46 protein-coding genes and 1 pseudogene (2 of these 47 only partly in view) are annotated in these 57,671 nt (G+C 60.5%); 29 read left to right on the forward strand and 18 right to left on the reverse strand.

Going from position 1 to position 57,671, the window contains the following annotated elements:
• Positions 1-123, forward strand: partial view of a type II toxin-antitoxin system VapC family toxin gene (locus NKH17_RS00885; protein WP_352897927.1) — the 3' portion only. Its footprint begins 303 nt before the window's first position; 123 of the gene's 426 nt are visible here — the last part of the coding sequence; its start codon lies off the left edge, out of view; it ends in the stop codon at positions 121-123.
• Between the two features lie 138 nt (positions 124-261).
• Here NKH17_RS00885 and NKH17_RS00890 read toward each other — a convergent pair whose 3' ends face one another.
• The 9 genes from NKH17_RS00890 to NKH17_RS00930 all read right to left on the reverse strand — a co-directional run bounded on the left by NKH17_RS00890 (position 262) and on the right by NKH17_RS00930 (position 9,162).
• On the reverse strand, positions 262-1,518 hold the full coding sequence (locus NKH17_RS00890) for an RNA polymerase sigma factor (RefSeq protein ID WP_352897929.1): 1,257 nt from the start codon (positions 1,516-1,518) through the stop codon (positions 262-264).
• An 85-nt stretch (positions 1,519-1,603) separates the two neighbouring features.
• Entirely contained in the window at positions 1,604-2,005 is a 402-nt protein-coding gene (locus NKH17_RS00895) for a YciI family protein (protein ID WP_352475767.1), read from the reverse strand.
• 266 nt (positions 2,006-2,271) lie between these two features.
• Positions 2,272-3,054: an ABC transporter ATP-binding protein gene (locus NKH17_RS00900; RefSeq protein WP_352897931.1), complete on the reverse strand. Its 783-nt coding sequence runs from the start codon at positions 3,052-3,054 to the stop codon at positions 2,272-2,274.
• 10 nt (positions 3,055-3,064) lie between these two features.
• Positions 3,065-3,862, reverse strand: coding sequence for an ABC transporter permease (locus tag NKH17_RS00905; protein ID WP_352970106.1), 798 nt, complete (start codon positions 3,860-3,862; stop codon positions 3,065-3,067).
• A 97-nt stretch (positions 3,863-3,959) separates the two neighbouring features.
• Positions 3,960-4,961 carry an ABC transporter substrate-binding protein gene (locus tag NKH17_RS00910; RefSeq protein WP_502910574.1) on the reverse strand — a complete coding sequence of 334 codons (1,002 nt, stop codon included), beginning with the start codon at positions 4,959-4,961 and terminating at the stop codon, positions 3,960-3,962.
• 224 nt (positions 4,962-5,185) lie between these two features.
• Positions 5,186-5,917 (reverse strand): histidine utilization transcriptional repressor HutC, encoded by a 732-nt coding sequence (gene hutC, locus NKH17_RS00915; protein ID WP_352801190.1) that lies wholly within the window; start codon positions 5,915-5,917, stop codon positions 5,186-5,188.
• Between the two features lie 30 nt (positions 5,918-5,947).
• Positions 5,948-6,970: a zinc-dependent alcohol dehydrogenase gene (locus tag NKH17_RS00920; RefSeq protein ID WP_352476067.1), complete on the reverse strand. Its 1,023-nt coding sequence runs from the start codon at positions 6,968-6,970 to the stop codon at positions 5,948-5,950.
• Positions 6,971-6,985: 15 nt separating this feature from the next.
• Positions 6,986-8,308 carry a histidinol dehydrogenase gene (gene hisD / locus NKH17_RS00925; RefSeq protein ID WP_352645151.1) on the reverse strand — a complete coding sequence of 441 codons (1,323 nt, stop codon included), beginning with the start codon at positions 8,306-8,308 and terminating at the stop codon, positions 6,986-6,988.
• Positions 8,309-8,388: 80 nt separating this feature from the next.
• Positions 8,389-9,162 carry an SDR family NAD(P)-dependent oxidoreductase gene (locus NKH17_RS00930; RefSeq protein WP_352897948.1) on the reverse strand — a complete coding sequence of 258 codons (774 nt, stop codon included), beginning with the start codon at positions 9,160-9,162 and terminating at the stop codon, positions 8,389-8,391.
• Positions 9,163-9,360: 198 nt separating this feature from the next.
• On the opposite strand from NKH17_RS00930, the gene NKH17_RS00935 reads away from it, so the two are divergent.
• From NKH17_RS00935 to NKH17_RS00955, 5 genes are all read left to right on the forward strand, one after another.
• The gene (locus NKH17_RS00935; protein WP_352897951.1) at positions 9,361-11,421 is read left to right on the forward strand and encodes a N,N-dimethylformamidase beta subunit family domain-containing protein; all 2,061 of its coding nucleotides are present in this window, start codon (positions 9,361-9,363) and stop codon (positions 11,419-11,421) included.
• Between the two features lie 128 nt (positions 11,422-11,549).
• Positions 11,550-11,783, forward strand: coding sequence for a hypothetical protein (locus NKH17_RS00940; RefSeq protein ID WP_352476082.1), 234 nt, complete (start codon positions 11,550-11,552; stop codon positions 11,781-11,783).
• A 776-nt stretch (positions 11,784-12,559) separates the two neighbouring features.
• Positions 12,560-13,774: a glycosyltransferase family protein gene (locus tag NKH17_RS00945; protein WP_352475773.1), complete on the forward strand. Its 1,215-nt coding sequence runs from the start codon at positions 12,560-12,562 to the stop codon at positions 13,772-13,774.
• Between the two features lies 1 nt (position 13,775).
• Positions 13,776-15,020 carry a glycosyltransferase gene (locus tag NKH17_RS00950; RefSeq protein WP_352475774.1) on the forward strand — a complete coding sequence of 415 codons (1,245 nt, stop codon included), beginning with the start codon at positions 13,776-13,778 and terminating at the stop codon, positions 15,018-15,020.
• Positions 15,017-16,183: a glycosyltransferase family protein gene (locus NKH17_RS00955; RefSeq protein ID WP_352897954.1), complete on the forward strand. Its 1,167-nt coding sequence runs from the start codon at positions 15,017-15,019 to the stop codon at positions 16,181-16,183. The genes NKH17_RS00950 and NKH17_RS00955 overlap by 4 nt, the downstream gene beginning before the upstream one ends.
• Before the next feature lie 120 nt (positions 16,184-16,303).
• Here the strand turns inward: NKH17_RS00955 and NKH17_RS00960 are convergent, their stop codons facing one another.
• Positions 16,304-16,972 (reverse strand): class I SAM-dependent methyltransferase, encoded by a 669-nt coding sequence (locus NKH17_RS00960; protein ID WP_352476068.1) that lies wholly within the window; start codon positions 16,970-16,972, stop codon positions 16,304-16,306.
• A gap of 336 nt (positions 16,973-17,308) precedes the next feature.
• Between NKH17_RS00960 and NKH17_RS00965 the strand changes: the two genes are divergently transcribed.
• The 3 genes from NKH17_RS00965 to NKH17_RS00975 all read left to right on the forward strand — a co-directional run bounded on the left by NKH17_RS00965 (position 17,309) and on the right by NKH17_RS00975 (position 21,606).
• Complete coding sequence (locus NKH17_RS00965; RefSeq protein ID WP_352897956.1) at positions 17,309-20,023, forward strand: ABC transporter transmembrane domain-containing protein; 2,715 nt, start codon at positions 17,309-17,311, stop codon at positions 20,021-20,023.
• A 156-nt stretch (positions 20,024-20,179) separates the two neighbouring features.
• Positions 20,180-20,629: a cyclic nucleotide-binding domain-containing protein gene (locus tag NKH17_RS00970; RefSeq protein ID WP_023675957.1), complete on the forward strand. Its 450-nt coding sequence runs from the start codon at positions 20,180-20,182 to the stop codon at positions 20,627-20,629.
• Positions 20,630-20,751: 122 nt separating this feature from the next.
• Entirely contained in the window at positions 20,752-21,606 is an 855-nt protein-coding gene (locus tag NKH17_RS00975; protein WP_352897958.1) for an MBL fold metallo-hydrolase, read from the forward strand.
• A gap of 51 nt (positions 21,607-21,657) precedes the next feature.
• Here the strand turns inward: NKH17_RS00975 and NKH17_RS00980 are convergent, their stop codons facing one another.
• Both NKH17_RS00980 and NKH17_RS00985 read right to left on the reverse strand, forming a co-directional pair.
• A complete protein-coding gene (locus NKH17_RS00980; RefSeq protein ID WP_352897959.1) occupies positions 21,658-22,434 on the reverse strand; it encodes a polysaccharide deacetylase family protein in 777 nt (258 codons plus the stop codon).
• Complete coding sequence (locus tag NKH17_RS00985; RefSeq protein WP_352645131.1) at positions 22,431-23,519, reverse strand: glycosyltransferase family 4 protein; 1,089 nt, start codon at positions 23,517-23,519, stop codon at positions 22,431-22,433. The genes NKH17_RS00980 and NKH17_RS00985 overlap by 4 nt, the downstream gene beginning before the upstream one ends.
• Positions 23,520-23,611: 92 nt before the next feature.
• Between NKH17_RS00985 and NKH17_RS00990 the strand changes: the two genes are divergently transcribed.
• From NKH17_RS00990 to NKH17_RS01025, 8 genes are all read left to right on the forward strand, one after another.
• Positions 23,612-24,772, forward strand: a complete 1,161-nt coding sequence (locus tag NKH17_RS00990; RefSeq protein WP_352898088.1) for a DUF3095 domain-containing protein — start codon at positions 23,612-23,614, stop codon at positions 24,770-24,772.
• A gap of 105 nt (positions 24,773-24,877) precedes the next feature.
• Positions 24,878-26,221 carry a nucleotide sugar dehydrogenase gene (locus tag NKH17_RS00995; RefSeq protein ID WP_352645129.1) on the forward strand — a complete coding sequence of 448 codons (1,344 nt, stop codon included), beginning with the start codon at positions 24,878-24,880 and terminating at the stop codon, positions 26,219-26,221.
• Positions 26,222-26,272: 51 nt separating this feature from the next.
• Complete coding sequence (locus tag NKH17_RS01000) at positions 26,273-27,613, forward strand: adenylate/guanylate cyclase domain-containing protein (protein WP_352506847.1); 1,341 nt, start codon at positions 26,273-26,275, stop codon at positions 27,611-27,613.
• Positions 27,614-27,762: 149 nt separating this feature from the next.
• On the forward strand, positions 27,763-29,658 hold the full coding sequence (locus NKH17_RS01005) for an ABC transporter ATP-binding protein (RefSeq protein WP_254818873.1): 1,896 nt from the start codon (positions 27,763-27,765) through the stop codon (positions 29,656-29,658).
• Positions 29,655-31,553 (forward strand): ABC transporter substrate-binding protein, encoded by a 1,899-nt coding sequence (locus NKH17_RS01010; protein ID WP_352897962.1) that lies wholly within the window; start codon positions 29,655-29,657, stop codon positions 31,551-31,553. The genes NKH17_RS01005 and NKH17_RS01010 overlap by 4 nt, the downstream gene beginning before the upstream one ends.
• Positions 31,554-31,555: 2 nt before the next feature.
• On the forward strand, positions 31,556-32,554 hold the full coding sequence (locus NKH17_RS01015; RefSeq protein WP_254818875.1) for an ABC transporter permease: 999 nt from the start codon (positions 31,556-31,558) through the stop codon (positions 32,552-32,554).
• Positions 32,551-33,732 (forward strand): ABC transporter permease, encoded by a 1,182-nt coding sequence (locus NKH17_RS01020; RefSeq protein ID WP_352645124.1) that lies wholly within the window; start codon positions 32,551-32,553, stop codon positions 33,730-33,732. Before NKH17_RS01015 ends, NKH17_RS01020 begins: the two co-directional genes overlap by 4 nt.
• Before the next feature lie 207 nt (positions 33,733-33,939).
• On the forward strand, positions 33,940-34,419 hold the full coding sequence (locus NKH17_RS01025) for a class I SAM-dependent methyltransferase (RefSeq protein WP_352645122.1): 480 nt from the start codon (positions 33,940-33,942) through the stop codon (positions 34,417-34,419).
• A 66-nt stretch (positions 34,420-34,485) separates the two neighbouring features.
• Here the strand turns inward: NKH17_RS01025 and NKH17_RS01030 are convergent, their stop codons facing one another.
• Positions 34,486-35,901: an adenylate/guanylate cyclase domain-containing protein gene (locus tag NKH17_RS01030; RefSeq protein ID WP_352897966.1), complete on the reverse strand. Its 1,416-nt coding sequence runs from the start codon at positions 35,899-35,901 to the stop codon at positions 34,486-34,488.
• 198 nt (positions 35,902-36,099) lie between these two features.
• On the opposite strand from NKH17_RS01030, the gene NKH17_RS01035 reads away from it, so the two are divergent.
• The gene (locus NKH17_RS01035) at positions 36,100-36,924 is read left to right on the forward strand and encodes a hypothetical protein (protein ID WP_352897968.1); all 825 of its coding nucleotides are present in this window, start codon (positions 36,100-36,102) and stop codon (positions 36,922-36,924) included.
• Between the two features lie 20 nt (positions 36,925-36,944).
• Here NKH17_RS01035 and NKH17_RS01040 read toward each other — a convergent pair whose 3' ends face one another.
• Positions 36,945-37,094 carry a hypothetical protein gene (locus tag NKH17_RS01040; RefSeq protein WP_352475788.1) on the reverse strand — a complete coding sequence of 50 codons (150 nt, stop codon included), beginning with the start codon at positions 37,092-37,094 and terminating at the stop codon, positions 36,945-36,947.
• On the opposite strand from NKH17_RS01040, the gene NKH17_RS01045 reads away from it, so the two are divergent.
• The 4 genes from NKH17_RS01045 (at position 37,093) to NKH17_RS01060 (ending at position 43,240) form a co-directional block, all read left to right on the forward strand.
• Positions 37,093-37,521, forward strand: a complete 429-nt coding sequence (locus tag NKH17_RS01045; protein WP_352475789.1) for a GNAT family N-acetyltransferase — start codon at positions 37,093-37,095, stop codon at positions 37,519-37,521. The two genes, NKH17_RS01040 and NKH17_RS01045, sit on opposite strands and share 2 nt — an antisense overlap.
• Positions 37,522-37,644: 123 nt before the next feature.
• Complete coding sequence (locus NKH17_RS01050; protein WP_352475790.1) at positions 37,645-39,030, forward strand: hypothetical protein; 1,386 nt, start codon at positions 37,645-37,647, stop codon at positions 39,028-39,030.
• Between the two features lie 210 nt (positions 39,031-39,240).
• The gene (locus tag NKH17_RS01055) at positions 39,241-42,540 is read left to right on the forward strand and encodes an ATP-binding protein (protein WP_352969901.1); all 3,300 of its coding nucleotides are present in this window, start codon (positions 39,241-39,243) and stop codon (positions 42,538-42,540) included.
• A gap of 19 nt (positions 42,541-42,559) precedes the next feature.
• A complete protein-coding gene (locus tag NKH17_RS01060) occupies positions 42,560-43,240 on the forward strand; it encodes a redoxin domain-containing protein (protein WP_254818884.1) in 681 nt (226 codons plus the stop codon).
• Between the two features lie 86 nt (positions 43,241-43,326).
• On the opposite strand, the gene NKH17_RS01065 is transcribed toward NKH17_RS01060, so the two are convergent.
• Complete coding sequence (locus NKH17_RS01065) at positions 43,327-46,182, reverse strand: trifunctional glycosyltransferase/class I SAM-dependent methyltransferase/polysaccharide deacetylase (RefSeq protein ID WP_352969904.1); 2,856 nt, start codon at positions 46,180-46,182, stop codon at positions 43,327-43,329.
• An 81-nt stretch (positions 46,183-46,263) separates the two neighbouring features.
• Positions 46,264-46,368: a glycosyltransferase family A protein gene (locus tag NKH17_RS01070; RefSeq protein WP_352475793.1), complete on the reverse strand. Its 105-nt coding sequence runs from the start codon at positions 46,366-46,368 to the stop codon at positions 46,264-46,266.
• A 434-nt stretch (positions 46,369-46,802) separates the two neighbouring features.
• Between NKH17_RS01070 and NKH17_RS01075 the strand changes: the two genes are divergently transcribed.
• The 5 genes from NKH17_RS01075 to NKH17_RS01095 all read left to right on the forward strand — a co-directional run bounded on the left by NKH17_RS01075 (position 46,803) and on the right by NKH17_RS01095 (position 54,373).
• Positions 46,803-47,468 (forward strand): hypothetical protein, encoded by a 666-nt coding sequence (locus NKH17_RS01075; protein ID WP_352475794.1) that lies wholly within the window; start codon positions 46,803-46,805, stop codon positions 47,466-47,468.
• 94 nt (positions 47,469-47,562) lie between these two features.
• Positions 47,563-50,133 carry an OmpA family protein gene (locus tag NKH17_RS01080; protein WP_352475795.1) on the forward strand — a complete coding sequence of 857 codons (2,571 nt, stop codon included), beginning with the start codon at positions 47,563-47,565 and terminating at the stop codon, positions 50,131-50,133.
• A gap of 16 nt (positions 50,134-50,149) precedes the next feature.
• Positions 50,150-50,641: a Rab family GTPase gene (locus tag NKH17_RS01085; RefSeq protein WP_352475796.1), complete on the forward strand. Its 492-nt coding sequence runs from the start codon at positions 50,150-50,152 to the stop codon at positions 50,639-50,641.
• Between the two features lie 3 nt (positions 50,642-50,644).
• Positions 50,645-51,715, forward strand: coding sequence for an adenylate/guanylate cyclase domain-containing protein (locus tag NKH17_RS01090; protein ID WP_352475797.1), 1,071 nt, complete (start codon positions 50,645-50,647; stop codon positions 51,713-51,715).
• A gap of 432 nt (positions 51,716-52,147) precedes the next feature.
• Positions 52,148-54,373, forward strand: a complete 2,226-nt coding sequence (locus NKH17_RS01095) for a mechanosensitive ion channel family protein (RefSeq protein WP_352896206.1) — start codon at positions 52,148-52,150, stop codon at positions 54,371-54,373.
• A 264-nt stretch (positions 54,374-54,637) separates the two neighbouring features.
• Here the strand turns inward: NKH17_RS01095 and NKH17_RS01100 are convergent, their stop codons facing one another.
• Positions 54,638-55,534, reverse strand: coding sequence for a LysR family transcriptional regulator (locus NKH17_RS01100; RefSeq protein WP_254818892.1), 897 nt, complete (start codon positions 55,532-55,534; stop codon positions 54,638-54,640).
• Positions 55,535-55,795: 261 nt separating this feature from the next.
• On the opposite strand from NKH17_RS01100, the gene NKH17_RS01105 reads away from it, so the two are divergent.
• A complete protein-coding gene (locus tag NKH17_RS01105; RefSeq protein ID WP_254818893.1) occupies positions 55,796-56,530 on the forward strand; it encodes an SDR family NAD(P)-dependent oxidoreductase in 735 nt (244 codons plus the stop codon).
• 41 nt (positions 56,531-56,571) lie between these two features.
• A pseudogene (locus NKH17_RS01110) lies at positions 56,572-57,162 on the forward strand (NADPH-dependent F420 reductase); the annotation flags it as partial.
• A 202-nt stretch (positions 57,163-57,364) separates the two neighbouring features.
• Here NKH17_RS01110 and NKH17_RS01115 read toward each other — a convergent pair.
• Positions 57,365-57,671: the final stretch of a carboxymuconolactone decarboxylase family protein gene (locus NKH17_RS01115; protein ID WP_352897974.1), read on the reverse strand. Its footprint extends 905 nt past the window's final position; only the last 307 of its 1,212 coding nucleotides appear in the window; its start codon lies beyond the right edge, outside the window — the gene reads right to left on this strand; its stop codon occupies positions 57,365-57,367.

Here is a 57,671-nt window from a genome sequence, read left to right on the forward strand (position 1 = left end):
CGTGCTGGCGACGCCCTGCACCTCGCGACGGCATCGGAGCATGGCGCCACAGTGTGGACCCTCGACCAGCGGCTCGCCGAGGCAGGACCGATTCTCGGCGTACCGACGCAGTTGCTGGCATGATCAAGGCCTCTCCTCCAAAATGAATATACCCAAGCTGCGTTGCGAGTTGATCAAGCTCATTGAAGGGAGCTGGCCGGGAGCGAACTGACGGCTTTCGATGTTGCCCTAGCGGCGCGTCGGGCACGCAGAGCGATGCTGTCAACCACAAGCGTCTGCACGGGCGAGGAGAAAGGCCGCTTCGCGCGCGTTGCGGGTGAGCTTGGCCGCAGCCTCGAATTCGGCGCGGGCCTCGGCCAGCCGGCCGGCCCGAAACAGAAAATCGCCCCTCGCCGCCGGCAATGGCGCATAATTGCGCAAGGCGGCGGCGTCGGCAATCTCGTCCACCAGCCGCAGGCCCGCTTCAGGCCCGAAGGCCATGCTGTGGGCGACCGCTCGATTGAGATCGACCACCGGCGAGGGCATCACTGCTCGCAGCCGGTCGTAGAGCGCTGCGATGCGGGGCCAGTCGGTATCGGCCGGACTGCGCGCCCGCGCGTGACAGGCTGCAAGCGCTGCCTGCAACACATAGGGGCCATCGCCCCCGAGAGCTTCGGCACGGGCCAGCGCGTCAAGTCCCCGGCGGATCAGCAGTTGGTCCCAGCATCCGCGGTTTTGCTCGGTCAGGGTCAAGAGGGCGCCGTCCGGCCCGATGCGTGCGGGCAGGCGCGATGCCTGGATTTCCATCAGAGCCAGCAGACCGAACACCTCGGCATCCTCGGCCATCAGACCCGCCAGCATACGGCCCAGCCGTTGTGCCTCCAGGCACAGGCCCGGCCGGACAAGGTCGTCGCCGGCCGTGGCAGCATAGCCCTCATTGAAGATGAGGTAGATGACCTCCAGCACCGAGGAAAGACGCACTGCACGCTCGGCACCGCGCGGCACCTCGAAGCTGAGCCCGGCCTTTCCGATCGTCCTCTTCGCGCGGACGATGCGCTGGGCGATCGTCACCTCGCTCGACAGGAAAGCACGGGCGATCTCGTCCGTCGTCAGGCCGCCGATGACACGCAGCGTGAGCGCTGCGCGAGCGTCGGCCGAAAGTATCGGGTGGCAGGCTGTGAAGATGAGGCCCAGCAGCTCGTCGCCAAGATCGTCGTTCATGGCCATTTCGTTTCCCTCGGCCGTACGGTCGCACTCGCCATCCAGCTCCCGCGCGATCTCCTCATGCTTGCGCTCGCGCATCTTGTCGCGACGGATCGCGTCGATGGCGCGGCGTTTGGCGACCGTCATCAGCCAAGCGCCGGGATTGGCCGGAACGCCGGTCCTGGACCATTCGGAGAGGGCTATGACCAGGGCGTCCTGCACCAGTTCCTCTGCAAGGTCGACATTGCGCACGAGGCGGGCCAGGCCCGCAATGAGCCGGGCCCGTTCAATGCGAAAAATCGCCTCGATCGCCTGGTGCGTCTCGCCTGCGGTCATGCTGCCTTGTCGGCCAAAGCCACAATGGAGGCAAGCAGGTTGCGGCCGACAGGCTCAGTTGCCGGTGCGCTTCTCGCGCGTCCGGTCACGGATTTCCGTGACCTCCGGCGTCAGATTCCCATTGCCAATCAGCCATCTCGTACAGCGGCCGGATTTCGATCTCGCTCGGTCCTGGCATGGGATTGGGGCAGCGCTTGACCCAGGCGACCGCCTCGTCCATGTCCTTGACTTCCCAGAGCCAAAAACCGGCGACCAGTTCGCGGGTCTCGGCGAAAGGCCCGTCGATGACCGTCCGGCGGGGACCATCGAACGCAACGCGCTTGCCCTGCGAGGAGGGCTTGAGGCCGTCGGCGTCGAGCAAGATGCCGGCATTGCGCAGCTCGTCGTTAAATCTGCCCATCGCCTCCATCGCCTCTTTCGCCTCGGGCGTCGGGAGAAAGCCCTTTTCGCTGTCCTCGGTAGCCTTCACGAGCACCATCACACGCATCGTCTGTCTCCTTGTTTGAGCCGGCCTCACCGACCGGCAGCGAAAACGACGAACGGAGTTTAGGAAATCGACATTGTCCTGCCGATTTTTTTTCGAGCTTGAAGAGAAAGATGCCGATGGCTGCTCCCCTGGTCAGGGGTCGCGATGGCGCGATACCGAGATTGGGCGCTACGCTGGTCGCCGATTGTAAGTAATTCTACGCTAGAGTCCTCCGCGTCCAGCCGCGTTGGTTCCGCTCTTGGACCCGACACGCATGAGTGGCCTGCCTAAGCCATTCCGGGACGTTTAGAAGCCTCGCGGATCGCCTTGTGCACGCGGCGCTGCAAATCCATGAAGGCCGGAGTTTCCATGACCTCTTCCCGGCGCGGGCGCTCGATATCGACATTGAAGGTCTGCATGATGCGTCCCGGCCCGATCCCCATCACGACGATGCGGTCCGACAGGTAGACGGCTTCTTCCACATCATGGGTGACGAAGAGCACGGTGAGCCTGTGCTCCTCCCAGATCTGCGTCAGGAGTTCCTGCATCTGATGCCTGGTCAAGGCATCGAGCGCGCCAAAGGGCTCGTCCATCAGAAGCATTTTGGGTCGATAGGAAAGGGCACGCGCTATGGCCACGCGTTGCTTCATGCCGCCAGAAAGCTCAGACGGATAGCGATTGGCGCTATGAGGGAGCTTGACCAGATCGAGATGCTCGCGCGCTATCCTGCGGCAGGTCGCGCGGTCATGACCCGCGGCCTTGAGCGCGAACTCGATGTTCTGCTGCGCCGTCAGCCAGGGAAGCAGGGTGTAGGACTGAAAGACGACGCCGCGGTCGAGGCCCGGCTGCAGGATCGGCGCACCATCGATGGCAAGATCTCCCGCCTCGAAATCCTGCAGTCCGGCAACGATCGACAGCAGCGTGCTCTTGCCGCAACCCGACGTGCCCACCAGCGAGACGAACTCGTTGTCGGCAAGATCGAGATTGATACCGCGCAGCACTTCCGTGCGCCGCGCGCCCGTGCCGAAGCTTTTGTGGAGGCCTTCGATCCGCAATTTGGGCAAACTCATCGGCCCGGCCTCATTGCACGTGGCCCTCCTGCCGGAACAGCACTTTTCTCAGTGCCTTCATGACCTGGTCGGTAATGAGGCCAAGCACGCCCAGCAGCAGGATGTAGCCGATGATGGTGTTTGTCTGGAAATAGCGCTGGGACACGGTGATGCGGTAGCCGAGGCCTGATGTCGCCGCGACAAGTTCTGCCAACACCAGCCAGGTCCATGCCCAGCCGAGACTGATGCGCAGCGTATCCCAAATGCCTGGCAAGGCGCTGGGAACGACGATGCGCGTCAGGATCTTGCGATCCGGCAGGCCGAGCGTCCTGCCAAGGCCGATGAAATCAGCGGGAACCCGCTTCACATTGTCCATGATCATCAGCACCTGCTGGAAGAAGGTGCCTATGAAGATAATCAAGAATTTCTGGGCATCGCCAGTCCCCGACCACAGGATGGAGAGAGGCACGAAAGCAACCACCGGCATGTAGCGGATGAAATCCACAAGCGGCTCGATCGCCGCTTCCCAGGTCCTGAAGCTGCCGATCAGCACGCCAATCGGAATCGCCAATGCCGAGGCGATGAGGAAGCCAACAGAAATACGGTATATCGAGGCCCTGAGATCCAGCCATAGCGTGCCGTCACCCGAGAGCTTGCCGAGCTGGGTCACCACGCTTCCCGGCGACGGCAGGAAAATTGGCTTTACCAATCCCAGCCCCGTTGCCGCCCACCAGGCGAGGCCGAGGCCGGCAAAGACGGCCACTGCTATCATCAGGAAGCGTGAGCGTGCGATGGGCGCGCCGACCCCGGAGGAGGGGCGACGGCGCATCGGCTGTTTGATCACCGGCCCCGGCGCTGCGTGAGACGGGCTTGGCTTGGTCGCACGCTGCTCGGACATTTGCGTCACCACCGCGAGCCGGCCCTCGTCATTTCGCGGCCTTGACGAATGACGGGTCGATCATCTGTTCCGGCGTCACGTCCGCCTGCAGCAGCCCGGCGTTCTTGGCGGCCGCCTCTACATCCGCAAATGTCTTGGTGGAGAATTCCCCGGTCAGGGCATCCTTGTTTTCGGCGAGAGTATAGTAACGCACGCCATCAAAGGCGGTGTTGAGGTCTTCGACGCTCGACCCGACCGCCTTGGAGATGATCGCCCGGCCGTCGGGCGTGTCGTCGTTGTAGGCCTTCAGGGCCGCATCCCAGGTCTTGATCATGGCAAGCACCTGGCCAGGACGCGACTTGATCACCTCATCGCGCACCACGAATACGTCACTGATCAGGCCGGGATCTTCGCCCGCGGTGAAGAGCAGCTTGAGGTCCTTGTTCTGCGCTCTTGCCGCGGTGAGATAAGGCTCATAGGTAACTGCGACTGGAACCTGGCCCGCGATCAAGGCGCTGCCGGCATCCGCCGCCGGCATTGGAACCGGCTGGACATCGGCGATGGACATGCCGTTCTTGGCGAGCGCGTATTTGAGCAGGATGTCGCTCGTGGTGCCTTCTTCGAAAGCGACCTGCTTGCCCTTGAGGTCGGCGACGGAAGCGATGTCCTTGCCGGCGATCATGGCGTCTGCCGTCATGCTGACGTCGAGCAGAAGCACGATCTTCACCGGCAGGCCGGCCGCAACCATTCCCATAGCCGTGTGCGTCGCGATGTTGGCGGCATCGAGCTGGCCGCTCGCCAGGGCGGCGTTGATATCCTTGTCCTCCGCGAAGTTCACGATCTGCACGTCGGACAGCCCGCTTGCCTTGAACAGGCCCTTGGCCTCGGCGACGTGCCACTGGCCGTAGCCCAGCCATGGCTCGATGCCGATCTTGAACGTTCCTGCCTCAGGCGTCGCCGGAATTGTCGTGTCGGCCGCGTAGGCCGCCGGGGCAAACCCGACAGCAGCAGCCATAACGAGCGCCCGAAATTGTCCTGCTAGATTACGCATCATCTTGTTCCCCTTGATGATCAGGCCGCTTTTTTGAACCAAACTCCGGCCTGGTGAGAATGCCGGCGTCTGCTCTTGCGGCACCGTGCCTCGGCATCTTAGCTGCCCGTTCAACGAAAGTGCGACGACACTTCAACGTTAGCAATAGCGGATGTCAAGGCTAAATACATACATGCATATACAAGTTAGACCCCTCCTTCCGAGTCTGATTCGCTTCACTGCGATCAAGTTTTTTTGGACGGAGAATACCGGCTGCCAAGCGAATAGCGGCTGCCAACGTAAGTCAGCTTGCTGATCGTGGCAACGATGGCGCCCGTCCATGTCCGGCGATGCAGAAACAGGCAGCAGCTGCCGACATCGATGCCCAGATACCGCGCCGTCTCCGCATCGGCAGGGGTCGCCGAGATGATGTGCTCGACCTCCGTCACCGGGGTTTTCTGCATGAGGTAGTCGTAGGTTGCTGTCTTGGAAAAGTCCTGCTTGTCGTAGTCGGGTATCAGGCCCGGGTTCACGAAGCGCTCTTCCAGTTGCACAGGCAGGTCGTTCTCGAAGTTGACGACGATGGAATGATAGACCGGCGCGCGTTTTGCGAACTCGAAGGAAAGCGCGAGCTCCTTTGTCGGCGTGATCTTTTCGAGCACGATAACCTCGGAGCGATGCCTGTTTCCCCGCGCGACAATTTCCGCCGCGATGTTGTTGATCTCGATCAGTGCTGATTGCGGTCGAGGTGGCGCGATGAATGTGCCGACGCCCTGGAGCCGGATCAGAAAACCCGCAGAGGTCAACTCCCGCAAGGCACGATGGACCGTCATCCGAGACACGCCGAGTGTCGCCACGAATTCATTTTCGGACGGCAGCTTCCGGTCCTTGCTCCATTGGCCCATTCCGATGTTCGTCAGGATGTAGTCCTTGACCTTCTCGTAAAGAGGGCTGGCGGTGTCGGGCAAAGTGATCATTTCAAAATCCTTTCCGGCAACGTTCGGAAATCACACGCGCCCGGAAGACCGCATCCGGATGATTGTTTTCAAACCATCGCCCTGCCCCGCCAACAGCCGCTCATAGGCTGCGGGAACATCATCCAGGCCGATCTCGCGGTCGATCAGTTCGACCATGGGCTCGGTCAATTCGCTGAGCATCCGAATGGCGTCGGGAAGCTCATCGGCAAAGGCGTGGCATCCCAGCAATGCGATTTCGCGTTCAACCAGGATGTTGGGATCGATGTCGAGGCGCCCATGGAATATGCCGACCATCGCAACGGTGCCACCGGCATCGAGAACGCCGAGCAACTGGCTGAGTGCTGCGATGCTGCCGGTCGCTTCGACGGCAGCAATCAGGGGGGCATCCGCGGTGGCGGCGGCAATGGCGTCCCGGTTCAAGTCGACGATGCTGGCGCCGGTCACCCGCGCCACCCGGGCGCATCGGCCAGGGTTGCGATCGGCGACGAGCACGGTACCTGCGAATGTCCGGGAAAGCAGCAGTGCGGCAAGCCCGCCAATAGTCCCGCAGCCGACCACAAGAACGGAGCCGGCCGTTTTCGGCAGACGCCGCACTGCGTGCAACGCTACAGCCAGCGGCTCGGCCATCGCCGCGACCCGTTCGTCAAGCGCGGCATCGACGACGTGCAGCAGGCGTGCAGGCAGGACCGCCTGTTCGGCAAATCCGCCGTCGCATATCTCCCCGACAAAGCCCAACGATGTGCAAAGATGCCGCCTGCCTGCATGGCATTGCGCGCATTCTCCACACCAGAAACGGGAATCGGCGACCACGCGGTCGCCAACAGCGACGATGTCCACGCCCTCGCCGATAGCGATCACCGTGCCTGTCAGCTCATGGCCAGCCGTCGAGGGCGCCCGGCTTATCCATTGGCCCGTGCGAAAGTTGTGAAGATCGGAACCGCAAATGCCTGCGGCATCGACCCTCAGCTTCACCCAGCCTGGCTCGGGAGCGCCTGGCGCGGCGATATCCTCGACGCGCAGGTCGCCGGGTCCATGGAGTCGCGCCGCCCTCATCGTCATCGTTTCCGCTCAGCCGGCGAGATAGCGATCGCGGATCTCCGAAACCGCGTTCTCATGCGAGCTGAACCCTTCGTAGCGGGCGAGCCTGCGGGCATGCAACGCGAGTTCCGGATAGGCCGCCGAGGTCACATAGCCGACCGACGATCTCTTGACGAAATCCGTCACCGAAAGCGGTCCAAAGGTTCGCGCCCACCGGCTGGTCGGCAGCACCGCATTGGGTCCCAGGACGAAGTTAGCGAGGGTCACCGGCGTGTGCGGTCCCATGAGGATCTCGGCGGCTTCTGTGATACGTCCAAGATGCGCGAATGGCTCCGTTGACAGAATCTCGAGGTGCTCCGGGGCATAATCGTTGATGAAACGGTAGCTGTCCTCCAGCGACTCGGTCAGCACGATGCCGCCGCGCTTTCCAGTCAGCACCGCGCGCGAGAACTCCACACGCTGTTCGCTCATTCGGGACCAGTGTTCCGGTATCGCAATCAACGCGGCTTCGGCGACCTTGCGGCTATGCGTCACCAGATAGGCCGACGAATCCGGGCCGTGCTCGGCCTCTATCAACAGGTCAAGAGCGGCCAGGCCGCCGTCGACGCTGTCATCAGCAAAGATGATCGCTTCGGACGGGCCGGCAGGCAGGCCTGTGTTGATGATCGGGGACAACACGCTCTTTGCCGCCACCACCCACGGGCTCCCCGGCCCGACGATCTTGACGGCAGGCTTCACGGTCTCGGTTCCATAGGCGACGGCGGCGACCGCATGGGCGCCGCCGCACTTGTACACGGTCTCCACGCCGGCAATGCGGGCAGCAACCAGCGTCGCGGCGTCGACGGAACCATCCGAAGTCGCAGGCGTCACGATCGCGATATGGGGAACCCCGGCAATCACCGCCGGAACCGAGGTCATCATCGTCACCGAGGGGAAGGCGCCTTTGCCGCGCGGAACATAAAGCGCAACGGAAGCAATCGGTGTGTATCGGTCACCCGCATAGGCGCCCGGCCGAACTTCCTTGAGCCACATCGTTTCCGGGCGCTGCTCCTCGTGGAAATGCCTTATGTTCTCAATTCCGAACCGGATACTCTCCACGACATCCTTGTCGACCTTGTCGAATGCCGCGTCGAACTCCGCTTCCGAAACTTTCAGCCCACCGTCGGCAACATCGGCTTTGTCGAGTTCGCGCGCAAACCGGAGCAAGGCCGCGTCACCTTCATCCTTGACGGCCTGGATGATTGGACGGACCTTTTCGATGAAGGAAGACAGATCTCCTTCTGCGCGTTTCAGTAAACTGGACCGCTGATCGACACTGAGGGATGACAGGCGGTGGAAGCTGACGTCAGACATGGCGGCTCCTTTTCTTAGGACGCAATTACGGTTAGCGCTTGTCGATCACTTCTGGGACACATCTCCAGCCCCTGAAGCCTTCAAATCGATGCGAGAAAGCCTCCATCCACGGGAATGGACTGGCCGGTTATGTAGGCTGCCGCATCCGAAGCGAGGAACACCGCGATTCCGTGCAGGTCCGGGAGATCACCAAAACGGCGCTGCGGAATCTTGGCGAGCATCGATTGCTGCCATGCCTGGTTGCTGTAGAACACGTCTGTCATCGCTGTCCTGAAATAGCCAGGCGCAATGGCGTTGACCCGGATCCCAAGATCGGCCCACTCCGCCGCAAGCGCCCGCGTCATGCCGAGGAGGCCTGATTTCGACGAGCCGTACGGCACCGCCGTGGGAACCCCAACCTCGGAAGTTAACGAACAGAGATTGATAATGACGCCGGGCCGTCCGGCGTCTCTCATCTGCCGCGCAGCGGCCTGGGCGCAGAAGAAGGCGCCTTTGAGATTCGTATCGACAATCCTGTCCCACAAGGCCTCGTCGACATCGAGTGAAGGCCGGATCTCTTCCGTACCTGCATTGTTGACGAGAATATCGAGACCTCCGAGCAGGCTGCCGGCCTCGGCTGTCGCCGCCCGGCACCGGTCGACGTCAGTGACGTCCAGGGCGACGGCGTGCGCGACCCCGCCGGCGGTGCGGATGGCGGCCATCGTCTTCTCGAGCGAGGCCACGCTGCGCGCCGTGACGGCGACGTCGGCGCCGGCCGCGCTGAGCGCCTCGGCGATGCTGCGCCCGATGCCACGGCTTGCGCCGGTTACAAGCGCCTTCCTGCCTGACAGATCGAAGAGAGATGCGTTGCGCATGTCATCCTCCTTGGTAATGTCGCGCTTGGACCGATCGCGTCGAGACTATCCGAATGCAGCTTATCTATACAAGCATGTACATCATGGCTGTAGTGCGCCATGCGAAACTCTGCTTGTCAGAGCGGCAGCGCATTGGCCGACATCGGACCGGTCTACGCGGTTCGCCCCAGCCCATCTGGAGTTCATCGGGAGGGATATATGAAGCGCGCAGTAGACCACGACGCGATGAGCGTGGTTGGCTATACCACCCCCTGGAGTGCCAAAGCAGGCCAGCGGATCAAGCTCAGCCTGTCATGCGATCGGCCGATAAAGGCCACACGAATTTGCCGGCTCGACAAGCCGGCTCCGGAATTTCTCACCTGGGCCATCGAAACAATAGGTGAAGCACGGCATCGGCATTTCGACCAGGGGTCGTTCCTGTTCGTGCGGCCCGGCGAACTGGCCAAAGTACAAGCCCTCCACGGCATACGTTTTGAGCTGTTCCTCACGCGCAACGAAGGTGCGCGCACGATCCTGGAGGCAGGCGCCGTCGGGCTGCGCCTCCGCGACGGCGCATTAGTCGTGGAAATCGGTGACGAAACCCTTGTCGAGAAGAAGGCGCCAACCGGTGTGTGGCTCACTGTCGAGTTGGATCTGCGGCAGGAACAATCGCGTCTGCGCATCAAATCCCATGATCTTCTCGCGCCTTACGAACTCCATGAAGGCTTTGGCAGCCCTGCGTGGAATCTCCAAGGGCACGGCATCCATTTCGGCGCAAGTGCTACCAACCACGAACCTACCCTCAACGCGAAATTTGCTGCGATCCGGTTCGACACGCCACAGGGGACTGTTGCCTGGGATTTCCCGACGCTGTTACCAACGCAACCGATCCTGTCGTCTGGCGGAGCAGATCCGCTGCTCCTAGATGTGATCAATCAGCCAGCCTTCTGCGTGACTTCGGCACGCTCGGACGGATCGAGCTTCGAGCCTCGCTTGGTGCCGTCGCACTACGACGCTATCCATTGCCACGACGACGACATCGGCCCGCTTGAGTGGCCGGCATCGCACCGCGTGACGATCCCTGAAAACGCACACCCAGGCGTCTACGCGTTCCAAGTCGAATGGGAGGGTGGCTACGAACGCGTGGTGTTCTTCGTCACCTCGTCACAGGTCTCGTCGCCGCTGTTGTATCTCGTGCCGACGGCCACCTATCTCGCTTATGCCGACGAATATCTCCCGGATCATCTTTATGAATGGAAAGGCGACGGCCGGGGACATCGCTTCGCGATCGCCAACAATCTGAAATCTCTTTACGACTACCATTCCGACCTTAGTGGTGTTTCCATCTGTTCCTACAAAAAGCCGAAAGTGACGCTCAGGGACGATTACGATTATCCGCTCTGCGGCTGCCCACACAATTTGCCGGTCGATCTGCACTTCCTCCGATTCTGCCACGGAAATGGAATCATGTTTGACGTCCTGACCGATCACGACTTGCACGAATGCGGCATGGACGGTCTGCGTCGACATCAAGCCGTCGTCACCGGCAGTCACCCCGAATATATGTCGATCGAGATGGAGCAGGCGCTGCGGGAGTTTGTGGCCGAAGGCGGCAGCATCGCCTATCTCGGCGGAAACGGCTTCGCTGCCACTGTGGCTTTCAAGGACGACCTGATGGAGCTGCGGCGCTCGCCGCTGGAGGCAGGCCGCACCTGGGATGGCCCGGTCGCCGAACAGGCGCTGTCGATCACCAACGAACCAGGCGGCTATCTCCGCTCCCGCGGCCGAGGCGAATTCTCGCTGATCGGTGGCGCGATCTCACTGATGGGATTCGAAGGCGCGCGCCCCTTCACGCGCACTGAGGAAAGCCGTGAAGCAGGATGCGCATGGCTGTTCGAAGGCGTTGAAAATGCGACCTTCGGCACGGACGGCATCGTGCTGGGCGGTGCCGCGGGCTACGAAGTGGATGCGACAGATCCAGCCCTCGGCACTTCCGCTGACACCGTCGTGATCGCGCGGGCGACGGGATTTCCGGACAGCTTCTTCCAGGATCCGACGCGCTGGTATGAGGGCGGGGATACGCAACGCACCGCCCGCCGCTGCGCCGAAATGACCCTGCGAAAGCTCGCAGCAGGCGGCTTGATCTTTTCGGCAAGCTCGGTTGCCTGGTGCGGCGCGCTGCCAGCCGCAGGCGCCATGAACGATGTCGGCAGGATCACGCTCAATCTGCTTAACCGCCTCGGCACCACGAAAGAAGAACCCGGCCGAGAAAATCAATAACCTTCGGCGAAGGTACTGACCAGCGGACTGCGGGACCTCGAGGAGCGCGGCGTCCCCGATAGCGGGTGGGCATTTAGAGAGTGGTACTGCGCAGTGACTTGGGCCCTCCAAGAGTCTAAGCAGCCAGCATGCTTCTGACAGCACGAAGGAAAAACCGCTGCATACCCCGCTTTCTTGCCGTCTACACCATGAAGCCCGAAGACCTCGCTCGCGTTGGCAGCCTGCCTAAGCCCGAGCAGGATGCGATTGATGCCGTCGGCTTGCAGCAATGGGCGGACTGGGGGAGAGAAATGCCGCGTTTTTCCCCGATCGCGGCGACTTCAACGCCGTCAAAAAATTATGCTATTGGCTTTAAATGCTAAAATCGCCGCAAAAAATTTTGAGGTTTCGCCTACTGTTGGGACCAATCGAGCGGTTTTTGCACCTCGCGACGTTTCGATGGCCCGCTGAGGTCGTCTCAAAAAGTACCGCCACCGCCCCCGCTAAGGCATTAGCCAGAGGCCATAGTGATCGACAAGCAACCGGTGTTGCACATACCCCGCTGCGGGCGGTGTGTTGTGAGCGCTGGCATCCACTCGATTCCTGGCGAAATTCAGGCTAGCTTGGGCGATAGATGGCTCAGTTCTGGTCGGTGAATCATAATCAGACCGCCCGTCAAGAGATTGATGGGCAGCACCTTTGGTCTCCCAAGACCGAGAGCGATGGCGCGCGAAACGAGTTCTGCAACAACATGTGCCGTGCGACGCCCGGCGACCCTGTCCTTTCGTATACCGATCAAGCAATTGACTATATGGGCAGGATCGCGGAATCGCTTTCACCGCTCCGAAACCATCGAGTTCGGAGAGACCGGAGCTTATTGGAATCAAGAGGGATGACTTCTGCCGATCCTTTGGACACCGCTTTCCCCTTCGATTCATCCCAAAACAACAACGGGGAGTCTCGGCCCGCTCCCGCCGAGGCGATATTCGCCACTCCATCCAGTTTCGGACTCAGGCAATCAGAAAGCCCTATCTGACAGGCATTCCACAGAAGTAATGCAAATTCAAAATCGCGGCCTCATGTTTCAAAACCAGGATGGTTTCGAAGCCGGCGGGTCGCTCACGGTCCTCAAAGCGAGAATTCTAAGAGACGTTCAACAATGACCCAGCACGCAGAAAACGCTCGAATTCTCATGTACAGCCACGACACGTTCGGGCTCGGCCACTTGCAGCGCTGCCGAACTATCGCGCATTCGCTGGTCGAGGATTTCCGCGGACTTCAGGTGCTTATCATTTCGGGTGCGACTATCGCTGGCGCCTTCGACTACCGTGCCCGTGTCGACTTCGTGAAGATCCCCAGCGTCATCAAGCTGCGCAACGGCGAATACACCTCGCTGGAAAAGGACATCGATCTGCATGAGACGCTAAGGATGCGCCAGTCGATCATCCGCCACACGGCCGAGACCTTCCGGCCGGATATCTTCATCGTCGACAAGGAACCGCTCGGCCTGCGCGGTGAGATTGAGGACACGCTGTCCTACCTCAAGACGCGGGGCACCACGCTAGTGCTTGGCCTGCGCGAGGTGATGGATGCGCCGCATCTGCTCGAAGCAGAGTGGGCACGCCGGGACGTGATGCGCAAGATAGGCCTGTTCTACGACAAGGTCTGGGCCTATGGCCCGCCGGATTTCTACGATCCGTTGACCGGCTTGGATGTGCCGCCGGCTGTCAGGGCAAAGATGAGGTTCGTCGGTTTCCTGCAACGGAGCCTGCAGCGGAACGAGTTGCCCGGCCATCGGCCCGAGGGCGACTATATCCTCGTTACCACCGGTGGCGGCGGTGACGGCGCCGATCTGATTCACGACGTCATCGATGCCTATCAGCAGGATCCGCAATTGCAGCATAGGGCCCTGATCGTGCTTGGGCCTTACATGCCGGCGCGCAAGCGCAACAAGCTGCTCAAGAAGGGGTCCAAGATCCCCTACATCAGGATCATCGAGTTCGACAACCGCATGGAAGACCTGATTGCCGGCGCCAAGGCGGTAGTGGCGATGGGCGGCTACAACACCTATTGCGAGATACTGTCTTTCGACAAGCCGGCGCTGATCGTGCCGCGCGTCGAGCCCCGCAAAGAACAACTGATCCGCGCACGGCGCGCGGCCGAACTCGGCCTCATCGAGATGTTTTTGCCGGAAGAAGCCGAGGATTCCCGGCGGTTTGCCGATGCACTGAAGGTGCTGCCGGACCGGCCCCGCCCATCGCAGAGCAATCCGCATCTGACGCTGGAAGGGCTGCCTCATATTTCCGAAATCGTCGCCGAACTGCTCGACCGGCGGGCCGGCCATCACCTTTCGGTCATTGAAGGAATGACGTGAGTTGCAACATCGCAAGATCGTCGTGGTTCTGAAGGGTTATCCGCGGCTGTCCGAAACCTTCATCGCGCAGGAACTGCTCGGTCTTGAGCGTGCGGGGTTCGACCTGATACTTGTCGCGCTCAGGCGGCCGACCGACGAAAAACGCCACCCCGTGCATGACGAGATCAAAGCGCCCGTCCATTATCTGCCGGAATATCTGCATGAAGAGCCGCTGCGCGTGTTTCGCTCGCTGTTTGCCTATCTGCTGCGTCCGGGCTTCTGGCGCGCGCTCGGATCGCTGGCTGCCGATATGCCCCGCGACTTTACGCGCAATCGCGCGCGCCGCTTCGGGCAAGCGCTCGTGCTGGCGGCCGAATGGCCGGAAAACGCGGGCTGGCTGCATGCCCATTTCGCGCACACGCCTGCATCGGTGACGCGCTATGCCAGCCAGCTTCGTGGCCTGCCCTGGACCTGCTCGGCCCATGCTAAGGACATCTGGACTTCGGCGGACTGGGATCTGGCCGGCAAGCTTTCCTCGGCGCGCTGGACGGTCACTTGCACGAAAACCGGCTTCGACCGTCTGAAAAAACTCGCTAACGGCAACTCGTCTGTGCATCTGAGCTATCATGGGCTCGACCTTGATCGCTTTGGCAGTTTCGATGAGGCGCGAAAGCAGCATGACGGCTCGGCTCCGGACGAACCGGTTGTCGTTCTGAGTGTCGGGCGCGCCGTTGAAAAGAAAGGTTACGATACCTTGCTGGAGGCCCTTGCCCTGTTGCCCGGCGATTTGGCGTGGCGTTTCGAGCATATCGGCGGCGGCGAAGAACTGGAACGGTTCAAGGCGCTGGCGCAAAAGCTCGGTGTGGATGATCGCGTCTCTTGGAAAGGCGCGCTTGCGCAGGAGGAGGTGCTTGAGCACTACCGCCGCGCCGACATCTTCGCCCTGGCCTGCAGGATCACCGCAAATGGCGACCGCGACGGTCTGCCGAATGTTCTGGTGGAGGCGGCTAGCCAGCGGCTTGCCTGCGTGTCGACCGATATTTCCGGCGTGCCAGAGCTTTTATCGCCGGATGAAACCGGCTTGCTGGTTCCGACGGAAAACCCGATTGCCCTGGCACAGGCGCTGGAGCGCCTGATCCGTGATCCCGGGCTCCGCGGCCGTCTCGGTGACGCCGCAGAGCGGTGCGTGCGCGGCAATTTCGATCATATGGCAAGCATTGGACAGCTCAAGGAACTGTTCGAGCGGGAGTGGCGGGCCGCCGAATGAAGCGGCTGCGCGCTTTCTTCTATGTCCAGCACCTGCTCGGCATCGGCCATCTCGCGCGCGCCAGCCGCATTGCAGCGGCTCTGGTCGATGACGGGTTTGACGTAACCGTCGTGACCGGTGGAGCACCGATCGCCGGGTTTCCGGGACTGGGGGTAAAATCTGTAACCCTGCCACCTGTCACCTCCGGTGATGAAGGATTTTCGGGACTTGTCGACCTGCAAGGCAACCCGATCGACGATGATTTCAAGAAATGGCGTTCAGAGATGCTGCTGCAGGCATTCCGGGATTGCAGGCCTGATATCGTCATTATCGAGGCGTTTCCATTTGGACGCCGGCAGATGCGTTTCGAACTCTTGCCGCTGATCGAGGCCATCGACGCGACGTCGCCCAGACCGCTGCTGGTGACGTCCGTCCGCGATATCCTCCAGGAGCGCGTCAAGCCGGGCCGAAACGAGGAAACGGTCGATCTCATCAACAGGCATTTCGACCTTGTTATGGTCCACGGCGATCCGGCTTTCGCAACCATCGACAAGACATTTCCATTGGCTGGGGCGATCAGGGCCGAGATCACCTACACAGGGCTCGTTGCCGCGCCGCCAGCGCCTGCGGCCTCCGAGCGCTTCGACGTTCTGGTGTCGGTTGGCGGCGGGGCTGCCGGAAAGAGCCTTGTCAGCTCCACCATCGCAGCGGCGCGGGATGCCAACAACGCTTGGAAATGGTGTTTGATCACCGGCCCGAACCTGCCGAAAGACGAGTTTGACGCGATCGCACGCGATGCCACGCCGGGCCTGTCCATCTTCCGGTTCCGCGAGGATTTCGCCAGCCTGCTGACCGGCGCCCGCCTGTCAGTCTCGCAGGCGGGTTACAACACGGTCTGCGATGTACTGCGCGCGGGTTGTCGCTCCCTGCTCGTTCCATTTGCAGCCGGCGGGGAAACCGAACAGACGGTTCGCGCCCTGATGCTCGAAGAACTCGGTCTTGCAACGGTGCTGACGGAAAAGGACCTGACGCCTGAAGGTTTGGCGCAAGCTATCGAACAGGCGCTTGTGGGACGGACGCCATCCGCGCATCGTCTCGATCTGGAAGGCGGGCGTCGCTCGGCGCAAATCCTGCGCGAGCAGTATCGAACATGGTCCCGGGCCCGGTTTCGGAGAAGTTCATGATCAAACAGACGATAGATCCTAACGCGCGTAGCGTCTGTGAGGTTCGTGCGACGCGCTTCAAGTCCTGTTTTTATGCGTGTCGTTGTCCCAAAACCGCTACGCACTTTTGGGCGAAATGCATTAAACAGTTCCAATCAGCATGAAGCGCGTATAATTTTTTGTCGGCAGTTCGCCGGAGAACCGCACCTCCCGTAGCGCCGCCATTGCCTCGAAGGCTGCAAGCGAAGCCACGCAGTTGATGTGCGTCGGCTCGCTGAAATAATCGTTCGATTGCAGCAGTACATTCGTGCCCGGCGGAAGCAGAGCAAGCCAGGCGCGCAGATCGGCTATGTGTTCGCAGCTCGTATTGACCATCAGGTCGGGCCGCCCGGCCGCATAGTCGAGTGCGTACATATCTGCCGTCAGCGCCCGGAACCGGTCGCCGGCTTCCCGGTTGAGGGTCCGGGCGACCGGCGCGACTTCAGGATCGATGTCTATGCTATCGATCGCCGCGATGTCGAAGCGGGCATCGTTGAAAAGCATTGCCGGCAATACGCCGTACCATCCACCCAGAACCCATATGCGCCCGAAGCGGCCGCCGCCGCTTTCGAACAGCCTGTCGAGCGCCCACATCTTGCAGGCGACCTGCTTGTGGTTGAAGGCGTTGGCAATATCGGCCTTCGGATGCTTGGCGACGACGCGCGCCAGCCCTGCCACGAGAGGGCAGTTGACATAAGCAGCAATTCCCCGTGTGAGGTCCAAGGCTTGCTCATGCCAGTCCATGGCATTGCGTGGTTGCGTGACATCCATCATAATTCGTCTTGTATGTTGGGATTCTGGGCGACACAACGCAATCTTGCCTCCCGCAAGACTGTTTGATTCCGCGGACGTGATCATGCTGCAAGCCGCTTGGCTATTGCCCGGTGCCGGAGAGAGCCTATTGCATCTGTCCGGATCATCGGCGTCCATCCGCCAGCACCAGCCGCGCAGCTGCGGCCTCGTGCTGCTCAGCTGTTCGCCAAAGCCCTGCGAAAGCCGCGGACCGTTTGGCCAGCTCGTTGGCGATGAAGAAATTGCCGATACGCCATTCGCCAGCAGGTGCTTTTACATCCTGCACGCTTCCAACTGAAGGGTCCACAGTCGCATATGGAAGCCAGCCTAGCCCGCTATATCTGGACGCACACCAAGAAGCAGCAGCTCTGGATATTGATGATCGTCGTGCTTTCGATGATCCCATATTTCATGTCTTTCGACCTGCCGAAGCTGATCGTCAACGGACCGATCCAAGGTCGCGGCTTCGAGCAACCGGGCGCGACCCAGCCATTCATGAGGCTACACTATAACCTGCCGTTCATTGGAGAGGTCCAGTTCTTCTCCGGTTTTCAGCTCGACCGCGAGGAGACCCTGTTTGCCCTGAGCCTTGTGTTCCTCTTGCTAGTCGTCATCAACGGCCTGTTCAAATTCTACATCAACACCTACAAGGGCCGCCTCGGCGAACGCATGCTGCGGCGTATCCGCTTCGATCTGGTCGACCGTGTGCTGCGGTTTCCGCCGGTTTACTTCAAGCGGGTGAAATCCGCCGAAGTGGCGACCATGGTGAAGGACGAGGTGGAGCCGCTGGGCGGCTTCATCGGCGACGCCTTCCTGCAGCCGGTACTGCTCGGCGGCCAAGCGCTGACGGCCATGCTGTTCATCATGATCCAGAACGTCTGGCTAGGAATGATAGCGGTCGTGATCGTGGCGATCCAGATCGTGCTCATCCCGCGAATGCGGCGGCGGCTGATCGTGCTCGGGCGCCAACGGCAGTTGACGGCGCGCGCGCTTTCGGGCCGGGTTGGCGAAATCGTCGACGGCATCGGCACGGTTCACGTCCACGATACATCAAACTACGAGCGCGCCGACATAGCTGCCCGGCTCGGGCTCATCTTCAAGATCCGCTTCGATCTTTACCAATGGAAATTCATGGTGAAGTTCCTCAACAATTTTCTCGCGCAGCTCACGCCCTTTCTGTTCTACATGATCGGCGGGTATCTGGTCCTCCAGGGACGGCTGGACGTCGGCCAGCTCGTGGCCGTGATCGGCGCCTACAAGGACCTGCCCGGACCGATGAAGGAACTGATCGACTGGGATCAGGATCGGCAGGATGTCCAGGTCAAATATCAACAGGTCGTTGAACAGTTCACCGTCGAAGGTCTCATCGCGCCGAGTATCATGGCATTGACGATCGACGATCCCGATCCGATGACCAAACCGCTGTCGGCGATCAATCTGTCCATAGCAGACGATGGCGGTGCGATGCTCCTCAACCGTATCTCCCTCCAGGTCAAGCCGGGTGAGACGGTGGCACTGGTCAGTACCGCAACAGGTGGAGCGGAGGCGCTTGCAGAAGCCTTCGCGCGGCTGATCTGGCCGGACAGCGGAAAGGTCGCTTCGGGCACCGACGACCTGCTTGAACTCCCGGAAGCAGTAACCGGCCGGCGCATATCGTACGCCTCGTCGGATGTTTTCCTGTTCCAGGCAAGCCTCCGCGACAACCTGCTCTACGGGTTGAAGCATGCGCCGCTGACATCGGTGCCTTATGACGGTGCTGCGGCAGATCAGCACCGCTGGAACATTCACGAGGCGCGCCGGTCGGGCAATCCGGATCTTGATATCCACGGCGACTGGATCAACTATGCTTCCGCTGGCGCTACCGGCCCGCACGACCTCTTTGAAGCAGTGCGCCGGGTGCTCGACGCGGTTGTTCTGTCGCGTGACATTCTGGATCTCGGATTGCGCTCTTCAGCTGACCTCACCCGTCACACGGAGCTTGCCAGGCGGATCGTCGAACTGCGTGCGGCGCTGCGGGCCCGGCTGGAACAAGAGGGGCTGAGCGGACTGGTGGTTCCTTTCGAACCGGGCGCCTACAACAAGGAAGCAACGATCGGCCAAAACCTGCTCTTCGGCGCTGCCGCCGGCCCCGAACTGGCCGACAGGGCGCTGGCGGCCAATCCCTATTTTGCTTCCGTGCTGAGGCAAGCCGGCCTCGACCGCACGCTCTACGAAATGGGCTTGGAGATCGCCAAACAGGCGATAGAGTTGTTTGCCGACCTGCCGCCCGATCACCAGTTCTTCCAGCAGCTCGCCTTCATGAGCGCGGAGGAGATACCCGCCTACGAAACCTTGCTGCAACGGCTCAAGAACCGTCCCTACGAGGCGGTTTCGGAGAACGATCGCGCCATGATCGTCACCTTGAGCTTTGCCTACATCGAGCCCCGGCACCGCTTCGGCCTGCTGAGCGACGAGCTGATGAGCAAGATCGTCGCTGCACGCAACCGGTTCTATGAAGACCTGCCGCCCGAGTTGCACAATGCGATCGAACGGTATGATCCTGCCAAATACATTGCCGCGGCCACGGTCATGGATAATGTCCTGTTCGGGCGTGTGGGCAACAATCATCCCGACGCGCCCGACCGCATACGCTCCATCGTCTATGACATTCTTGACGAGCTCGGGCTTTATGGCGAACTTCTGGATGTCGGCCTGGACTTCAACGTCGGCTCCGGCGGGAGGCGGCTGACCGGTGGACAGCGACAGAAGCTCGATGTTGCCCGGGCCTTGCTCAAGCGTCCCGATTTTCTCATTCTCAACCGGCCGCTGTCGGCGCTCGACCAGCGCATGCAGGATAAGGTGCTGCGAAATGTGCTCGAGGAAGCCAGGCGCGACGGCCATTCGCCGGCAATTGTGTGGGTCGTGACGAATCCGGCAATGGCGATGATGTTCGATCGCGTTGTCGTCTTCGACTCGGGTCAATTGGCGGAAGACGGAACACACGAGACACTCTTGGCGGGGAACGGTATCTTCAAGGAACTGTTGTCATAGAGCAACGGACATTCAGATGGATCATTCTGCCGGTGCACGACATCGGGCTCGCCACCTTTCGCGTGGTTTGCCTCGCCATCCCGGAAAGAGAATTGATTCCATCTTGGCGTCCCTTGCTCTAGTCTGGCAAACGCGAATTTTGGAAGGTTTGCGACAATGCTGCTCAAGGATGAAGTTGGAATGCTGCAACGCGTTCCCTTGTTCTCTGCCATCGAGCCGACAAAGCTCAAGCTGCTTGCGTTCACATCCGATCGTGTGAGCTACAGCGCCGGCCAGATCCTTTTCAGGCAGGGCGACGAGGGAGACGCCGCCTATGTCATCCTTTCAGGCAGGGCGGATATTCTTGTCGATTCCGATAGCGGACCGATAAAAGTTGCCGAACTGGAGCCAAATTCGATCGTTGGCGAGATCGCCATATTGTGCAACAGCTCCCGCACTGCCACCGTCAGAGCGGCAAGTCCGCTGGAAGCCTTGAGAATCCGCAAGGATCATTTCCTGAGGCTTATGAGGGAGTTCCCGGAAATGACCATCGAGATCTTGCGGGTTCTTGCCGATCGCCTAAGCCATACGACCGCGGATCTGATCGACGCACGAAGCGCCAAATAACGAAGGACGTGCGCCCGATCCTCGCCGTCGTGACGGCACTGTCCTCTCGCTGAGAAGATCACCCGGAGAAAGCCTGTCTCGCCTAGCAGCGGTTGTTTGGATATGATGGGCGAAGGGGTAGCATGGACGACAACGTTTTCCTGGTCAGGTTTTGGGGTGTCCGCGGCAGCATTTCGGTATCAGGGCCAGAATTCTCTCGCTATGGCGGCAACTCAATCTGCGTCGAAATGCGATGCGGTAAGCATACGCTTCTGTTCGACGCAGGCTCTGGCCTACGGCCTGCCGGCGCCGCACTTCAGGCGTTGGGCGTGACCGATTTCGACCTGCTTTTCACCCATTGCCATTACGATCACATCATCGGGTTGCCGTCTTTTGCGCCGATCTATGATCGGGGCGCCAAGGTTACGCTTTGGTCCGGGCATCTTGCAGGACACATGACGACCCGGCAGATGGTCGATGAGTTCATGCAGCCGCCGTGGTTTCCGGTGAAACTGGAAGCCTGCAAGGCAAGCCTCGACTATCGCGATTTCGTATCCGGAGACGTGCTTCGCCCGCGCGAAGGGGTGGTGGTCCGAACCGGCAGTCTTATCCATCCGGGCGGCTGCATAGGTTACCGGGTCGAATGGGGCGGCCGCGTCGTGGCGATGATCACAGACACTGAGCACGAGCCGGACAAACTCGATCAGGCGGTGCTCGGCCTGATCGAAGATGCCGACCTCGTCATTTACGATTGCACCTACACCGAGGAGGAAATGGAACGCCGCCGCGGTTACGGGCACTCGACATGGCAACAGGGTGTCAAGCTCTGTGAGGCGGCCGGTGCGCGGAGGCTTGCGCTGTTTCACCACGATCCGACACGGATCGACGAGGAACTGGACGAGATCGAGAAACTGGCCAAAGACAGGTTTACCGGCGCTTTTGCCGCGCGGGATGGCCAGACGCTCAAAGTTCCAGTCTCATTGCGCAAAAAGCGCTGAGCTGTTTTCCTCTATCTCTTTGTTTTGACGCAATTCCGGACGGAAAACCGTTCACACCTTTCCTGGAATTGCTCTACCGGCGCTGCGCCCGATCAATGTCCTGATCGGAAGCCATACGCAGGCTTCAGTCTGTGCGGTGACTGTGAACAGCCGTTCGAGGAAGAGCCAGGCCGATTCATCATGTACGAGATGGTGGGTGAGCAGGCCGACCGGTTCGCCTCCATCGAATGCATGCTGCAACTGCGCGATGATGGCCCGAACCAATAGGCCATGATCGCGGCAGCCGCGCGTGCCATGCCAATCCATGATGTCGACATTGCTGTTGATGACCGCAAGTGAAGCCGGTCTTGGCGGCCCATAGACCGACAATGCCGAAAATCCTATCGATCCAAGGTCGGATACCAAGCCGGCGTCGATCCTGTTCCAGGGTGGCACCAGCATCGGAACGGCACGTGCGCCGTGCAGGCCGGTTATGTGCGACAGCCCGCGAGCCAGATCATCGAGCACCACCTCGCGTGGCCGATGCGCGCCGAGCTCCTGCTTCTTCTGGCCCTCGGGAGCATGATTTCGGTGCGCCCAGCCATGGATGGCGACCGTGGCATGCGGCGCCTCGTCAAGCCGAACGACGAGCTTTTCGTCAGTCAGGGCGGGAATGACGGCCAGAGTCACCGGAACCGCGAATTCACCGGTGAGCTCGAGCAACCGATCAAGCGCAGGCGTCGGATCCACGGCGTCATCGTCGCGCAGCCAGAACTCTGCCTTACGGTCCGCCCATTGCCGGCTCGCCAGTTCCTCCATCAAGGGTTGCCAGATTTGATCGGATGTCATGAGACCGGGATCTTCGCAAGAAGTTCGGCCAGACGCGCCGCCGCAGCACCGAGAGAACGTTCTTCGAGGATGAAACGTCTGGCTTCTGCGGCCATGATGGATCTTTCGTCGTTACGGGCCAGAAGCCTTTCGATGGCAGAAGCGAACGCCGCCACATCGCCCGGCGGGGTGAGAAACCCGGCCTGGCCATCCCGCACGACCTCCGGCACGCCGGCGACGTCCTGAGCCACAACCGGAAGGCCGGCGGCCTGTGCTTCAAGATAGGCAACGCCATAGGCCTCGCCGAAACCCGGCCAGACGTAAATTCCCCCACTGTAGAGGACATCCGGCACTGCGGCTGGCTCAAGCGCGCCAAGCCATTCGATACGCTCGGCGGGCAAGCCGGCGAATTGCGCTTTAATCTCCTCGCGGGCAGGTCCGTCCCCGACGACCGACATGGTCCAGGGCAGATGACCGATCAAACCGAGCGCCTGCGCCAGCATGCGATAGCTTTCGACTTTGTCGCCCGGGCGCATCATGGCGACGGTAACGAGGCGCGTCGGACAAGCCCGTGCCGGTGTTTCCCGGAATAGCGATGTGTCGATGAAGGGCGAAAGCATGCCGAAAGCGGCTTCGGGTATCGCATCTGCCAGTCCCTGACGATCCCTTTGCGTGAAGCAGATGTTCAGCGCCGCCTGTTCGACGGCTCGCGCCACCAACGCTTGCGTATCGGCCCACAAACCGGTGTTGCGCCGCCTCGAATAGGAGGCTTCCGCTGTCACATAGGGAACGCCAAAGGCCAACGCCAGTTCGGGCCCGATCAGGTCGGGCGCCTTGTAATAGGGATGATAGGTGAACCACAGATTGGGCTTGCCGTCACGATCCCAAAGCCCTGCCAGCCGCGCGGCTTCCTCCCGGGCCTCGATCTTGAGCGCATCGAAACTTTTCGAATCCGGTTCGCGTAGATAGAAGCGCAATTCGGATGCCAGTTCGACGCTGTGCCCTCCATGCTCCAGCGCCTTGACCAGCATCCGTGCCATTTGACGGTCGCCGGAGGCAACGGGATGATTGGGCGACTTCAGCGGCGCGTAGAAGGCAATTCGCATCGCCGGACCCTATTATCGGAAAGCCTGCGCAAGTCAATTTCGAAGCATGATCGACTTCACCCTCAAGCACTGGAATGTGCTATCTGATGCTCATGGAAACAGCTGCCGCGTCCGACCCGTTTGTCGCTTCCCTACCGGTCTTCGCCAGGTTCGAAAGCGTTGCCGATATCGATAACTATCGGCCTCTCCCCGATGGCTGGGCGCTTGCTACCGCAGATATCGTCGGCTCGACCAAGGCGATCGAGGCGGGGCGCTATAAAACCGTCAATATGGCCGGTGCCAGCGTCATTTCGGCGCTGCTCAATGCGCTGGGTAGGCAAGATCTTCCCTTTGTCTTCGGCGGCGACGGCGCGCTCGTGGCGTTTCCCGGCTCGGCGCTGGAGATCACCCGCAACGCGCTGGCGGCTGTCCAGAGATGGGTGGCGGACGAGCTGGATCTGAGCTTGCGTGCCGCAATCGTGCCGATAAAGGATATAAGAGCGCAAGGCCTCGACGTTCGCGTGGCGAGGTTCCAGGCCTCCGATGCAGTCTTCTATGCCATGTTCGCCGGAGGTGGCGGCAGTTGGGCGGAAGCCGAGATGAAAGCGGGGCGCTACCGCATCGATCCTGCGCCGGCCGGCGCGCGGCCGGATCTGACCGGCCTCTCCTGCCGCTGGAACCCAATCGAAGCCCGGCATGGCGAAATTGTCTCGATCATAGCCATACCGGGGGCGTCGCGCGACTTGCGCGGTTTTCAGTTTCTGGTTTCCGACATCATCGCCCTTGCCGGCAGGCAGGAACGCGATGGCCACCCGGTGCCAGTGAACGGGCCGGACTACAGTGTGCTGCCCGCCGGCCTCGATATCGAGGCGCGGGCCATGGCGCCGGCAGGACGGCGGTGGCTGTCGAAGCTGTGGATAGTGTTCCTGATGACGCTTACGGCTGTTACGGATAGATATGGCTGGACGATCGGCAGATTCGATCCGAAGATCTACAAACGCGAAGTGGCCAGCAATTCGGATTTCCGGAAGTTCGACGATGGCTTGAAGATGACCATCGACGTTGACGCGGATGTGTTGCAACGGATCGAGAACCGGCTGAAACAGGCGGAAGAGGCGGGCATCTGCAACTATGGCCTGCACCGCCAGAAATCGGCCTTGATGACATGCCTCGTCGCATCGCCGCTGCAGCGCGATCACGTTCATTTCATCGATGGCGCCGCCGGCGGCTATGCGATGGCTGCCGCAAGCCTTAAGGCGAAGGTGCCGGTCTGACGGCTTGCGGACATCGATTTTCCGCAATATGCCTCGGGGCTCTTGTGAGCGGTGAGCCTCACCATGGAAGCGGACGGCCTGTCCGAATTGACGGGAAGCACATTTTTGGACGCCTCACGATCGACATATGACCGTCTTCTGAACCGGATTTCGACGCGTGCCGCGCAAGTCGGCGTGATCGGACTGGGCTATGTCGGGTTGCCGCTGGCGGTTGCGATCGCACGCGCCGGCTTCCCGGTTTCCGGCTTCGACATCGAAGCCCAAAAGGTCGAGAGCCTGAACAACGGCCAATCCTACATCGAGGCGGTGACGTCGACAGCCCTTGCCGGCCAGGTGGCGAGCGGACGGTTCCGCGCCACTGCGGATTTTGCCGAACTGGCCGTCTGCGATGTCATCATCATCTGCGTTCCGACACCACTGACGAAACACCGCGAGCCGGATCTCTCCTTTGTCAGGAACACGGCAGGCATCATCGCGAAGCATCTGCGTCTCGGCCAGCTGATCGTGCTGGAATCGACCACCTATCCCGGCACCACCGACGACGTGATCAAGCCCATCCTGGAAAAAACCGGCTTGCAGTCGAGGAGAGATTTCTTCCTCGGCTTCTCGCCCGAACGCGAGGATCCCGGCAACCGCAGCTTTGAAGTCGCGACGATCCCCAAGGTCGTGGCGGGTGACGGCACTGAAGCGGCGACGCTCGTGCAGGCTTTCTACCATGGCGTGGTCAAGACCGTCGTTCCGGTTTCCACCACGGCGACCGCCGAGGCGGTCAAGCTGACGGAAAACATCTTCCGCTCGGTCAACATAGCCCTCGTCAACGAGTTGAAGGTCGTGCTCGGTGCGATGGGAATCGACATCTGGGAGGTGATCGAGGCGGCAAAGACCAAGCCGTTCGGCTACATGCCTTTCTATCCTGGCCCTGGACTTGGCGGGCACTGCGTTCCGATCGATCCTTTCTACCTGACGTGGAAGGCGCGCGAATACGAACTGCCGACCCGCTTCATCGAGCTGGCGGCAGAGATCAACACGGCCATGCCGCGTCATGTGGTCGATGAACTGGCGAAGGCGCTGGACCGGCGCTGCGGCAAGGCGCTCAGCCGCTCGCGCATTCTCATCATCGGGCTTGCCTATAAGAAGAATGTGCCCGACATCCGCGAAAGCCCCTCATTGCGGCTCATTGAACTCATCGAGGAATGGGGCGGCAAGGCGGAATTCCACGATCCGCATGTTACCGAAATCCCGACCACACGGGAGCATATGGCGATCAAGGGGCGTCGCTCGGTCGAATTGACCGAGGTGGCCCTGAAGGATTTCGACGCTGTCGTCGTTGCAACCGACCACGACGCGATCGACTATCAGGCGATCGCGGATCACGCTCTACTGATAGTCGACACACGCAATATTTTTGGCCGCCTCGGGCTAACCCGAGAGACGGTGGTGAAGGCCTGACGGCGTCCGAGCCGGCGAATTTGTGGCGGATCAAGGAGATTTCGAGATAGCATGAGCACAGCGCAAGCAGAAATTTCTGCCATTCTCATGGATAAGGTTGCCGATTGGCTGACGCAATCGGCGTTGGCGGGCGACGACCTGGAAACATTGGTAAGGGGCTTTTGTGAACGGCTGGCTGCTGCCGGCCTGCCGTTGAAGCGGGTGCATTTGAGCTTTTCGATGCTTCATCCGCTTTATGACGCGCTCGGCTTCACCTGGCTCCGCGGCCAGGGCCTGGAAGTGGAAGGCTTCCGCAAGGAGAACGGCGTTCACTCCGACAGATTCCTAACCAGCCCATACTACCATCTGCTCAGCCACAAGCTCGACCATCTGCGGCGCCGGCTCGACCCGTCGGTGCCGTCGGAATTTCCTGTTTTCGACGACCTCAAGCTGATGGGCGTCACAGATTACATGGCTTTCGTCCATCCCTTCAGCGGCAACACCAGTCAGGGCATGATCGGGTCTTGGTCCACCGACAGTGCCGCAGGCTTCAGCGACAGCATGATTGCGGCGCTGCTGCGCATCCAGAACCATCTCGCTATCGCAACCAAGATGGCGGTGCTCACCAAGCTTGCCGACAACATGATGACCACTTATCTCGGCGGCGACGCCGGCAGGCGCGTGCTCGACGGCCAGATCAAGCGCGGCGAGGGCGATACAATCCGGGCGGCACTGGTCATGGGCGACATGCGCGGGTCGTCAAGACTTGCCGAAACCTCCGGCCGCGAAGTCTATATCGATACGCTGAACCAGTTTTTCGACGCCGCTGCTGCGCCTTTCAACCGCAAGGGCGGGCAGATCATGAGTTTCATAGGGGATGGCTTCATTGCAGTTTACCCTTGCGCAAGGCACCGTTCACAGTCCGAGATCGCCTGCCAGGCCGCTCTTGCAGCAGCGCACAAGGCCACCGCGCGCATGATGGATCTCAATCTGCGCAGAAAGCAGCAAGGATTGAGCGACATAAACTATGGTATCGGCCTGCATGTGGGCAATGTGATGTTCGGCAATGTCGGGCTTACCGACCGGCTCACATTCTCCGTCTTCGGCTCGGCTGTAAACGAGGTCCAGCGCCTCCAGACTCTGACCAAGAAATATCCGCACAGCGTTCTCGCCAGCAAAGACTTCGCCAGCTATTGCGGCGCCAACAACTGGCTGGCGCTCGGTATGGAGGAACTGGCGGGCATCAGGCAGAAGCTAACGGTGCTTTCACCCGATTTGTCGGGTGCTCTCTCGCTCGACGAAGACGGTGCGCTGGAGCCGATTTACGACCGAATATCGGACGCCGAGCAGGTCATGCTGCTTCATCGCAATGCCGCGCGGCCGTCCGCGGGTGACCCGAGGAAGCTCCAGTAACCGCCACGATCTGATCCGAACGCGTGTGGTATGCAGTCCGATCGCCGGTTCCGCCAGGGAACTGGCGACTGTTCGAATCCAAGTTGCTCTAGGCTGGCAATGCGCTAGTCTCGCCTTCTGGAGCGGCCAGAGTGGGGGCTGGTGTGAGAATGAATTTGGGCGTTGATCTGCTGCGGATCGAGGATGTTGGCATCTCTTTTGCCATTATAGGGGGACCGTTGCATGCCGTCAGGCGTGCGAATCTTCGCGTCTTGCCCGGCAAGGTTACCGCGCTTGTGGGCGAGTCCGGTTCCGGAAAATCGGTTCTCAGCCAGGCTGTGATGGGCATTTTGCCGAACACAGCCCATGTTCGCGGCCGTATCCTGTTTTCCGATCCTGAAAAGCCCGGCACGACGCAGGATATCCTGCAGATGCCGCGTGACGGACCCGAAATCCGGGCGTTGAGAGGCAGCCGAATCGGCAAAATATTTCAGGAGCCGATGACATCACTGTCGCCGCTGCATACGATCGGCAATCAGGTCAGCGAATCCCTGCAGATTCATACGCCCACGGCTCGGGTGGAGCGCAAGGCGCGGACCGAGGAAATGCTCGGACTTGTCGGCTTTCCCAACCCCAAGCGCGCCTATGACATGTATCCCTTTGAACTTTCGGGAGGATTGCGTCAACGCGCCATGATCGCCATGGCGCTTATCTGCCGGCCCGCCCTGTTGATCGCCGACGAGCCGACAACGGCGTTGGACGTCACCATCCAGGCGCAAATCCTGCAATTGCTGCGCGAGCTTCAGACGAAGCTGAACATGGCGATGCTGCTGATCACGCACGACCTTGGCGTAGTCGCCAATGTCGCCGACGAGGTGGTGGTCATGTACCATGGCGAGATCATGGAAGCGGGACCTGTGGAGGCGATATTCCGCCGGCCGGGCCACCCTTACCTGAAGGGCCTGATGGCAGCCGTTCCGCATTTCGACCTGAAGCCCGGCGAAAGGCTAAAGGCGCTCCGCGAGGTGCCGGTGAATGTCGGGAACCTGCTCGGCAAGCAGACGGCGCCGGCATCGAAGGGGCCGGACGACCTCCTGCTGTCGGTCAGGGATATGACAAAGACCTTCACGATCCGCAAGTCCGGATGGTTCGGCGGAGGTCATCAAACCTCTGTTCGCGCCGTGGACGGCGTGAGCTTTGATATCAGGCGGGGCGAGTGCCTGGGTCTTGTCGGCGAAAGCGGCTCCGGCAAAACCACCGTCAGCAAGGTCCTCATGCGGGCTGTCACCCCTAGCGGCGGCTCTGTGATCTTCAACGGCCGCGATGGTCCGATCGACGTCTTGAAAGCCGAGGGAGACGCTCTGCGCATGCTGCGCGCGAAAATCCAGATGGTCTTCCAGGATCCGGTTTCGTCGCTTTCACCTCGCATGACGGTGGAGAACATTTTGAGCGAGCCGCTGGAAATCCATCAACGTGGCAATGCCGCGTCCCGACTCGCCACGGTCAAGAACCTGATGCAGGCAATCGGACTCGACCCGCGCTTCATAAAGCGTTATCCGCACAGTTTCTCCGGCGGACAGCGTCAGCGTATCGGCATCGCGCGCGCGTTGGCGCTGGGGCCTGAACTCCTGATCTGCGACGAGCCAGTTTCGGCACTCGATGTCTCTGTCCAGGCGCAGATCCTGAATCTTCTGAAGGACCTGCAGAAGGAACTGGGCCTGACCTACCTGTTCATATCCCACAACTTGGCGGTGGTGGACTACATGGCAGACCGCATCGCGGTGATGTGCGGCGGGCGTATCGTCGAGCTAGCGCCGCGCGAAATTCTGCTTAGGAAACCGGTCCACCCCTACACGCGCTCACTGGTCGCCGCAGTCCCTTTCCCCGATCTCGACAGGCCGATGGATTTCAAGACTCTGAAGCTCAGCGGCGCTTCCGACACCAGCGCATGGGGACCGCAATTCCGCGACCAGGGCGACGAGGACATGCTGTCGCCGCTCGATCTTGGCGGCGGCCACCTCGTGCTGGCGCGACGTTCGGCCGATGTCAGCGAGCTACGCCATTGATCAGCCGGCGCACCGTCCTTGGACTCATGGCTTCGGCATTTCTGCCGGGCACGTTGCGCGCCGGCGATCTGGAGCCGGAATTTCTTCAGCCGCAGTTGAAGGCCAGGGCGCTGCCGGCACTCGCCGAACGCCTGCCCAAGCGCCCGCGCGCGTTGAATCTCGCTGCGATGGGCCGGCAGCCCGGCCAATATGGCGGCACGCTGCGCACGATCATTGGCAGCCAGAAAGATATCCGGATGATGACGATCTACGGGTACGCTCGCCTGGTCGGCTATGACGAAAAGCTTAACCTGCAAGCCGACATTCTCGAAAGTTTCGATGTAGCGGATGATCGTGTCTTCACTTTCAAGATACGAGAAGGACATAAATGGTCTGACGGTAGCCTGCTGACGTCGGAGGATTTTCGCTATTGCTGGGAAGATGTCTGGCTGAACGATGAGCTTTCGCAAGGCGGGCTCGCCCCGGCCCTGCTGGCGGACGGCAAGCCGCCACGCTTCGAGATCGTCGATCCGTTGACGGTCCGCTACAGTTGGGATGCGCCCAATCCCGACTTCCTGCCCAAGCTCGCCGCTGCTTCGCCCCTATCGCTTGTTCTGCCGGCCGCCTATCTCAAGCAGTTCCACAAGAAATACCAGGATCCATTCCGGCTCGCCGGCCTAATGAAGGAGAACCGGGCCAAGAAATGGACGCTCTTACATATCCGCATGTCGCGGCAATATCGCCCGGAGAACCCGGAACTGCCGACGCTCGATCCCTGGCAGAACCGGACCAAGCCGCCGGCTGAGCAGTTCGTCTTCGAGCGGAACCCGTTCTTTCATCGAATAGACGAGAATGGCCGGCAACTGCCCTATGTCGACCGGATAGTCATGAACGTCAGCTCGTCGGCGATCATTTCCGCTAAGACCGGTGCGGGCGAGAGCGACCTGCAAGGCATGGGAATTGACTTCACCGATTACGCCTTCCTGAAGGATGCGGAGAAGCGCTACCCGGTGAAGATGCATCTCTGGAAACGCACACAAGGTTCGCGGCTGGCGCTGCTGCCCAATCTGAATTGTGCCGACCAGGTGTGGCGCGGCCTTTTTCGTGACGTGCGCGTGCGCCGCGCACTTTCGCTCGCTGTGGACAGGCGCGAGATCAATTTGGCCGTGTTCTACGGGTTGGCGCAGGAAAGTGCCGATACGGTCCTGCCGGAGAGCCCGCTCTACCGGCCGGAATTCGCGAAAGCCTGGGTCGCCCATGATCCCGACCAGGCCAATGCCCTGCTCGACGAGGTCGGGCTTCAGGCGCGTGACGATGACGGCCTGCGGATACTTCCCGACGGACGCTCGGCGCAGCTCGTAGTGGAAACGGCCGGCGAAAGCACGCTGGAAACCGACGCGCTCGAGCTCATCACCGATCACTGGCGCAAGATCGGCATCGCTCTGTTCATCCGGACTTCGCAGCGCGACATCTTCCGCAGCCGCGCGCTTGGTGGCCAGATCATGATGTCGATGTGGTCGGGCATCGACAATGGCGTGCCGACCGCCGACATGAACCCCTACCAACTGGCCCCCACCGTCGACGACCAGCTGCAATGGCCGCTCTGGGGTGCTCACTACTTGTCCCGTGGCAAGGTCGGCGAAGCGCCCGATCTTCCGCCCGTGGTCGAGTTGATGGATTTACTCAAGCGCTGGAACGCATCGACCGAAGCCACGGAGCGCGCCGAGATCTGGAATTCAATGCTGTCGATCTATACCGATCAGGTGTTTTCGATCGGCACGGTGAACGGAACGCATCAGCCGGTTCTGGCATCCTCGCGGCTGCGCAATCTGCCCGACAAGGCGCTTTACGGCTACGACCCGACCGCCTATTTCGGTGTCTATATGCCGGATACATTCTGGCTTGGAGAGTCCTGAGCGTGCTTCGATATTTGGTCTGGCGCATCGCCGTGATGGTTCCAACGCTGCTGGTCATATCGGCACTGGTGTTCACGATCATCGAACTTCCCCCAGGCGACTATTTCGACAGCTATGTTGCCGAGCTTCGGGCTCAGGGCGAAGCGGTGGATTCCGATCGCATCGAGATGATGCGCAAGGAATATGGTTTCGATAAGCCACCGGTCATTCGCTACTTCTACTGGGTCGGCGGGATGCTGCACGGCGATTTCGGCTATTCCTTCGAATATGAGCTGCCGGTTCGCGACGTCGTGGGGGACCGAATGTGGCTGACGGTGCTGGTTTCCTTCGTCACGATCATCTTCACCTGGCTCATCGCCTTTCCGATCGGCATGTACTCCGCCACACATCAATACAGCTGGGGCGACTACGGCCTGACTTTCTTCGGCCTTCTCGGCCTTGCGATTCCGAACTTCATGCTGGCGCTGATCCTGATGTATTTCGCCAACATCTGGTTCGGCACGTCCATCGGCCACCTCATGGACCAGCAATATCTCGGCGAGCCGATGAGCTGGGCCAAGGCGAAGTCGATCCTCGCCCATCTCTGGATTCCGGTCTTGATCATCGGCACCGGGGGCACGGCAAGCATGATCCGGCGGCTGCGAGCCAATCTGCTCGATGAGCTACATAAGCAATATGTCGTGACCGCGCGCGCCAAAGGCCTTCATCCCTTCAGGGCGCTGGTCAAATATCCGCTGCGCATGGCGCTCAATTTCTTCATTTCAGATATCGGCTCTATCTTGCCAGCCATCATCTCCGGCGCCGAAATCACGGCAATCGTGCTGTCTTTGGAGACGACCGGGCCGATGCTGATCAAAGCGCTGCAAAGCCAGGACATGTATCTGGCAGGGTCGTTCCTGATGTTCCTGGCCTTCCTGACGGTCATCGGCGTCCTGATTTCCGACCTGGCGCTGGCGCTACTTGATCCGCGAATTCGTTTGCAAGGCGGCAGCACCAAATGAACACGCAATCGCCGCTGCCCGCTCCGGGTACCCCACTGCAACACTATGTTTCCATCGAGCCCTTTGACCTGCAGTCGGTCGAGGCGATGACGCCGGAGCAGGAGAAGGTCTTTCAGGCGTCGCAGTTGCGGCTGATGTGGTGGAAATTCCGTCGGCACCGGCTTGCCCTTGTATCCGGCATATTCCTGGCAGCGCTTTATTTCGGGATACTGATCTGCGAGTTCCTGGCGCCCTACGATCTGCACACGCGCAACATGGACTACATCTATTCGCCGCCGCAACGGGTGCACCTGTTCCACAACGGCCAGTTCGTCGGGCCGTTCGTCTATGGCCGCCAGATGACGCTGGATATGGACACGCTCAAGCGGAACTACATCGAGCAACAGGATGATGTTCAGCGGATCCGTTTCTTCTGCAAGGGCGACAAGTACCGGTTCTGGGGCCTGATCGAAGGTGACAGGCATTTTGTCTGCCCCGCCGAAAACGGCCAGCTCTTTCTGGCCGGCACTGACAGGCTGGGGCGCGATGTGCTCTCGCGCATCATCTATGGCGCACGCATTTCACTGACAATAGGCCTCGTCGGCATCAGTTTCAGCTTCCTGCTCGGCATTGTCATCGGCGGACTGGCCGGCTATCACGGCGGTATCTTCGATCTGATCGTTCAACGGATAATCGAAGTTCTGCAATCGATCCCCAGCATTCCGCTATGGCTGGCTCTGGCGGCAATCATGCCGATAACCTGGAGTCCGATCCTTATCTATTTCGGCATCACCGTCATCCTCGGACTGCTCGACTGGACCGGACTGGCGCGGGCCGTGCGTTCGAAGCTTCTAGCCTTGCGCGAGGAGGATTACGTTCTGGCCGCGCAATTGATGGGCGCCAGAAGCAGCCGCATTATCCGCCGACACCTCATTCCCGGCTTTATGTCGCATCTGATCGCGACGGCAACGATCTCCATACCCGGCATGATCCTGGGCGAGACGGCGCTGAGCTTCCTCGGGCTCGGCCTGAGGGCGCCGATAACCAGCTGGGGCATCCTGCTCACCGAGGCGCGCAGCGTCAGCGTGATCGCGTTCTATCCATGGCTGCTTTTGCCGATGCTCCCCGTCGTTCTCGTCATCTTGGCGTTCAACTTCCTCGGCGACGGGTTGCGGGACGCCGCGGACCCCTACAAGTGACATCGCTATTCCGCCGCGCGCCGCGCCGCCGACTCCACCCGGTATGATCCTTGTCGGCAGCCTGTTCGCTTGTTGCAGTGTTCATCGTTCGCCTCTACACGCGGCAAGACTCGATCGGGGGTTAACACGTCGCCTCTGGTTTCAGCCGCGAAACGCTCTGGTCGGGGCAGTTGATTTCGTGGACTTGTTCAGGAGATACAATCGCGCATGAGTCGCCTCGACAGTTTCATCCGGAGGATGACCGCACAGCGCGACATACTCGATTATGTCTGCGCCGAGGTGGCGAAGATGGAGGGGCCCGTGCTCGAGCTCGGCCTCGGTAATGGCCGGACGTTCCACCATCTGCGCGAGCGCCTGCCCGGACGCCGGATCATAGCGTTCGACCGCGCACTTGCCGCACACGCCAGCTCAATTCCCGAAGCTGAAAACCTCGTGCTCGGCGAAATACGCGAGACGGCGAGCAGGTTCATTGGCATCGACGCCGCTCTTGTTCATGCCGACATCGGCACCGGCTATGAAGATCGCGATGCAGTGATCTCTACCTGGCTTCCCGATCTGACCGCGCGCCTACTTCGCGTCGGCGGCATCGCGGTCAGCGGCACGCCGCTCGATCACCCGCAGTTGCAACGCCTCCCGCCGCCACCTTCGGTTCCCGCCGATCGTTATTTTATCTGTAGGCGTGTGTGAGGGGCCGGGACGAGCCAAATCTTCAGGGTCAAGCCTTTAGGGGCCAAACCTTCAGGAGCCAAACCTTCAGGGGATCGTGTATACTGCTATCTCCCGGTCAATGCCGCGCAGTGAGACCTCGTGGGGCACGGGCGTGAGCGCATTCCTGTGCAAGAGATCAGCGGTGAGATTGTCGTCGACCACCGCTCGAGTGGCGAAGATCGCCTGTGCGTTGGCAAGGTTCTGGACCCGCGAAGCAATGTTGACCGTCTGGCCGAAATAGTCCTGTCGCTCATTCATAGACACGGCGATGCAGGGGCCGGCATGGACTCCGATCTTGAGCAGCAGATCCTCGCGCCCGCTCTTGTCGTTGAGCGTACGCATGGCATCGCGCATCCTGAGGGCTGCAGCGATCGCACGATCGGGCGTCGCGAAGGTCGCCATCACCGCATCACCGATCGTCTTCACCACCGCGCCTGCCTCCGCCGTGACGATCTCGTGCAGAACCTGGAAATGCTCGCGCACGAGATCGAAGGCTGAAAGGTCGCCCACCCGCTCGTAAAGCTCGGTCGATCCGCGCAGGTCGGTGAACAGGAACGTCAGGCTGGTGATCTTCAGGCGCTGGTTGATGTCGAGTGTATCCGTGCGATAGAGATCGCGGAACGTCTGGTTGGTGAGCAGGCGCTTGGCGGTCAGGAAGGGCCGGCGTTTTCCCAGGAAATCATGCAATGCCTGGCTGGCGATGAAGACCGTCGGCAGCACGCGGGTGTCGGTCCGGTTTTCCAGCGAAATGCGCAACGGGCCGGGTTGCATCTCCAGCGTCTGGTTCTGAACATGGTCGCGGTCGAAGGCCAAAGAGAGGCTTCGGCGCTCCTTTGTTGGTTCGCCCTTCCCGTCGATGAACTGCGCCGAGTGGGTGACCGGCTCGAAGACGATGATGAATTCGGACGGAAGCTGTATGGGCAGAACCGCCTTTTCACCGGGCGCAAGCTCGATATCCTCCAGCGAGAACGTTTCCATCTTTTCCGCGAAATGCTCTTCCGGCAGATCGACGCCGGACGCCCAGTAGATCTGGCGGAAATATTCCGCCACCGGCAGTTCGTGTGGATTGTGGGCGGCAATCCTGCGCACGCGGGGACTGACGGTGAATGTCACCTCGACCATCTCGTCGAGGGTCGGTGAATAGCCCTCGGAGCACAGCGCGCAGGTGTATTCGTCCCTTTGCAGGGTTTTCAGCGTGGCGTTGGTGTCGAGGACGCCGCCACAGCCGGGGCACAGAACATTCCAGGAAATGTCGAAGATGCCCACCCGCGCGGCATGGAGAAAGGCGCTTATTGCGCGCTCCTCGTCGAGGCCATGCTTGCTGGCGAAGGCTGGCGCATTGATGCGGCAAAGTTCGCGGTCCTCGCCCTCCGCGATGGTTCGCTTGATCGCGTCGATCGCCTGTGGATCGACATCGGCCGATTGTCGCAGAAGAGAGAACAGATCCTGAGCTTCGTTCATTGTGCAGGCTCCGGAAAATGCACCCCGTGGCGTTTTGACCGGACCGGTCTTTGGTCCGAATGCTCCATCTTACTTCGAAACGAACCGTACGGCCATTCGAATGGATAAGCCTGGTGACCGTTCACTTAGACCGATTTTAACCGGCCGCAAGCAGCATTATGATGGTCCATGGAGCCTTCATCTTTGGGATTTTCTCCCATGCCGACATCGGACAATCCGCCATTTCCCGCGGCCCTGCGCCTTTTCTCTGCGGTCGTCATCATCGTCCTGATCGTAGGCGCCGGCCTGTTTTTCGTGCCTGTTCTGGTCAAACCGGGCTGGCCTTGGGCCGTCACGCCGTTCAATGCGCGCTTCCTCGGCAGCTTCTACACCGCCGAAATGGTCGTGATGGCGGCGCTGCTGGTCTGGAATCGCTGGTCGCCCGGCAGGCTCGTGCTCGTCATGGCCTTCATCTTCACCGTCATCGTGTCGGTGGCTTCGTTCATCAATCTCGACTATTTCAACTTCGAGCGCAAAGCGCCCTGGCTGTGGTTTTTGGTCTATCTTGCTTCGGTCGCGGTATCCGGGCTGTTCCTGTGGCGGGCCAGGGCCCGTCCTTCTGCGAAAGGCGTGACCTTAAATCCCGCATGGCGTGGCTACATGCCGGCGGAATCCGCGATCCTTGGGCTCTATGGCGTCGGCCTGTTGCTGTTTCCCCTGACATTCAGTGGCATCTGGCCATGGCCGATCGATGCCTTCCACGCTCAGGTCTACAGCGCAATCTTCCTCGCCGGTGCGGGCGGTATATATCTCGTCTGGAGAAGCGCGCCGCGCGAGGAACTGCTGGTGCTCGGGTTGGCACAGTTTCTGGTTGGCCTGCTTGCCATCCTCGGCGTCGTCATCACCGACGCTGCGGTGCACCGGATCGACTGGACGGCGATCGGGACATTGTGCTGGCTCACGCTTTTCGGCTGGATCGGCACCAGCGGCGTCTTCAAACTCTACGCCGCCTCCCGGTATTTTAGCTCGCAATCGGCATCATAGGTTGAGAGACGGCTGGATTTTCAGGTGGCGTCCGGTGCATCGTACCGGCCGATTGCCTTCGCCGGGAACGCCATGACCAGCACGACCTCGCCACCCTCCGAGAAAATCCAGCCGCTGCTCCGGTCCGTCCGGCCAAGCGATGCGGAGGCGCTTTGCGCTATTTTCAACATGCCGGGCTTCCGCCGGGGCACGCTCAGGATGCCTTTCGAGATGGTGGAGCAGGTGGCGCGGCGCATCGCCAAGTCCGGCCCGGAAACCACCTGGATCGTTGCCGAGCTGGACGGCAAGGTCGTCGGCCACGGCAGCCTGGTCGTGCAGGGTTCACCCCGCCGTTCGCACATCGGCGAGATCAATATCGGCCTTGACGATGCCTTTGTTGGCAAAGGTATCGGCTCTGCCATACTTGGCGCGCTGCTTGACGTGGCCGACAACTGGCGCGCCCTGAAGCGAGTCGAATTGACCGTCTATGCCGACAACGAACCGGCCCTCCGTCTCTACAAGAGCCACGGCTTTGAGATCGAAGGCCGGCATGTGAAGGCCGGCTTTACTGACGGGCAGTACCATGACCTCCTAAGCATGGCCCGGCTGCGGTTCTAAGATCCGCCGTTTGCCTTAGCTGTTTAGCCAATCTGACAATTCGTGCCGAGTCAGCGAACAGGGCTGCATCCACCAAGTCTGCTCTCGCTTGGCGTTTACACCGCAAGCGGCTAGACGGGACCAATGACCGCCGTCTTTGATCCAACCCCTACCCCTCCGCCGGAAATTCTGGCTGTGCTGTCGCTGCTCTGCCCGGAGGTCGTGCGCGACATCGAGCAGAACTGGAATGCACCGGTTTCCGATTACGCCCGCCATCTGTGGCGGCCGGTGGCAAGGCCTGCATCGGGCCCGGCGATCGCTGCCCGCTCGATCCTGCGCGAAGTCCTGCATCAGCGACTCGATAGGATCATGCGGCCTGAGGAGATCGGCAAGGCCCTCGACGAGTTCGAGCACAGACCGGTGATTCAGTCCGGCCTGCACTGCCTGCTTCTGATGGACCGGATCACCTTCGATGCCCTCCTGCTTGCCTGGCTCGGCGCGGTCGAAAACGGGCTGTCGGCCTTCGTCGGCTTCATGGGAGCGACGATGACCATGGAGACAGTTGGCCGGGAGGGGCCGGGATGGCTCGATGTCGGCGACGACAAGGTCAACCTGTTCGGCATGGGGCGCCACAAACTGTGCCGCAAAAGCGCCTGCGTGGCCGGTCCCGTCTCCCTCAACAAGCGCGCGCTCGAAACGGTGGGCGATGAAACGGATGCCAGCCGCTGGCTGGGCACACTGCTTGCCAGCCAGGACGAGGTGTTTGAAACCGCCGCCGATGCGCTGACTGCCCTGAACAAGGATCTGGTCGCCAATTGGGATCGTGCCGGCATGGCCCTGCCGGTTTTCATCGATGATCGAGCCGCCGCGGCTGCCATGGCGCGGCATCTGGAATATGACGGCAGCCTTCTTTCCAGACTGCTCATTGAACCCGCAAGACGCCAGCGTCTCGAACGTGCCTGGCAAGAGGCCGCATCGAGCCCATTTGGCAGATTCCTGCCCAATGCCACGGACTATTTCTGGGGCATCCGCGAGGAGCGCGTGCGCAAACTCGTTCTCGAGAACGGGCACCTGATCGAGCCCGACAGGCCGCAAGGTCTTTCCATCCCGTTCGAGCGGCCGTATCTCAGGCAGGCGCTGCTGGACGGCGTGCTGCTGCCGAACTTGTTCCTGACGTTCCTCGTCCTTGCCATATTGCCGCGCGCGCGGGTCGTGGGGGGCCTAAGACAGATTGGCTATGTAGCGCTTTTCCACTCGATCCTTCTGGCCGCGCTAGACGAAAACGCGCCGGAAGAGCGCGATCTGGCTGCGGAGCTGCAGGTTCGGGAAAATGCCTGGGGCATGCGGGTCATCGATGAAAAGATCTCAGTCCGCGAGCAGCTTGCCGGCCTGCCGGAAGGAGCGCTCTTCCCGGACCTGCTCCGGCAATACCGATTGCGGACATTTGCCGAGACGACCGACGACCTAAAACTGGTTCGCGAAAACGCCAGATGGCGCAAGATCGGCCAGGCAGAGATCAAGCCGACCTGAGCCTAATTCGCAACCGCAAGCTGACAGCGAGCCAGCCGTTGCATCAAGAGGTCATGCGTAGCGCTCTGCCACCGGACCCACACGGATGGCTCGATGCCCATTTGCGCTGCCGCTTGCTCGTCGACGGCTATCGGTGCATCCTTGTGATTAGCCTGGCCGTGCAGTGCGGGCGAGATCACGCCGTCACGGCCACTAGTGAGGTCTTGTTCGATGGACTGCTCGGGCTGCGGTTTCGAGATTGAGGGCGGTTACGCCTTCTGTCCGAGGTGTGGCAGGCGCCAGCCCGTGGCATGCGCCAGTTGCGGCTACACCTGCGCACCTGATTTCGAGTTCTGTCCGAAATGTGGGGCAAGCGTCGGTGCGCCCGCAAAAGCCGTCGAACGGCCTGCTCCGGCACCAAGCCGGACCATTGTGCCGCCTTCTCGAACTCCGTCGCTGCTTCCGAACATCGAAAGCGAAGAAGGGCTGCATCCCGTCTCCGACGCCGATCGCCGGACCGTAACGGTCCTGTTCGCCGACCTTTGCGGCTTCACGACACTCAGTGAGCAGCTCGACCCCGAGGTCATGCAAGCGCTGCAGAATAAACTGTTCAAGGAATTGACGGCGGCCGTGCGAAACTTTGGTGGTTTCGTCGACAAATTCATCGGCGATGCACTGCTCGCTTTGTTCGGTGCGCCGGTCGCGCATGAGGACGATCCGGAACGTGCGCTTCGCGCCGCTCTCGACATGATCGCCCGGACGGCGCGGCTCGGCGAAAGCACCCCCCACTCCGGCTCGCCTCTGTTACTCCACATCGGCATAAACACTGGTCCGGTCGTTACTGGCGGATTGGGCATCGGCACCGCCAGATCCTATTCGGTGACCGGCGACACAGTGAATACGGCGCAACGCCTGCAATCGCTGGCCGCACCGGGTGAGGTGCTGGTAGGCGAGCTCACTCACAGGCTGACCCGGCATGCCTTCTCTTATGAGTCGCTCGGTGATGTCGTGTTTCGCGGCAAAGCTGGCAGCGTGCTCGTCCATCGACTGGACGCACCGTTAGCGGTGCCGCGTGCAGCGCGCGGGCTCGAGGCGCTCGGCCTCAGTGCGCCGCTAATTGGTCGTGGTGCGGAGCTCAATAGAATGCTGGCGAGCCTTGACCAGGCGTGCGGCGGCTCGGCCCAACTTGTCCGCCTCGTCGGAGAAGCCGGCATCGGGAAATCGCGGCTGGTGAAGGAGTTCGTCGCCCGCGTCGGCGACGAGGATCGTTTTCGCAACGTCGCCGTGCGGCAGGCCACGTGCTCACCGCTGGGTGAACAATCTTTTGGCGCCTTGGGCGCCGTGGTGCGCAGCGCTGCCGGGATGATGCAAAACGACAATGGGGACGAAATGCGGGGGAAGCTCGCAGGCTTGCTTGCCGATCTCGGCCTGCAGGGCGAGGAGGCGAAGCGGCTGATGCCTTTGCTCTATCATGTGCTCGGCCTTGGCGACCCCGATGCCACCTTGCAGCATGTCGAGCCTGAGCAGTTGCGGCGGCAAATTCTCTACGCAGTCCGCACAATCATCGAACGGCGGCTTGCGTTGTCGCCGCTGTTGATCGTCGTCGAAGACCTGCACTGGGCCGACGCCGTGTCGCTCGAGGCACTACGTTTCGTGATGGACAGGTTAGAACGCACGCGGTTGATGTTGCTGGTTACGCATCGTCCGGCGCCGGACAACGACCAGCTCGACTCAAGTCGGGTCAGTCACACAGCGCTCAGGCTTCCGCCGCTCAATAGTGATGACGGACGCAGGCTGCTCGCGGCGCTTTTCGGCGAGAGCTGGGTAAACTCCGCAGGAGGGCTTCTCGATCAGATCCTCGAGCGCGCGGGCGGCAACCCCCTTTTTGTAGAGGAGATCGTTCGCGGCCTTATCGATCGCGGTGTACTGATGCGAGAGGGCCAGCGATGGCGGACTGTGGCCGGCGAAGTCGCAACCGGCATCCCCGCCACTATCCAGGCGATGTTGCTTGCCCGCGTCGACCGGCTGCCCCCAGAGGTGCGCCGGTTGGCCCAGGAGGCTGCGGTAATCGGCCCGCGCTTCGACGCCACACTTCTGAAATCCGTGACAGCCGACCCCGGCCGGCTTGAAGCCGGCTGCGAACTGCTTTGCGATGCGGAAATCATCGAGGAAGTTGCCGGATCAGGCTCGGTCTCGTCGCAAAGCTACCGCTTTACGCAAACATTGCTGCAGGACGTGATCTACCAGAATCTGCTCCTGCAACGCCGGACCGACATCCACGGGCGGGTCGGTGCTGCCTTGGAGCAACTGTGCGGCGACAAGCCGGAACGGCTCGAGGATTTGACCGTGCTCGGTCATCATTTCGCACAGAGCGCCGAGCGGGAGAAGGGCGCGCATTACCTGCAGGCGGCAGGCGATCGCGCTCGCATGATATACGCCAACGACGACGCCCTTCGTTTCTACGAGCGAGCACTGACAGCATTGGAAGCGATCGGGCAAACACCGCTCAAACTGGCAATTGCAGAGCGCATTGCCGATTTGAGCGGCCCGGCAGGCCGCCGCGAGGTCGCGCACCACCACTACGAGACGGTGTTGCAGGCATACCGCGAATCGGCCAATCGCGTCGCCTCGGCGCGAGTTTTGCGTAAGATCGGTCGGCTGCTCTGGGACGTCGGCAAGCGGGACAAGGCAGAACCCTGCTATGCTGAGGCGGCAGCGCTCCTCGATGGGGCGGATGCCCCGATCGAGCAGGCGCATCTGTGGCAAGAACGTGGCCGACAGGCGTTCCGTAGCGGAGATCACGCTCTCGCGGCAAAATGGGCAGACGCGGCGCTGGATTGCGTACGCAATCTGACAACGGAGCATGTCTCCGAGGTTGGGTGTGATGCCACTCTTGTGACCGCCGAGGCACTCAATACCAAGGCTGTCGCGCTGGCTCGCCTCGGGCGAAACCGTGAGGCCGTGCGTCAGATTGAGCGTAGCATTGAATTGGCCGAAGCCGCCGGTCTGCTGGGCGCGGCTTGCCGCGGCTACACCAATCTCGGCGTGCTATACACGACCATCGATCCGGCACAGGCGATGGAGGTCTGTCGGCGCGGTCTTGAAGTGGCGCGCCGTATTGGTGATTTGGGTCTCCAGGCGCGCCTCCTCGCCAATCTGGCGGTCGCTTGTTGTACTTTCACGGATCGCTGTCCAACGGAGGGCGTGCCTGCTGCCGAGAAGGCCATCGAGATCGACCGGGCGCTCGACCAGCGCGAGCACCTGCCGGTGCCGTTGATCGTGCTTGGGCAGATCCATCAGTGCAACGGCCGTCCGGACCTGGCCGTTGGTTTGTTCCACGAAGCACTGGACGTAGCCCGCGAAACGGGCGAACCCCAACTGCTGTTTCCGTGCTATGATGGTCTTGCAACGCTTAATCTCGACCTCGACAATCTGGCCGAGGCCGAACGCTACTTTTCCCTGGCGCAGGGTATATGCGCCCAGCACGGGCTCGACCCGGAAGCTCTCGTGGTGCTGCCTTTTCTCGACTAGCCGGGGTTGGAGGTTGGAAATGTCCGCGCGTAGTGACTTGGTGCCGCTTCAACCGGGCGACCGTGCGCCGAACGTGGTACTCGACGCCATTACCCAGGAAGGCAAGATCGCGCTTGACGACTTTCGCGGACAAAAACCGGTGCTGGTCGGCCTGTTTCGAGGTCTGCATTGTGCGTTTTGCCGGCGCCATATCGCCGCCCAGGCGCGGCTTGATCCGGAGCTGCGCGAAAAGGGCGTGGAGAGCCTGACGGTGGTCAACACGCCGATCGAACGGGCGCGTCTCTATTTCCGCTACCATCCGATGCCGAATCTGCTTGCGGCCTCCGACCCTGAACGCGCTTCACATCGTGCTTTTGGACTGCCCAATCTCGAATTCACCCAAAACGAGACGAACTGGCCGTACAAGGTCTCGATGGCAGCGGCAAAGGATATGCGGGTCGACATACCAGGCGAGTTGCCCGGTCCTATGGATCCTCTTGAGGCCAGCGAAATCCTCAACAAGAAGGACCATTACGAACTGACCGAAGCCGACGAGCAGATGATAGCAACGGGACACGGACAATTGATCGGTCAGTTCCTGCTGGACCGGCAGGGGATCGTCCGCTGGAGCTTCACGGAGGTTCCAGAGGGCGGGCGATACATGTTTGGGGCGCCAAGCCCGCAGGAGCTGATGTCAGCCGTGTCCCAAGTCGCCCAATAGACTTGCGAACGAGGTAAGCGGAACGGGACGCTGAACAAAACGCGGAACCAACTTGTTACAAATCTAGACACTGACAAGTTCACGGTTCATGCGAGCACGGCCTCGACAACCGCAACAAAGTCATCGAGCGAACGATCCCCACGAATCTCGATGCGCGGAAGGTCGATGGGATCGCAATCGAGGTCCGCCGGCCCGTGTCTGCCGCCGAAGCCGATTCGATAGCCGCACTCCTTGGCCAGCCTGCCAAGCCGTCGGTCGGTGACTGAGAAGGGTGCCGCGAACGCCGCGGTTGGCCGACCGGTCCACCGTTCGATGAACATACGAGAGCGCAGAAGCTCGGCGGCCAAGTCAGAGCTCGACAGACCATCGATCGCGCGATGCGTCGCCAGATGGCTTCCGAAGAAGGCGCCTTCGCCGGCGAGGCGTCGCACCGTCCCGGCGTCCATAAGCGGCGTCGGCGGGCCGCTGTAGGCGTCCCACTGTGCACTTTCACCCACCAAGTCCGTCACCAGGAACACTTCCGCGGTCAGGTCGTTCGCGCGCAGGATCGGCCAGGCATGGTCGGCAAAGTTCTGGAAGCCGTCATCGAAGGTGATGAGCACTGGGCGGCCAACGAAAGGCTGACGGTTGGCGATGAACCATTCCAGCTGCTCGGAGCTAATCGCGTGAAAGCCATTGGCGCGCAGCCATGTCATTTGGCTGGCGAATGCGGCGGGCGTGAGCCGAAAACGGGCGAGCGCGGCCGGACATTCATCGGAGACGCTGTGATACATGAGAACAGGGATACGCTGCCGCCGCTCGCTACGTGCGACGTCGCGGCGCAAGGCCCGCGCCCCGCCCCAGACGATTTTTCGCGCGACCCCCATATCGATGCGCGCGCGGATTGGCACATGATCAATGACTTGTTCCGTCGCCACGTCGCCTGGTGACAGGCGGCGGAAGCGGTCTATGCGATAGAGCTCGGTCTGGATCGATTGCTCGAGGACAAGACCTGCGGTCCCTGCCAGCGTCTCCGAGATCGCTTGTGCACCGAATGCGTTCCAGTCGAAGCCCGTCCTCTCAGGATTGTCACGTAGCACGAATGCGTGTGCGCTGATGAAGCTGCCGCCAGGCGCCAATGCCTCAACGACTTTCTTGGCGAAGCGTTGCAACTCGGCGAGATCATCCAGGTAGTAGAGCACTTCCGAACAGAAGATCAGATCCATCTCACCCGGTAGCGTATCGGCCATGAAATCCAGTACGCCGAATTCAACATTCGGCTGATCGCCGCATCGCGCGCGCGCCCGCTCGATGGCTATGGCGGAGATGTCAGTTGCGGTCAAATGGCTCACGCGCGGCGCCAGTTGCCGCGTGAAGTGGCCTTCCGCACAGGCCAGCTCAAGCGCCCGTCCAATGTGACCGGCAGGCAGAATTTCGAGCTGCCGCTCATATTTCTCCTGCTCATAGGACGAACCGTAATTCCAGGGATCCTCGGTCGCGAAATAGCCATTCCAGAACGACGTGCGATCCTTGTCGTGCCTGGCCCGTGCGCGGCGCAGCGCCGGGGGAGGCTCCGCAGGTTCGGCGCTCGACCGAACCAGCTCCCGCGCTTCCTCGGCGAATTGGGCGAGTTTGCCGAAGTGACTGTCCGGATCGGACCGGCCTTCAAGCCGCTCAGGGGGCACGACATTCAGGATCAATTCGATCCAATAATCCCTTGTCACTGTCCCAAGTACGCCGAATTGCACGACAGCCTCGATCTGGCCATCCATCATCAGGTAGGCATAGATTTGATCGATTCCTTGCGGAAGTTCGACCGTGGTCGGATTTCGCGCGTCGACACGAATTCCAAGTGTCCGCGCCAGCCTGCGCGGCGCGGCGAGATCGTCGACGTCGAGCAGCATTTGCTCAAGATGGTACTGGACGCGGCGAGCCGCGTCGGGATTGTTCCAGACCTTGCCGAGTTCGATGATCAACTCGGTGAGGGAGCCGCCGAACCTGTCCCACCTGGCAGCCAATTGCGCTGGCACCGACAGGCTTCCGACCGCTAGGCCATCGAAGATCACCTTGGCGATCTCTCGCGCCCATTTGCGTCCTGGCGGGAGGGCGCGCAGGGACTGCGGGTTGATCGAGCGCGAGCCGCTGCCGCAATCCGACGCGGCGTTCCACAACGCGAACCACGCGAGTGCCTCGGAGGCGGTGCCGCCGTTCGCCTCGATCGCTCCATTGGCGTGAGCCGACGCCGGGTGTTTGACCCTAGGATCGGCGGAAAAGCCGTGGGCGATCACGATTTCAGCATCTGCCAGCATCTGCGTCGAATTGCGGCTGAGCGCGTTGGGGCTGGTCCGATAGAAAGCGAGCGGCTCATCGACCATCACCCAATTTTTGCCCAGACGTGCGAGGCGCTGCCACAGGTCCCAGTCCTCGCAGGTGCGCAGCGACACATCGAAACCGCCCAATTCGACAATTGTCTCCCGGTCGACCAGCAGCGCGTGAATGGCGATGGCACGTCTGCGGGCGAATGTCTCGAAGGGCTGAATCGCAACCTCCGTTGCGATGCACGACGGGGTGAGTTCGCCATCGGGCATCTCGCGCCGGCAACCGCAATAGGCGGCCACTGCATCGGGAACGGATTTCAGTGCGGCCAGCATTTTTGCGAGGAAGCTGGCATCCACCCAACCGTCGGCATCCAGAAACATGAGCCAGCGGCCGCGCGCTGTCGAAATCCCGCTATTGCGCGCGCCGGCGGCGCTATACGCGCAAGACCTCAACGTCCGAAATCGGGCATCGTGCTCTACATAACCGGCGATGATCGAGGGGGTGCGGTCCATGGAGGCGTCGTCGACGATGATCGCCTCCCAATCCACTATTTCCTGATCGAGAAGGCAATCGAGTGCGCGCGCGAGCGTTACCTCCGCGTTGTGCGCAGGAACCACGATTGAAACCAAGGGATCATGCGCCACGCCGTCTTACCCGCGCCCGGTTCGAAGGCAAAACAAGATGCGTTGATCTTTCTCGGCGTAGGTCGTCACAATCCACGCCGATCAGTCCGTCGACCCATCGTCCATCACCACTATATCCAGTATCTGGTAGGTCTGCCGGCGGATGCCGGCAAGCATTGCGCCGACGGTTTGCTCGGCATTGAGCATCGGTACCACACCGCCTTGCGGTAGCATCCTGGATCATCGAGCTTTCGTTTTCTTCGGCAAGAGTCGGCGAATGTCAAAACCAGATAATGGCATCGGCTGGCAGCACTGCCCTGTCAAGATAAGGGCGAATTAGAGGCGGGCAAAAAAGACTTGAACACAGGCTGAATGGCAGCGCGCATGCCCGACGGCTTGGAGCTGAGGTCGATGCGCCAGGGCATCTCCGCTCTCGCATTTCATCTGCAAAAAGATGATCCCAGGCGAAGACGCGAGCGCAAGCTGATCCGGATTCGAGGCGCGTATCGAAATCTACCCGACTGGGGACACACGAACCGACTTGAGCCGAGAAGATTCCGGCTTGCGGGTCGGCTATTTTGCTGACATGTTTATCAGTTTCTAAATTAGCGCTGTAGCAATGTCAAAAGAAGGGGCATGGGATGGCCAAGGAATCTTCGAGTACCGCTTCTTCGGCAAATAAGGCGGACGCAAATCTGACAAGTAATGCAGACGGAAGCGGGCTGACCTTCATGGCGGGCCAGGCTCGCGAGAGCGGGCCCCCCGGCGACGCTGTAGGTGTCGACAAGATACGTGATCTGCTGTTCGGCAACCAGATGCAGGACTATGACCGCCGCTTCTCCAAGCTTGAAGAACGGGTCTTGCAGCGCTTCAAGGATGTCGAATCCGAGGCCAAGCGCAATCTTGAAATGTACGAGTCAAATGCAAAGAAGCAGATCGACTCGCTTGCGGCGCAATTGCGGAACGAAAAAGACGCGCGAGCCGACGCCGACAAGGAGATTGATCGGAATCTTCGCGAGCAAAATCAGGCGCTCGAAAAGCAGGTGCGCGCGTTGTCGGATCAGTTGAGCGAGCTTGAGCGGGAAGTTGCGGACCGGATAAATCGAAACGATCATTTGCTGCGTGAGGAAATCAAGCAAAAGAATGAAAGCATTCAGATGCTGATGGAGAAAATGTTTTCCGATCTTGGCAATGTCAAGACTGACCGAAATCTTTTGGCTGGCCTGTTTGTCGAGGTTGCAAAATGTCTAAATCAGGATCCCGTCGGCAGCAAGAACAACTCGGAGCGTACCTGGAAAGTGAGTTGATGGGAACTTGACGTCGACTGTCGACCCAATCAGCCTCCCTAAGAGAGCGGCTTCGAACGATACAGAGATTGATCGCGAGGCTCTGGCTCGCCTTTTGATCGAAATTGCCCGGAACGTTGATCCGGACTATCGTGCGCGTCTCGACGGAATCCCAACCGCCGATCCTCGCATGGAAACGCTTCGCCAGTTGCTGGTCGGCCGCGAAATTTCGGAGCTTTCACGAGTTACCCACCTGCTCGACGAACCTGAGCAGCTTGCGGCGGCAGTGGGGGGCGTCCTCCCCGGTGCAGCCGCACGCGCGTCTCATGCGCAACTCGGCGAGGCCCTTGCGCCAGTTGTCGAGAGGGCTGTGCAACGGTCCATCCAGAAAAGCCCGCGCACGCTGACGGATATATTATACCCGGTGTTTCTGCCGGCTATTCGCAAGTCGATCGGCGAAAAGATCGACCAAACCTTTCAGTCGCTGAATGAAACCTTAAGACATATATTTACTTGGCATGGGCTCAAGTGGAGATTTGAAGCTTGGAGAACGGGGGCAAGCTTCTCAGAAGTTGTTCTTAGGCATTCTCTTGTCTATCGTGTAGAACATGTCTTTCTCATTCACCGCAATTCCGGGCTTTTGATCAAGCATGTAACTGCCGAAAATGCAACCAGCGAAGATCCTCAACTGATTTCCTCGATGCTTAGTGCAATTCAGGATTTTGTAAAAGACTCATTTAACGAGAAAGAACAGAGCGGCCTGGACACTATCCGTTTCGGGGAGCTTCGTCTCTGGTCGGAAGTTGGGCCGTTTGCGACCTTGGTTGCGGTGATCCGGGGAAATCCGCCGGAGGAATTACATGAAATAATTCGCGATGTATTGCTTCGCATCCATGATGAATGCTCACAGGCCCTGGAGCAGTTTGACGGCGACAGTTCGCAGTTGGCCGGCGTCGAGACGCAGTTGCAGACCTGCGTTGATCTGAAGCAGGAAGAATCAAACCAGGGATTTCCGTGGCTGGTCCTGGCTGCAGTCCTGCTGGTTTTGATTCCCGCAGGCGGTTGGTTCTTTCTTTCCTGGCAATCCGGGCAGCGCTGGCAAGCGTATGTGTCGCGACTGGGGATCCAGCCGGGCATCATCGTTGCCGAACAAAAGGTGCGCGATGGCCAATTCTATATTACCGGCCTGAGAGACCCTCTTGCCGCCGACCCGCAGTCGCTGTTGGCCGGAACGCAGGTCGATCCCGCCCGCGTTCATTCACACTGGCAATTCTATCAGAGTCTTGATCCGGAGTTCGTGTTGAAGCGGCTGACGGCGTCGCTGGTTCCGCCGGATTCAGTACGACTTTCGATCGTCAATGATCGCATCGTTGCCGAGGGGGAGGCTCCCGACACCTGGATAGATCGGGCGCGCGCAGCAGCCCAACAACTTTCGGCAGGCGGACCGGAATTCGATATCTCCAGGGTTCGTGATGTGAGCCCCGAAGCACGAGCGGCGGAGCGCTGGCAGACTTATGTGTCGCGACTGGAGGCCCAGCCGGGTATTATCGTTGCCGAACAAAAGGTGCGCGATGGCCAATTCTATATTGCCGGCCTGAGAGACCCTCTTGCCGCCGACCCGCAGTCGCTGTTGGCCGGTACGCAGGTCGATCCCGCCCGCGTTCATTCGCAGTGGCAATTCTATCAGAGCCTTGAGCCGGAGTTCGTGCTGAAGCGGCTGACAGCGTCGCTCAACCCGCCGAAATCGGTTCGGCTTTCGATCGTCGAGGATCGCATCGTTGCCGAGGGTGAGGCTCCCGACACCTGGATAGATCGGGCGCGCGCAGCGGCCCGACAGCTTTCGGCAGGCGGACCGGAATTCGACATCTCCAAAGTTCGTGATGTGAGCCCCGAAGCACGCGCGGCGGAGCACTGGCAGACTTATGTGTCACGACTGGAGGCCCAAGCGGGAATCATCGTCGCCCAGCAAACGGCGAGGGGCGGACATTTCTATATTTCCGGCCTGAGAGACCCGCAGGCCGCCGACCCGCAGGTTCTGCTGTCCGGAACAGGGGTCGATCCTGCCCGCGTTCATTCGCAGTGGCAATTCTATCAAAGCCTTCATCCGAAGTTCGTGGTGAAGCGGCTGATGGCGTCGCTGACTCCGCCGGATTCAGTACGGCTTTCGATCATCAAGGATCGCATCGTTGCCCAGGGTGAGGCTCCTGCCGCCTGGATAGATCGGGCGCGGGTCGCCGCCCAACAGCTGTCCGCGGACGGACTCTCTCTAGAACTCTCCGAGCTGCGTGAGTTGACCCCTCCGGAACTGACTCATTTGAGGGAGGCTATTCAAACGGTCAACATTTTCTTCGATTCTGGCAAGGCTGTACCGGGACCAGAGCAACTGCCGGTTCTCGACAAATTGGCGAATCAGTTGAAGGAATTGGCCACGGACGCCCGCAAGGCAGGGCTAACAGCACAGTTCATGTTGACCGGCCATTCGGACGAGACGGGCCGTGAAACGGCCAAGTTGTCGATCAGCGCCGCGCGCGCGGAAACAGTTCGTGCGCTTCTCAAGAAGCGCGGCGTCGATCCGGAATTGCTCTTGGTTCGCGGCGCGGGCACCTTTGAGCCAGCGGAGACTGAAAATAGCCGAACCGGGAGCTCCGCGAACCGCAGAGTTTCGGTTACGGTAAACTTCCACTAGGGCGGAGCCCAGGATATTGCAAAAGAAGATCTGCATGTTGGGCGGGTTCGCTGTCGGAAAGACGAGTCTGGTTCGCAGGTTTGTGCAAAGCATCTTTTCAGAAACCTACTTGACCACGGTGGGAGTGAAAATCGACAAGAAGAGTGTCGCATTCCCGGACAAAACCGTGGATCTGATTTTGTGGGATTTGGCCGGCGAAGACGATATCGGCTCATTCCGCGTCAGCTATGTGCGAGGTGCGAGTGGGCTCGTGCTTGTCGTCGATGGAACACGCGCTGCTACTCTTGCCGTGGCGCTCACGTTGCGCGAGCGGGCCGAGGCTGAATTCGGCGCTATGCCGTTTGTATTGCTGTTCAACAAATCCGATCTGGCCGATCGGTGGGCAATATCGGATAGTGAAATTGACGAACTGAGGGAACTTGGATGGCAAATCTATCTAACAAGTGCGCTTTCGGGTGAACATGTTGATGACGCGTTTCGTCAACTTGCTTCGATGGTCAGCAAATAAACCATGCATGTCTTGCCAAGAGAAGTTAGAAGCTGGATTTACGATTTCTTCTACAACGAGCGCTCGGTCGCATATCTAAAAATCGACGCCCAGCTTTGCGTAGCTGCGAAGGGCGGTAACGTTAGACATTACGGACTCTCGTCAGTTCGCATAGGTAAGCCTGTTGCCGAGCAGCTTGAATTCATGGAAGGTTTGTTGCCCTGCCCGGAGCTTCCATTTGATATGGCCATGGTCGAACTGCCCGGCGGGCGTGTCGCGGACCTCCATCTTTTTGCTGACAATGCCTGCGTGTGGCTGCTCTTTCTTGACGCCGCTGCCGAACGCGACAATAGGCAGCGGCTTCAACAGAAGGCTTATGAAATGACGCTTCTGCAAGAGAGGGAGCGTCAACTCAACGAGAAATTACAATCGATGAACGAGGCGTTGAGGGCGAGCCAAGAGGGATTGTCGCGTGAATACCAACGCGCCGAAGCCCTACTCCTCAACATTCTTCCGGCGTCGATCGCGGAGCGCTTAAAAGCGGACGAACAAATTGCAGACAACCATGCTGACGTGAGTGTGCTTTTTGCCGACATCGTCGGTTTTACGGAAAGAGCGCGGAGCGTCGGAGCCGTAACGACGCTCGCTATTTTAAATTACTTCTTCAAGGCGGCGGATCTGCTCTCGGAGCAATACGGCTGCGAAAAGATCAAGACAATCGGCGATTGTGTGATGGTGGTCGCTGGCCTGCCCGCCGCGCGATCCGATCATGCGGAAGCCCTTGCGCACTATGCACTTGAACTGCGCAACGAGGTCAAGCGCGAACGCTTCGCAGGAGAACCGATAAGACTCAGAATTGGAATTCACTCGGGACCAATCGTGGCGGGCGTCATAGGCAAAAGGCGGTTTGCCTATGACCTATGGGGCGACACCGTTAATCTCGCCGCACGTATCCAAACGTCCGCGGAGCCCGATGAAATCCGTATTTCGGATGCAACTCATCAACTGCTTGGACCAAATTTTGCTTGCGACCCACTCGAGGAAACGGAATTGCGTGGTACAGGTCGTGTGCGAATGTGGCGGCTCCCGGCCTGATTTGCCGCATGGCAGCGCCGACCCGGAAGCGCATTGCATCTCTAGCAACACATGGTTTCCAATGTCCGCAGCGGTGCGCGAAGCAGTTGACCACCGAGCGACCGCCAAAGGTCTGTCCTGGTCAGCTCAGGAAATCAGTTCCTGAGGTTTAACGTCGATGCCCGGTTCATCGAACGGCCGGAGGCCTGGGCCGAGGAATGCCCTGTCCCCGCGGCCAAATAAACACCGCCAAGTACCCGGCGCAAGGTCCGGCTCGGAACGATGACGTCTTGCACCGCAACATCGGTTTCTTCAAGGTAGGGCAACAACCGACATAGATGTCGTTGCTTGCCGATTTGACCGGAAGGTTACAGCACGATGCCACGCATCACTCGACGATTGGGGGCCAGGGATCTGGCGCGTCCAGCACGGCGTCTCGGAGACCTGACTGCGATGTTTGCCTTGATTGCCAGGCCGCTCGTCTTTGGGATCGCCCTTTTGTTGGCTGGTCAGGCACAGGCGCAGGCGCCGGCGACGGTCCCGCCTGAAAGGGTCAAACAGCTGTTCGAGCTTCTCGACGATCCGTCAGTGAAGGCCTGGGTGGCCGAACAGCGAAATCAGGACGCCGGGTCAACGGGAGCGCCTGCCGAGCCAGGGGCTTCGCCGACCGACGCATCGTCCAGCGCCGTGGCCGCACCAGGCCCGATGAATACGATGGCATCCTCGACGCTCGATGGGATCAGGCATCATATCGAAAGAATCGTGCGAACTTTGCCCTTGCTGCCAAGCCAGTTCGCGCGCGTTCGGGCAGAGACAATGGAGGATATGTCCAGCAAGGGGCCTGCCGGCGTATTTGTGCTGATTGCAATGTTCATCGCTGCCGGCCTGGCGCTCACTTGGGCAACGTACAAGCTCACCCGCCCATTTCGTCTCTGGATTATCGCGCAACCCAAGGATACGCCCGTTGGGCGAGCCAAGAAGATTGGTGGCCGCCTGCTTTATTCCAGCATGCTGATAGTCTCATTCGCACTGGGCAGCGCCGGCGCATTCATGTTGTTCGACTGGCCGATGCTTATCCGCGAGATTGTACTGACATTTCTGATGGCGGCAGTCGTTACATGGGGTGTGCGCATGTACGTCATGGCCATGCTCGTTCCTTCCTTCATGAACGTCGAGAACGCCGTCGAGGTTCGTGCTTTGCCGATCACCAACGAAGCGGCTGACCATTGGTCCTTTTGGCTACCCCGGATCGTCGGCGTCTTCGCCTTCTTCGGCGCCGCGTTTATCCTCTTGCCAGGTCTCGGCATCGATCAGGACGGAATGATGGTCCTGTCACTGGGCGCCGATTTCGTGCTGCTGTTGCTCCTGCTGCTTGCCATTTGGCGTCGGCCAAGAACGCAGCGAGACGGTGCGAGCCACATCGGTCACACGGAAGCGACATGGCTATTGACTGCTTATTTCGTCGTCCTGTTCCTGCAACGTATCGCCGGCCTTAATACATACTTCTGGTTCACCTTCGCCGCATTCTTCCTGCCTTTGGCGATCGTGGTGACGCAGCGCGGGGTTAATTTCGTTCTGCGGCCAGGTTCGGAAGATGTCGGCCGGCCCACGATCCCGGCGGTGACGATCGCTGTCATCGATCGCGGAATCCGAATGATTTTCATCCTGGCGGCGGCTTACCTTCTCGCACGTGTCTGGGGTCTGGACATGCAATCCATGCGGGACAGCGATACGACGACAACGTTCATATTGCGCGGCTTGATCAATGTCGTGGTGATTGCCCTCGCCGCCGACTTCGGCTGGTCGATCATCAAAGCTTTGATTGAACGAAAGCTCGGCATCGAAACACCGCACCCTGTGATCAGCGACGAGGACGTTCCGGTCCTCGATCCGCAACAGGCGCGGCTGCACACGCTCTTGCCGATCCTCCAGAACATTCTGCTCGCATCGATCATCGTGATGGCGGTGCTTATGATGCTCGCCTCGCTGGGAATCCAGATCGGCCCATTGATTGCCGGCGCCGGCGTCGTCGGCGTCGCCGTGGGCTTTGGCGCACAAACCATCGTCAAGGACGTTATTTCAGGCGTGTTTTTTCTGCTCGATGATGCGTTTCGTGTTGGCGAATACATTTCATCGGGCAATTACAAGGGTACTGTGGAAAGCTTTTCGCTGCGCTCGGTGAAGCTGCGCCACCATCGTGGTCCGCTGTTCACGATACCTTTCGGTGAACTCGGGGCAGTCCAGAACCAGAGCCGTGACTGGGTTATCGACAAATTCAACATCACCGTTGGTTATGACACCGATATCGACTTCGCTCGCAAGCTGATCAAGCGGATCGGCCTCGAACTGGCGGAAGATCCAGAGTTCAAACACTGGGTGCTCGACCCGATCAAGATGCAGGGCGTACAGGAGTTCGGCGAATACGGCATCGTGTTGAGGGTCAAGGCCACAACCAGACCGGGAGGCGCGTTCGGTATGAAACGCAAGTTCTATGTACGCCTGCGCCAGGTCTTCAAGGAGCAGGGCATCGAACTCCCATTTCCGACCGTCCAGGTCCAGGGGCTACAGAACCCACATGGAGCGGAGAATGCGCCGTTGGAGCTCACACCCGAGTTGAAAATGGCCGTCGCGCAGTCGCATACCAATCGGCGCAGAAAAAAAGCTAGCACAACGGAATAGGGAAGCTGTGACACCTGCCGGTCACAGCGCCGCTTTCACGACGAAGAACGTCTTGCCGATCCGTCAGAAATTTGCGCTCTTGATTTCAAACACCATTTCGACGGTCCGCGATTGCTCGGTTTCAGCGACTATCGGTATCAATCAATCGATTTCTTTCTGACGACCGCCGGCCGAGCCGTACCGGCAGTTCCCAAAAAGACCGTCGCGAGATTTACATCGGGCTGCGGTACGCTTGAGACCGCGCCATCGACTACCTGCCGGACGTCAGTCGCGCGATATGGACAGCCCCGCGAGAAGCGGCGCGTACGCGGCGAGCCTGCGGGATACGAACTCCGTGAAGAGCCGCACGCGCTTCGTCTTGCGTGTCTCCCCCTGCGTGAGAAGCCAGAGCGTTCCATGCATGTGCAGGTCGGCGCCCGGCACCCTCACCAGGAGGGGGTCGGCATCCCCGACGAAGCACGGCAGTGTCGTCATCCCCAGCCCTTGCCGTACTGCAACGATCTGCGCCTCGCCGTCCGTGGTCCTGAATGGAACCCCCGTGGTGCGAACCTCACCCTCGCGGGCCCAGTCCGGGATGCCATGAATGCTTATGACGATCCACCGGATGGGATCAGACGAACCCGCACGCCATGCGGTTAGTCGATCGCGAGACATGTAGACGCCGCCGAACAGCTCCGGTCCCTTCAGGCCGTGAAGATTGAGCGGCAGGGTTTTGCGGTCGTAAACGACGCGGATCGCGACATCGGCCTCTCGGTTGGTCAGATTTGCCAGCTCGCCGGACGACAAGATTTCCATCTCGATGTCCGGATGCAGGCGCGCGAAATCGGCGAAGTCCGGCATGAGCAGGTGTGTCGCGAGGGGCGGTGCCAGCGTCACCCGCAAGAGTCCGCGTACGCCCTGGTCGCGCCCGAAGATTCGCGTCTCCAGCCGGTTCGACGACGCCTCCATCTGCTCCGCGAACTCGAGGACCTCCTCGCCCGCAGCCGTCAGGCGGTAGCCCGAGGGCAGCTTCTCGAACATCTGCGCCCCCAGCCGCTCCTCCAGTTGGGCAAGGCGCCGCAGCACTGTGGTGTGGTTGACCCCGAGGCGCTCGGCGGCAGCCCGCACCGAGCCTCCGCGCGCGACGGCAAGAAAGTAGCGAACGTCGTCCCAGTCGATCATGGTGCAATCCCGCACCGCGGGGTGCGCCTTCCAAAGCCCGTATCTAACACACCGAACAGCAATACGCGCGGTCATCATAGCCTATGTCGGCGAGCGCGGCCCAATTCCGAACGGCGGACACCGGTCATAGCGCCAGTCGTCCAGCCGGATCGATTTCGCACCACCGATGTGCGCGCTTCCGCACTCAATAACTGACGCCGGCGGACCCATTTCGAGGTTCTCGGAGGCAGATGCTGTCCCGACACCACGAAAGGAGAAGTCATGGGAAAGCTTGAGGGTAAGGTTGCAGTCATCACGGGCGGATCGAGCGGCATGGCGCTGGCGAGCGCCAAGCGGTTCGTTGAAGAAGGCGCCTATGTTTTCATCACGGGCCGGAGACAGGAGGCGCTGGACGAGGCCGTCAAGCTGATCGGCCGAAACGTGACCGGCGTGCGCGGCGACGCGGCCAATCTCGACGACCTCGACCGCCTGTTCGATACAGTCAAGCGGGAAAAGGGCAGGATCGACGTCCTGTATGCGAGCGCCGGCACGGGCGAAGCTGTCCCACTGGGCGAGATTACCGAGCAGCACTTCGATGCGGCCTTCGGCCTGAATACGCGCGGCACGCTGTTTACGGTGCAGAAGGCGTTGCCGCTGTTCAACGATGGCGGATCGATCTTCATGACCGGGTCAGTTGCTTCGGTAAAGGGTTTTCCTGGTTACAGTGTGTATGCGGGGAGCAAGGCGGCGCTGCACGCATTCGCGCGCGGGTGGCTCAACGAACTCAAGGGCAGGAATATCCGGGTGAACGTGCTGCACCCGGGGCCGATCGCCACACCGATGCAGGACCAAGTTCTCACCGAGGAGGCGAAGCAGATGTTCGAATCCCTGATCCCGCGGGGAAAGATGGGGCGTCCTGAGGAAATTGCGACGGCCGCGCTGTTTCTTGCTTCCGACGATTCGAGCTTCGTGAATGGGGTGGAGTTGTCTGTTGATGGCGGCTTCTCGGCCATCTGAAGGCCGGGGGAATCAATACCAACACGGATTGGAGAAGTATTATGAGCTACGCGATTGTAGGATTCGGTAAGATAGGCCAGGCCCTCGCCCACGCCTTCGCCCGTAAAAACATCGACGTGACCGTCGCGAGCCGCCGGCCGCCCGAGGCGTTGGCGCCGCAGGCTCGGGCGATCGGCCCCACGGTCGTCGCCAAGTCGCTGCGGGAAGCACTCGAGGCCGACACGATCATCTTGGCAATCCCGTTCTGGGAGCACCGCGAGATTGCGAAGACCCTGCCGAGCTGGGAAGGCAAGACAGTCATCGACGCGACGAACGTGTTTCCAGTCCCTGAAGAGCTGGACGGTCTCCCGTCCTCCGTCGTCATCGCGAAGGCGTTCATCGGCGCCAAGCTCGTCAAAGCTTTCAATCACCTGGTTGCGGCCACCCTGGCTGCGGATCCGGTCGTCGACGGCGGCCACCGGGTCGTCTTTCTGTCGAGCGACGACGAGGACGCGACCGCTCCCGTGGCGGCCTTGGCCAAACAACTCGGGTTCGCACCCGTCAAGCTGGGAAAGCTCAACGAGGGTGGCGCGCTGGTGCACGCACGCGGCCGTACTTGGGGCCAGCTCATCTTCCAGGATTTGTTCAAGAGGAGTGACTATCGACATCAATTGGTCGATTTTCCGCTTCGCAGGCACACGCACATTCGGCATAGCGCCTGATAAAAGACCGTCAGCAGTAAAGCGCATGGGCGAGAGAGACCGTTTCGCGACGGCCTCTCCTACGTCCGCTCCGCGGTTATCGGCCGTCGTCCGCCGTTTTGAAAACCCCTGAGGTGATCTGCCCTTTTTGGGACTAACCGCGCTTAGAGAATTCCTCGGCTGCGATACGAACCGCCTGCTGTGTCGCGGGATAGCCGCTGTAAGGAGTGAGGTTTATGAGCGTTTCCAGGATTTCTTCCCGCGTCGCGCCAACGTTCAACGCGGCGTTGATGTGCACGCGAAGCGGAATCTCTGCCGTGGCAGACCCAACGGCTGCTAGAGCAGCGCAGGCGCTGAGTTCCCGAGACTTCATGTCGATTCCGCTCCGCGAGAACACCTCACCATAAGAATGCTCGACGATCATTCGACCGAGATCAGGTGCGACGTCATCGAAACTGCGG

This window comes from Mesorhizobium sp. M1334, assembly GCF_040317995.1.
In the GTDB taxonomy this organism is placed as follows: Bacteria; Pseudomonadota; Alphaproteobacteria; order Rhizobiales; family Rhizobiaceae; genus Mesorhizobium.

Coding starts and splice junctions, on each gene's coding strand:
- NKH17_RS00890 (WP_352897929.1), bottom strand. CDS start 1,518: ATGACCGCAGGCGAGACGCACCAGGCGATCGAGGCGATTTTTCGCATT.
- NKH17_RS00895 (WP_352475767.1), bottom strand. CDS start 2,005: ATGCGTGTGATGGTGCTCGTGAAGGCTACCGAGGACAGCGAAAAGGGC.
- NKH17_RS00900 (WP_352897931.1), bottom strand. CDS start 3,054: ATGAGTTTGCCCAAATTGCGGATCGAAGGCCTCCACAAAAGCTTCGGC.
- NKH17_RS00905 (WP_352970106.1), bottom strand. CDS start 3,862: ATGCGCCGTCGCCCCTCCTCCGGGGTCGGCGCGCCCATCGCACGCTCA.
- NKH17_RS00910 (WP_502910574.1), bottom strand. CDS start 4,961: ATGCGTAATCTAGCAGGACAATTTCGGGCGCTCGTTATGGCTGCTGCT.
- hutC (WP_352801190.1), bottom strand. CDS start 5,917: ATGATCACTTTGCCCGACACCGCCAGCCCTCTTTACGAGAAGGTCAAG.
- NKH17_RS00920 (WP_352476067.1), bottom strand. CDS start 6,970: ATGAGGGCGGCGCGACTCCATGGACCCGGCGACCTGCGCGTCGAGGAT.
- hisD (WP_352645151.1), bottom strand. CDS start 8,308: ATGTCTGACGTCAGCTTCCACCGCCTGTCATCCCTCAGTGTCGATCAG.
- NKH17_RS00930 (WP_352897948.1), bottom strand. CDS start 9,162: ATGCGCAACGCATCTCTCTTCGATCTGTCAGGCAGGAAGGCGCTTGTA.
- NKH17_RS00935 (WP_352897951.1), top strand. CDS start 9,361: ATGAAGCGCGCAGTAGACCACGACGCGATGAGCGTGGTTGGCTATACC.
- NKH17_RS00940 (WP_352476082.1), top strand. CDS start 11,550: ATGCTTCTGACAGCACGAAGGAAAAACCGCTGCATACCCCGCTTTCTT.
- NKH17_RS00945 (WP_352475773.1), top strand. CDS start 12,560: ATGACCCAGCACGCAGAAAACGCTCGAATTCTCATGTACAGCCACGAC.
- NKH17_RS00955 (WP_352897954.1), top strand. CDS start 15,017: ATGAAGCGGCTGCGCGCTTTCTTCTATGTCCAGCACCTGCTCGGCATC.
- NKH17_RS00960 (WP_352476068.1), bottom strand. CDS start 16,972: ATGGATGTCACGCAACCACGCAATGCCATGGACTGGCATGAGCAAGCC.
- NKH17_RS00965 (WP_352897956.1), top strand. CDS start 17,309: ATGGAAGCCAGCCTAGCCCGCTATATCTGGACGCACACCAAGAAGCAG.
- NKH17_RS00970 (WP_023675957.1), top strand. CDS start 20,180: ATGCTGCTCAAGGATGAAGTTGGAATGCTGCAACGCGTTCCCTTGTTC.
- NKH17_RS00975 (WP_352897958.1), top strand. CDS start 20,752: ATGGACGACAACGTTTTCCTGGTCAGGTTTTGGGGTGTCCGCGGCAGC.
- NKH17_RS00980 (WP_352897959.1), bottom strand. CDS start 22,434: ATGACATCCGATCAAATCTGGCAACCCTTGATGGAGGAACTGGCGAGC.
- NKH17_RS00985 (WP_352645131.1), bottom strand. CDS start 23,519: ATGCGAATTGCCTTCTACGCGCCGCTGAAGTCGCCCAATCATCCCGTT.
- NKH17_RS00990 (WP_352898088.1), top strand. CDS start 23,612: ATGGAAACAGCTGCCGCGTCCGACCCGTTTGTCGCTTCCCTACCGGTC.
- NKH17_RS01000 (WP_352506847.1), top strand. CDS start 26,273: ATGAGCACAGCGCAAGCAGAAATTTCTGCCATTCTCATGGATAAGGTT.
- NKH17_RS01005 (WP_254818873.1), top strand. CDS start 27,763: ATGAATTTGGGCGTTGATCTGCTGCGGATCGAGGATGTTGGCATCTCT.
- NKH17_RS01020 (WP_352645124.1), top strand. CDS start 32,551: ATGAACACGCAATCGCCGCTGCCCGCTCCGGGTACCCCACTGCAACAC.
- NKH17_RS01025 (WP_352645122.1), top strand. CDS start 33,940: ATGAGTCGCCTCGACAGTTTCATCCGGAGGATGACCGCACAGCGCGAC.
- NKH17_RS01030 (WP_352897966.1), bottom strand. CDS start 35,901: ATGAACGAAGCTCAGGATCTGTTCTCTCTTCTGCGACAATCGGCCGAT.
- NKH17_RS01035 (WP_352897968.1), top strand. CDS start 36,100: ATGCCGACATCGGACAATCCGCCATTTCCCGCGGCCCTGCGCCTTTTC.
- NKH17_RS01045 (WP_352475789.1), top strand. CDS start 37,093: ATGCCGGGCTTCCGCCGGGGCACGCTCAGGATGCCTTTCGAGATGGTG.
- NKH17_RS01040 (WP_352475788.1), bottom strand. CDS start 37,094: ATGTTGAAAATAGCGCAAAGCGCCTCCGCATCGCTTGGCCGGACGGAC.
- NKH17_RS01050 (WP_352475790.1), top strand. CDS start 37,645: ATGACCGCCGTCTTTGATCCAACCCCTACCCCTCCGCCGGAAATTCTG.
- NKH17_RS01055 (WP_352969901.1), top strand. CDS start 39,241: ATGGACTGCTCGGGCTGCGGTTTCGAGATTGAGGGCGGTTACGCCTTC.
- NKH17_RS01060 (WP_254818884.1), top strand. CDS start 42,560: ATGTCCGCGCGTAGTGACTTGGTGCCGCTTCAACCGGGCGACCGTGCG.
- NKH17_RS01070 (WP_352475793.1), bottom strand. CDS start 46,368: ATGCTCAATGCCGAGCAAACCGTCGGCGCAATGCTTGCCGGCATCCGC.
- NKH17_RS01075 (WP_352475794.1), top strand. CDS start 46,803: ATGGCCAAGGAATCTTCGAGTACCGCTTCTTCGGCAAATAAGGCGGAC.
- NKH17_RS01090 (WP_352475797.1), top strand. CDS start 50,645: ATGCATGTCTTGCCAAGAGAAGTTAGAAGCTGGATTTACGATTTCTTC.
- NKH17_RS01095 (WP_352896206.1), top strand. CDS start 52,148: ATGTTTGCCTTGATTGCCAGGCCGCTCGTCTTTGGGATCGCCCTTTTG.
- NKH17_RS01100 (WP_254818892.1), bottom strand. CDS start 55,534: ATGATCGACTGGGACGACGTTCGCTACTTTCTTGCCGTCGCGCGCGGA.
- NKH17_RS01105 (WP_254818893.1), top strand. CDS start 55,796: ATGGGAAAGCTTGAGGGTAAGGTTGCAGTCATCACGGGCGGATCGAGC.